Here is a 57,146-nt window from a genome sequence, read left to right as displayed (position 1 = left end):
AGATGACCTTGAATATATAGACAATCGTGCTGTTAAAAAGTATTCAACATCGGTAATAAAAAGGAAGATTGATCAACTTGTGAAGGAAGAAAGGTTGTTAATTGAAGATACCGAACTTGGAACACTTTTCACAGTGGTTAATTATGACTTATATCAAGGTTTTGACAACTATAGAAACAATAACTTGGAACAGCGTGAGAACAGCGTTGGAACAGCGGAAGAACAGCGTTGGAACAATAATAAGAATGTAAAGAATGTAAAGAATGATTTAGAAGAAGAAGAGGCACCGAAATCGCCTGATAATCCGTTTGAGGTTTACCAACAGAATTACGGAATACTTAAACCAATTATTAGTCAGTCATTAGCTGAATGGTGTAACGACCTGTCAGATGAATTAGTAAGTGCTGCAATTAAACTGGCTGTAAAACGGAATGGCCGAACCTTTACTTTCATTGAAGCGATTTTGAAAGAGTGGAACCAGCAACAAATAACTACACTCAATGAAGCGAGGATTTATGAAGAGAGCAAGTCACACCTAAAGAAAGGAAACTTTGATTATGGCCCGAACAATCGAGGACGTCATGAACAGCCTGAGAGAGAAGATCGAATCCAACCAATCGGGCGGTACCGAAAACGACAGAGAGCCTGAATTTGAATGTCCTAAGTGTAAGGATATAAAGGGATTTATCATTACCCGCGATGGAACAGAATATTGGCGAGACTGCACTTGTGTAGCCTGGAGGCGAGCTGAGAGGCTTATGAAGTCATCCGAGATCACGGAAGAATTTAAGAAAAAGGGTTTTAAGAGCTTCAGAACAGAAGGGAAACCGCCACAGATCAAAGACATGTATGAAACGGCAAGGGATTATTACATGGACTTTGACAAGATCAGAGGCGAACGACAGAACAGCATTAGCTTGCATGGGAATCCCGGTACCGGAAAAACACACCTGCTACTGGCTGTGTCCAATAACCTCATGAGCAAAAGAGGAATCGGAGTTCTGTACTTCCCATATGTTGAAGGATTCAACGACCTGAAAGACGACTTTGACAAGCTGGAGCAGAAGCTGAACCGCATGAAGTATGTAGATGTCCTTTTCATCGACGACCTGTTTAAACCGGCGAGAGGTAAGCCCAGGGCGACAGACTGGCAGGTAGAGCAGACATACGCGGTTATTAATCATCGGTATCTTAACCACAAGCCGATTATGATCAGCTCAGAATTAAGTACTGATGAGATCTGCGACATAGACGAGGCACTTGGAACTCGGATCTTTGAAATGAGTAAGGATTACACGGTATTAGTGCAAGGTGATCGGAGAGAGTTAAATCATAGATTGGAGGACTGAGGATGTGTAAAACATGCCAAGATACCGGGCGACAGATTGAGCTCCAGGGGGCAATTAAAATAGTGCGGCCTTGCTCGGACTGCACGGACGATGTGAGGGCGGAGAGAAGCAGAAATGCAAAGGCAAAGCTAATTAAAAACTTGGAACGGATGCATAGAAAGTTGGAACTGCTGAAAGAAGCAACCGGATAGGAGGCTGGCCAATGTGGGAAGGCATTAGAAATTCAAAGGTTGAACGGAATGACGGCTGGTCATCGGAAGTCACAACCACACGCTGGACACAGGAACAGGTTGAGGATTATTTCAAAGATCAAAAAGGAGGCCAAAAGATGAAAGCCACAAAGGAAGCTTACCAGGACTTAAAAGCCAAGGGTATGACAGACAAGGAAATTGCGGGCGAATTTGGATTAGCTATTAACACACTTTATAAATATAAGTCGACGGAATGGGGGATAACCCGGAAGAAAACAGAAGCTCAGGAAAATGCCGGCATTCGTGAGAATCAAATTGTGAGCAAGACCGATAGCGACAAGTATCTGGAGCTTATGGACAAGTACGAAAAGCTGCAACGTGAACACCATCAGTTGAATAATGATTTCTCTAAAGTTGAACAACAAAGAGACGAATTGACTGAATATGCAACTGAGCGACTTAACAAAGTACTTTACGAAAATGAATATTTAAAAAACGATTACACCGCCTTATGCCGATCATATGACAAGCTGGAAGCTGAGAATATGGAGCTTAAAAAACGTTTGGAGAAACAGCCCGCAGAAAATAAACGCATTAACCTGTTGGAACGAAGTTTGTTACTGGAATACATGAAAGAGGGTGTTGCTGATGTATCTCAGACTCATTGTTGAACGAGAGCGTATGATCCAGGAGCTGCAGGCCATGCATTTTTACGAGTTTGAAGGGCGACCACTTGAAAAGCTTGGTTATAACCAACTGAAACGGGCTTATGTAAGGTTACCAGAGTTAAAGGAGTTGGAGGCATGAAATCACTTGAAACGCATCTGAGCCACCCGTTTTATAGGGAAGCAGCTGAATTTTGGGCGAAAGTAAGGGCACAGCAGATCATGAAAGGCGCTCAAAAGTATGTGGAGCCATTTACAACAAGCAGCTGGACTGATGCTGAGATCATTAACCACGCCATGCAGGAAAACGTTGACCAAGCACATTATATCTATGCTGCTAAAGAGCGCATGGAAGAGCAACGAAAACAGCTGGATGAACTTACTTTCTTGTGTGAAGAACAGGTGGAACTATCCATACACCAAGCGAAAAGGATCCGGCAACTGGAAGAGCAGCTGCAGAGGACGAAAGAAAATGAAGGTTAACACTGAAACCTACTCCGGCCATGAGGAAACAATCAAACGTATGGAATCTGTTTACCTTACAAAAGAGCCTGGTGAAACGGTGGTCATTCTAGAAGAATTGGACTTCACGTTTACGCGCTCAGAATTAGCCGAGATTAAGAGATTATGGAAGAAGGGTGTCACACTTCAAGAGATGACTAGAAAACTATACAGGAATGAAAATGAGCTGTTTCTTGCTGTGTTTCACCTTACTTTCCAGAATCGAAAGAACGGAACGGATGGGATTGCGCTTAATTTGAGTCAGATACTGGGAGGAAGGCATGAACAAAATTAGTTTAGATCAATTAGCGGAAGATATAGCACAGTGGGCTGAGGACAAAGAACTGGACGAGGCAGCATCGGAAAAACAGATGCTGAAGCTTATGAAGGAAGTTGGCGAACTGGCACAAGGTCTGGCGAAGGACCACCGTGACCAGGTGATTGATTCTATCGGTGATGTGTTTGTGGTTCTGAAGATACTGTCTATGCAGTTAAGTTTAGATTTAACCTCCTGCGTTGCAGTCAGTTATGGAGAAATCATGCATCGTAAGGGGAAGATGGTGAACGGTGTTTTTGTGAAACAGGAAGATCTAAAGGAGGTCTGATCATGGAACAACACACAGAATGTATCAGATGCGGCCGGAAGCTGAAGGATAAAAAGAGCTGTGAGCGTGGATATGGCTCAGTTTGTTACCGGAAGATGCTACAAGAAGAAAAAGATTTTGATAATCAGCAAATATGGGATGGCTTACCAACGGAGTTGAAGGGATGAAAATAGTCGTGCCAGGGCGTCCCGTTCCTGCTGTCAGAATGACGAGAAGGGGCGCACATGTTAAACCAAATGCACAGAGGTACCTTAACTATAAATCTAGCGTCGGATGGGCTGCTAAAGCTCAGAAAGTTAAATTGATAGCCGGCGCTGTCAAGGTGGACATAAAGCTGTATTTGTCTGGAGGCAACCAGGGCGACATTGATAATTACGCTAAATCACTGACCGATGGACTGAACAAAATAGCATATAACGATGACCGGCAAATTAGGAAGATGAACATTGAAAAGATCGAATGTGAAAAGGACGAACAAAGAGCAGAAATTATTGTGGAGGAACTTACGGGGGTGAAAGCATGAGTGACTTTGATGTTAAAGAAGCAGCTTACGTGATCCCGGCGCCTTCGAGCTTACACAGTGATACGGTTGTCTATTATGTACCGGTTCACGAGATTGACGAAAAGTACCCACCTAAGAAGAAAACACCAGATGAGATCCAAGCAGACAGGCAGGCCTTACACAATGCAAAGGTCAGTCACAGGATGCATGAACGAATGGGGCTGTTCTGGTGATGGAAAAAGCATTGGATATGGCGTTGATCGACCCGGAACCAGAGGAAGAAGATTACAGGAGGGGTAAGCGTGAAGAAGAAAAGGTATATCGTATCGACACACAGTGGAAAACACGAAGTAGAATGTCAGTTTCTGAAGGAAACAGGAGTGATTATAAAGTTCTGCAACTATGATCAACCCTTTTCACCTGAAATTGTAGCTGCTTTTAACGTGATGACTGTTAATTCCTATGTAATGGTGAAGGAGGGGGAATAGTGCTCTGCATATACCCGGACAAGTCAAAATTAACACGCGTCGAGTGTGAAATATTAAACGATCAGATGATGGACATTGAGCATGAAATTTTTATTGAGAAAATGTACGAACGGCAGGAAGTAAGAGAGCGTATTGCTGCAATGTTTATAGACGAATTCGAAAAAGCTATTGAAGTAATTGGTGAAACTTTCAGAAGTATAGCTAATGGAATTAAACAACTTTTCGAAGAAGCGTTTGAAATACTGCAAAGGGACAAAGAAGAATCGAAACGCCAGAACTGGCACACTCCGAGAAACATTCCAATGCAGAGCCAGGTCATAACCAGGAAACCACAGATGGTAAGGGCGAGGGCACAGTTATGATAATAGCCTATCAAGTGATTTTAATTCTTGTTATATTGATCGGTTTTATTGGTGCTATAGGTGAACGGAAAGACAAGGACTTACGTACAAAAATGACAGCATTATGTATTGCGGCAATGGTGAGTTTTATTATATCGACTAAATTCTTGTAAGGAGAGGTTGAGGATGCCTGAATCCGAAAGAGAAAGACTCATTAGAAAGAATGAAAATTTTGTACAGTTACCTCCGCCTGACTTTTCAAAAATGAGTAACGAACAATTAGAGAATCGATTGAAAATGATGGAAACAATGTTCGATAGAGCGTTTGAGGATAAGGAGTGAGTGAGGATGGAAGAAACTAAAGTGATGAAAGAAATGTTAGACATTCAAGGTAGTGATGGGAACTGGAACTACAACGAATATATGCACGGAATGTATAACGGCATGGAATATATGTTGGCAATGACGGAAGGTAGGGAGCCTGTATTTAGGTCAGCTCCAGAAACATGGATTAAAGATAAAACGTTTACCGATGGACCTAAGTCACATGATATGACATAAAACAAAAACCGCCCCTCTCAGGACGGCTACCCACCGTTATTATATCATGAATAACCTTGGGAGGGGTCATTGCATGACAAAGAAAGAACTGGAAGAGATGATCAGCGACTATCGTTTGTACAAAAGAGAGATTGAGAGACTTAACGATTTGGTTTATGGCATTGGTGTAGGATTACCTTCAAGGTTTGGTAACGCTGGAGTAGCAGCATATGGTGTTGAAGCGACAATGCCAAGAGGTTCAAGTGGCATTAGCAAAAGTGAGCTGGACAAGTTAGACAAAAGAGAAAGAAAGCTCCTTTACCGAATTCAAGGATTCCAGGACAAAGTTGAATTTGTTGAAGCTGCTGAAGAAATGATCACGGATCCGGTACAGCAGATTGTATTCAGTTGCATGATGGAAGGATTAAGTTATAGGGCAATCGGGAAGCATGCAGGCGTGTCACGAGAACAGGTCAGAAGGTTAAAAGATGACGTTTTGTGTCATTTGTGCCAAAATGACCATTTGTGCCAAAATTGGCAGTATTTGAAGTATCAAAAACAGACTGTGTAGAATGGAGGGGAGGTCGGCTAGGTTAAGTTACACCGATATTCCACTATCTTGAAATGACCGTCTGTCACTACTGGCAGGCGGTTTTTATATTGATTCCTGCTTACAGGGACTTAGATGATAGGAGAAATTAGACTCCTGCCCTGTGAAGAGTGATCAAAAAAGGAGGCGAGGTGCATGTAATGGACTGGCAAAAAATAAAAAAAGAATACGAGACATCAGACATTACATTGAAAGCACTCGCTGAAAAGCATGGCGTGAAATTAGGTACGTTGAAGAGTAGAAAGAGCCGTGAGAAATGGACGAGGGGTGCAACTAAAAAGGATGCAACCAACAGGATAAGGGATGCAACCGAAAAGAAAGAAGTTGCAACTCAAAAAGAGTATAAAGTGGATGCTCCTGAACTCACAGAAAAACAACAGCGATTCGTTGAGCAGTATGTGATTGACTTGAATGCGACACAGGCTGCTATTAGAGCTGGTTATAGTGAAAGGTCAGCTTATAGTATAGGGCAAGAGAACCTGAAAAAACCTGAAGTCCTCGCGCGTGTAAAAGAAATACGAGAACAACAAAAACAGGACAGTTACATGGATGCTCTATGGGTTCTGGAAAGGCTTGCTCAGGTTACTGACCGATCTATGACAACTGAACCGGTTATGATGTGGGATCATGCAGCTCAGGAGTTAGTTGAAACAGGTGAATACCAATATGACTCACAAGGTGCTAATAAAGCCTTAGAATTAATCGGTAAACACTTAGGTATGTTTGATCCGAAGGCGAAGCACATCGATGCTATGAGTCAGGCTCAGATCGAAAAAGTTAAAGCTGAAACCGCCAAGATCAAAGCCGAAACCAAAAACGAGGAAGAGGGCACTTCCAGAATTGTGATTGTTAACGACAAAGAAGCCATGCGAAAGGAAATGATGCAGCGTGACGACAGCAACAGCGAATAAAACCGTTGACATCATGAATTGTATTAATCCGAATTTCTATTCGTTCTGGTTGAATGAGAAGCCTGCTTCAATTTTGAGTGGTGGCCGTTCATCAATGAAATCATCTGTCATCTCGCTAAAGCTTGTAACTGAATTCCTGGAAGATGATCAGGGCAATGTGGTCTGTTTAAGAAAGATCGGCAAATACCTTTCAAATTCTGTCTATGAGCAGATCAAGTGGGCCATTTATCTGTTAGGTGCGCAAGATGAATTCAGGTTCATGAGTTCACCGTTGAAGATCATTCATAAGCGAACAGGAACAGCCTTTTATTTTCATGGCGTTGACGATCCGATGAAGCTTAAGTCTATGAATATCGCAATCGGTTATATTATGGGGTTATGGTTTGAAGAATTAGCCGAATTTGCAGGGGTTGAGGACATAGACACTGTGGAAGATACATTTATCAGGCAGGACTTAGGGGAGAAAGAGGTCAAGGTTTATTACAGCTACAATCCACCGAGAAACCCGTATTCGTGGGTCAATGAGTGGCGTGATGATAAAGCAAATGACCCGGACTACTTCCTGCATCACAGCACTTACCTGGAAGACGAGAAAGGCTTCCTGTCTAACCAGCTAATTCGTAAGATTGAGAAGTACAAAGAAAATGATGAGGATTACTGGCGTTGGATGTACGGCGGTGAAGTCATCGGACTAGGTGACATGGTTTACAACATGGATCACTTCCAGTGGATTGACCAGATACCAGAAAATGATGATCTGCTGCTAATTGATATTTCAATTGATACTGGACACCAGGTATCAGCTACACCTTATTTAGCGTTCGGATTCACAAAGCGATTAAACGTCATCTTACTTGATACGTGGTATTACTCACCAGTCAATAAAGTAGTTAAAAAAGCGCCGTCTGAGTTTAGTAAAGACTTATGGGAGTTTGAGCAAAGGCAGCTACAGACCTTTAAGCGAAACATTGATATGCGAACGATTGATTCTGCTGAAGGTGGTATGAGGAACCAGTATTTTAAAGATTACAATACACGATTACACCCGGTGAATAAAAAAAAGAAAGTGACCATGATTGAAAACGTACAAGACCTGCTGGCGCAAGGTCGTTTTTTTATGCTCAATAACGAAAATAACCGAATCTTTTTTGAAGAACACAAAAAGTATCAGTGGGATCAGGACACGCTTCAGAGTGACGATCCAAAAGTGATAAAAGAAGACGACCATACGTGTGATGCGTTCCAATATTATGTTATGGATAACCTTCGTAAGTTGCAGTTGAAGTGATAGGAGGTGACAGACGTTGTTTAAAGGGATTATTACCGCAATAAGGAGGTGGCTACAGGACGTGGGATTACTTAAAGGCATCAAAGGATTGAGACACCACAAGCAGATTGAGATTGACGAGATGTTTTTTAACCGCATTGATTACTGGGATAGGCTTTACCGTGGGTTCCCGGAAAGTGGAGAGCATGAAATTAAATATACAACAGTTGACGGTAAACAAAACAAACGGCGAAAGATGAGTCTTAACTTGCCAAAAGTGGTCGCTCAGGAAATGGCAAGCCTGGTTTATAACGAGAAAGTTGAGATTAACATAGGTGAGAATGAGACGCTTGAAAAACTGTTTGAAGAGATCAAAAAGGACAACAAGTTTAACAAAAACATTCAGGACCATCTTGAATACAATTTTGCTCTAGGTGGATTCGTGATTAAGCCATATGTCAAAGACGATAAAATAAAGCTATCATACGTAACGGCTAAGTCGTTTATTCCCCTCTCATGGGGAAATACAGGTGTGACAGAGGCGGTATTCCCGAACCAGTTTAAGCGTCAGAAATACTGGTACACACACCTTGAATGGCACGTGTGGGAGGGCAACAACTACGTTATTAAAAACACACTGCACCGATCAGACACACAGTCTGAACTCGGAATTGAAGTGCCTCTCACTGATGTTTACGAGAACTTAGAGCCTGAAATAAGATTCCGCAACTTTAAAAAGCAATCCATGTTCGTGCACATTAAGCCAAACATTGCGAACAACTTCGACATTCATAGCCCACTTGGCATAAGTCTTTATGCGAACGCTACAGATACAATCAATACACTAGACACGATGTTTGACAGCTTTAATAGAGAGTTCCGGCTCGGTAAAAAGCGAATCATTGTTCCGGCTCACATGGTTAAAAGTGTAGTAGGCGCTGACGGAGGAATGCACCGTTATTTTGATCCGAATGATGAAACCTATGAAGCTTTTGATTTTGGTCAGGATGCAGATGACATTAAAGACATTAACGTGGTGCTTCGAGTCGAGGAACACATTGCAGCTATTAATGCTATGCTTAATTTACTTGCTTCACAGATCGGCTTTAGTGCCGGAGCGTTTACCTTCGATGGTGAGGGCGTTAAAACAGCGACAGAGGTTGTTTCAGAAAACAGTAAGACATTTAAATCCAAACAGAGTCACGAGATCATCATTGAGGAAGCATTAACCGAGCTGATTGATATTATCGTTTACCTCTCTCAGACGTTTGGCAGTTTGCCAACTGTAAGCGGTGAGTACCAAACCTCTATCCACTTTGACGACAGCATAGCAGAGGATAGGACAGCCGAGGCAGAGAGAATTTACCAGGACCTGCAGAACAAGATCATTCCGAAAAAACGAGCCATCATGAAGCGCTACGGTCTGACAGAGGATGAAGCCAAGGAATGGCTTGCTGAGATTAACGAAGAGAACGCCACAGCGACTGCTGATAGCCTTGATTTTTTCGGTGGAAGTGGTAACTGATGGAGCGTGAAGAGTTAGAGCGTTTTTCCAGGGCAGCGAATGAAATTTATTTGAAGATGGAAGATGAACTGTTAAAGAATGTCGCCAGGCGAATCGGAAGAGGTAAGAGGTTACTAACAGACATTGAAAACAACGGCGATACAGAGCGTATAAAAAGTTGGGAAACCGAGTTATTAAACGACCTTGACGCTCTTGATCAAGATAACATCGAAACCATTGCCAAATACTCTGATGAGTCAATCGAAGCCGTAGAAGAAATGCTGCAAGAAGCTGGTATAAGATCAGCTAATGCGATAGAGGGCGAACTGAGAGAAGGTTACGATCAGGGAGTGCTGCAAAATAAACCTGATCCACCTCGGAAAAGTGCCTCACTAGCAAGAATCGCTGAAACCTTGGTTGATAACGCAAAGCAAAGTTACAACTTGATTAATACAACGCTACTCGATGAGTCACAAAAAGCTTATATTGATATAGTCAATCGCACGACAGCGAATGTTATCTCAGGTGCATCGACACCACAGCAAGCATTAAGGCAAGTCACAAGCGAATGGTCACAGAAAGGCGTTCCTGCTTTGATAGACAGGGCAGGGAAGCAGTGGAGTACAGAGGCTTATGTCGGCATGATTAACCGCAGCATGACTAACACTGTCGCTAATCAAAGCCAGGATGCGCGAATGGATGAATACGGCGTTGATCTCTTTGAGGTCAGTAGTCACGATGGTGCTCGTCCTGGATGTGCACCGTATCAAGGTAAAATCTATTCTCGAAGTGGTGAGAGTGACCAATATCCGTCAATAACTGAAACCACTTATGGTGAAGCTAGCGGGTTGTTTGGCACGAATTGTGGCCATGTTAAATTCCCTTACATTCCTGGAGTTAGTAAAAAGCGCCATAAGCCAAAGGATGACGCAGAGAACAAGCGCATCTATGAAGAATCGCAAAAACAACGTTACATGGAACGCCAGATCAGGGAGGCAAAGCGTGAAAAGTCGATGCTCATGGAAATGGGAGACGGTCAGGGCGTTCATTTTGCTGAGGAAAAGATTAAAGAGCGTCAGACTGTCTTAAGGGAGTTCACTAAAGACACAGGGCGCACAAGACGCATAAGCCGTGAACAACTAAGGTAAAGGGGTGATGACTTGCGGAAGGCTAAAGCTCAACAAGAGCAAATTAACGAGCTGGAAAAGCGCATTGAGCACTTAAACGACATGATCAATGTCCTGGCTCGTAAAGTCGCAGACCTGGAAGGTAAGAGCAAAGGTCCAACCTATTTAGGTTAAAAAGGAGTGTGGTCCATATCTGCCGGCTACTGGCAAAGTGGCGACTGAAAGGGGTGATATTATGATTTGGTATTTAAAACAATTATTACCGTTAACATATCGCACTGAATACGGTGACGAGAACGACAAGAAGCATTTTGTTGTTTGGCGCATGTGGTTCGGGCGTTGTTTTGACGCAGACGATCATGTTATTGGAGATTGGAATAACCGCACCTACTGTGAGACTCAGTAGGTTTTTTATATGCACTCATTCGGAGTTATCCGTAAAATAACTATCCTATCGCTGACACGACAGCGTAATCAAATGTAAGGAGAGATGATTTATGAAACGTGAAGCATTGAAAGAAATGGGTTTGACCGATGAGCAGATCGACAAGGTAATGGCTGAACATGGTAATACAGTAAACGATCTAAAAAAGAAAGTTGAAGATGCTAAGAAAGTGGAGCAACAGCTGGACGATTATAAGAAACAGATCGATGATCGAGACAAGCAGTTGAAAGACCTCAGCAAACAAGCAGAAGGTAATGAAGACCTTCAGGCTCAGATTAAGAAGCTGCAGGATGAAAACGACACTGTAAAAAATAAATATGAACAGAAACTTCAGCAACAATCCTTTGACCACACGCTTGAAAAGTCCTTATCCGGTGCAAAAGCACGAAACCCGAAAGCTGTTAAGGCACTCCTGGATATGGACACGATCAAGATGGACGGCGAAAATCTCAAAGGTCTTGACGAGCAGCTGAACAACTTAAAAGAGAACGAACCTTATCTGTTTGAATCAGATGAGGGGGATGGCGGAACGCCAGGTTACAGTACTGGCGAGCACCAGAACACGAACACCCAAACTGACGCTTTTGTCAGTGCCTTAAAAGGCGAATAAAACAAATTAGGAGTGATTTTAAATGCCAAACGCTATTAACTATGCAACAAAATATGAACGTGAATTAGCACAAATTATTCAGCAGGGATCTTTAACGTCTGAACTAGAAACACCAAACGTAAACTGGTTAGATGCGCAATCGTTTAAAGTGCCGACTCTGACTGTATCAGGTTATAAAAACCACTCTCGTAACGGTGGTTATAACCGTGGTGACGTCGAAACAAACTACACTACGTATACGCTATCTTTCGACCGTGACATTGAGTTTTTCGTGGACAAGGCAGACGTGGACGAGTCGAACCAAGCGGCATCTGCTGCTAACTTAACTCGTGTATTCCTCCAGGAGAAAGCTATTCCTGAAATGGACGCTTATCGTCTTTCTAAAATGGCAACAAAGGCGATTGACCGGGGTTCGGATGGAACAGCCTCCGAAGAGGTAACAAAAGCAAATGTTTACGGTAAATTAAAGGCGGCCATCTTGCCAGTGCGTAAGTACGGACCTCAAAACGTGATTGTGTATGTATCATCTCTAACAATGGACGCGCTAGAACAGGCAGAGAACTTTACTCGTAAGATTGAAATGCAAGCATCAGGACCACAAGCGATTGAGTCTCGCGTGACGTCTATTGATGGCGTGCGAATCATCGAGGTATGGGATGATCAGCGGTTCCACACTGAGTATGACTTCTCTTCAGGATTTGAACCAACGGCAGAGGCGCTAGAGATCAACTATCTTGTGGTCGCGAAGCCGTCAATCATTGCGAAGCCGAAGATCAGCTCCATTTACCTATTTGAGCCAGGCGCGCACACACAAGGTGACGGCTACCTTTACCAGAACCGTATGTATCATGATCTGTTTGTGAAAGAGCACCGAATGGATGGTGTGTTTGTGTCCACGAAACAAAATGCATAAACGTCATTAAGTTAAGAATAGGAGGATGACCAATGCCAACATTAAAAAAAGATAACGTTGTACTAACAGTGAACGAGTCGCAAGCGAAGGAATTAAAACTCAGAGGTTTTAAGGAACATAAGCCGAAAGTGAAAGAACAAAAGTCAAAAGGAACCAAGTAAGAGGGCGATTATTCGCTCTCTTTTCTTTTATATGAGGGGAGGCTGTTAAATGCCTGCTTATATTGATTACACCTACTACACCGATGATTTTCACGGAGCTGAAGTGGACGAACAGGAGTTTAAACGCATGACACGGCGAGCGTCAGACGTTATCGACCAAGTGACAGGTTACAAGATCGTTCATATCGGACTGGATAATCTCTCAGAATTTATTGTTGAACAGGTTAAAAAAGCCACTGCTGCACAAGTGGAACATTATGTGATTGCCGGGGGCGTTGAGTTTGTCGGGTCTTCCGGCGTCACTAGTGCTCAGGCTGGTAACTTCCAGTATCAGACCGGGGGCGGTCAGGATGGTTCAGGAGATGGCAGAGTCAGCCCTGATACTATCGACTATCTGAGGTACACAGGGCTTTTATACAGCGGAATAGGAACGATGCGTAATGTTTATTAAACCGATGCCAAAGCAGCTCCTTATCCACTCAGTTAAGTACGAGAAGTATCTTGGTGAGGACGACTGGTCAGGTGGAGAAAACTATGGTGACCCGGTAACAATCGACCTGGTGCGTGTCCAATGGTCCACCGATTTAAACCGTAATAACAACGCTACAGACGTCTTTTATCAGGCCATGATGTTTTATGATATGACTCACTCTAAGCCGAAAAACATTGAGTGGGTTGAAAACTCGAAAATCACGATTGACGGCCAGACAATGTATATCAAAGAAGTTCACCCGATCTACACCACAAAACTGCACCATTACGAGTTGATGCTGACATGATGAATATGAGTGTACATGCTGTGTTGAACACCAAGAAGATTAAACAGCGTGCTCAGAAGTCGTTCGGGCGTGCTCAGTTTGTCATGGACAGCCAGGTCTTAAATGATTCTAACGATTACATTCCTGCCGATGACTGGAATTTGCGAGACTCAAGCCTGACTCACTCAAATCTCGGTGAAGGTGATATTAAATGGCGTACACCATACGGACGTAAACTCTATTACAACCCGCAGTTTAACTTCTCGACCGATAAAAACCCACAGGCACAAGGTTTATGGTTTGAAGCAGCTAAGTCAAAAGACAAAGACAGCTGGATCACACAATCTAAAAAAGAATTTGAAGCTAATTTTAATTAATGGGGGTGGAGCATGGACTTTCTAACAGATTTACGCAACAAAACGATGCAGGAACTGGATTTATTTACAACTATATCCCCTATGGTCCTGCCGCGTGATAACAAAGGGATTGCCATTCGCCCTGCCCCGACTTCAAATGGTGCATGGCGACTCGATGGAGCACAAACTGGTGTATTTAGCGTGCAGCTACTTGTCAGGGCTGACACCTGGCTCGTAGCCTGGGAAGAAATCAACAAGATTGACCAGTATTGGAACGGTCAAAACAGTGATTTTATGAATGGTTTAACACTGATGCAAACGACCACAAGCCCTAATTGGGTTGAAATAGACGACCACAATAGACATGTATTTACAGCCTTATACCAGGCTGAATTTGAATAGGAGGTAATAGAATGGACTTTTTTTTAAATAGCGCGCATAAATTCCGAATCGGAGAGGACGAAGAAACAACTTTTCCTTTAGGTGCTGGATTGACATCTGTTGAACCTGCAGGAAATGAAGAATTATCACAAGATCGGTACCTTGACGGTGAAGGCGCTGCAGAAACGGACGTTACAGGTGGTCAACAAACATTAGCTTACTCAGGACATCGTAAATATGGCGATGACGCACAAGATTTTATTTATGATAAAAAATTGAAGTATGGTTCTGAACGCCGTTGTTACTTTGAATGGGAAGACCCGACAGGTAAAATCCTAAAAGGTAGTGCAACAATTGCTAACATTGAAGGTCCGGGTGGAGAAGCAGGCGCTAAAGGGGAAATTTCTTTCGAGATCCACTTCAACGGAACGCCTGAACAAACAGAAGCCGCAGCGTCATAATAACTGAGTCGTCTATATCAGACGGCTCTTTTTTCGTATATAGAAGGGAGTGCAACACATGAGAGAGTTTCAATTTAAAAAAACGTATGAAGAATTCAAGATTGCAGGCAAAGTTTATAAGGTCGATTTCTCCGATCCGGCTGTTAAGCGGTATCAAATAGAGCTTTACGAGTATATGAAACGGTCTAAAGAACTTCAGAAAGTCGATACTGACAAACTGGACAAGAAAGGACAGGAGAAAGCCTTTAATGATGCCCTGGACGCCATGAGAACATTTGTTGATGCCATTATGGGTGGAGGTTCGTTTGATGAGTTATACAAAGCCTCCGGTGAATACTCTGAAAACATGGTTGAGTTTGTGGAGTTCCTGGCTGAAATTGTGGGTGAACGAGCACAGCGTTTAAAACAGAAAGCTAAGAAGCATAAATACAAAAAGAAAAAGGCGAACTAATCATGTCTTTTTCCCTCACAACTGACTATACAGACGAAATAGAGTTTGATGGTCGCACTTATACGGTGGACACAGCCTTTGACACCGTTCTGATGGTCTTTGAACTGTTGGAAGATGACACGTTTCTGGACTTCGAGAAAATCACCATAGCTCTTGAGTTGTTTCTCGATGAAGAATTTAAAGATGAAGACTGGAAAGGCAATTTTGAACTGTTCAAACGGATTTTTAATGAACACCTGGACATTGATCTGGACGAGAAATCGGAAGACGGATCAGAAAAGAAAATATATGACTTTGAGAAGGACGCAGAGCTGATATATGCGTCTTTTTTTAGTGCTTACAACATCGACCTGATCGAAGCAAAAGGGGACTTGCCCTGGCACAAGTTTATAAAGCTATTATGTCAGTTGGACGAGAAGTCGCCATTTAAAAAAGCAATCGGCTATCGAACTATGAAGATTCCGAAAGAGACCAAGCATAACAAAGACCATGTAAAAGAGCTCAAGCGTTTAAAACAGGCTTATGCACTCGACCAGGAGCCGGAGTCTCAGGAGTCACTAGACAGCAAATTAGACAGCGCCTTTTCAGCGTTTAAAGGAGGTGGCAAGACGTGAGTAATGCAGACGGTACTATTAGAGTCGATAGCAAGATTGACCAGTCGCAGTTTGAAAAAGACCTCCAGGGCATGCAAAAGAAAATGAAAGGTGCAGGCGACAGTCTGAAAAAGACAGGTCAATCACTCACAAAGAATGTCAGCCTTCCGATTGCTGCGCTAGGCGGCATGGCGTTTGCAGCTGCAAACGAAATTGACAGCGCTTATAAAGACATCCAGATCGGAACAGGAGCCACAGGTGATGCATTAGAGGACTTGCACGGCGTATTTGACAATGTGTTTACCGAAGTGCCACAAGGAGCTGAAGAAGTAGCCGGGGTTATTGCTGACTTCAATACCTTAATGGGTCTTACTGGTGATGAAGCTGAGATCATGGCTAAAAAGACACTTGATGCAGCTCGTATGAATGGCATTGACTCGGCCAACTTAACACAGCAAGCATCCGAAGCCCTGAACAGATGGGGTATTGAAGGTGAAGAGGCAGCAGACAAGATGGATCTTGTTTTTAAGGCATCTCAGGATACCGGTACCGGAATGGACGAGCTGTTTAGTCTTATGTCCCAGCATGGCTCTACACTTGAAGCATTCGGTATGAGCTTTGATGAATCGGCTTATTGGATGGGTGAAATGGAGAAGGCTGGATTTGATGTAAACGGCATTATAAGAGAAATGCGCGGAAGCCTTGATAAACTTGCTGAAGATGGTAAAGACCCGGCTGAAGCTTTTGCTAACCTATCAGAAGAGATCAAAGGGGCTGAAACAGCTACAGAAGCAGCTGAGATAGCATCAGAGATATTTGGGAGCCGTGCCAGGGATGTATCAGACGCTATAAGAGAAGGGAAATTTGACTTTGAGAACCTTTCGGATGAAATAGGGGATTACAAAGGCATTATCGACGAGACCGGAGAAGAGACCTTAACTTTCGGTGACCGTTTTATGATGATGAAAGATGAGGTCATGGTTGCCTTGCAGCCAATAGGCGAGATACTCTTGGACCTCGCAGAAGAGTGGATACCGATACTAATTGAGAAGATTCGGATGCTAGGTGAATGGTGGGAAAATCTATCACCACAGATGCAGAATGTCATTTTGATATTGTCAGGTATTTTGGTTGTTGTCGGTCCGATATTAATTGGACTCGGCTTAATGGTCGGCTTATTATCAAACTTAGTTCCGATTGTAATGGCGGTCATTAAAGCCTTCACTCTGCTTCTCAATCCGTGGGTGTTGGTAGGGATTGCAGTTGCCGCACTTGCATATCTGATTTATACGTATTGGGACGAGATTAAAGAATTTACCGTTTCCGTTTTTACGGCGATAGGTGAATTTTTTATTGAAGTCTGGGACTGGATAAAAGAGACTTTCTGGACAGTCATTGACGCTATCGTGGAGTTTTTCACGGAACGGTGGGAGCAATCGAGAGAACAAGCAGAGCAGATATTCACTGCTATATCAGAGTTTTTTAGTGATATATGGAGCACAATCGAAGATACGTTCAATAGTGCTTTAAATGCAATTTTATCCTTTATTGAAGAAAATTTTTCTTTTATTTATGAAACCGTTGAAAATTACATCACTCTGGTCAGTCAAATTATATCGTCAGTCTGGGATTTAATTAAAGAGACCTTTAAAAACGCACTTGATTTCGTGGTCGCCCTTGTAACAGGTGACTTTGAAGGCATGAAAACCGCTGTTGAAAATCAAATGCAGGCTATTAGCGATTTCATATCTGATATTTGGAATGGCATCAAAGACTTTTTCTCGGAAACATGGGACTCTATTACCTCACGGCTTGAATCATTTCAAGATGCGTTTATCGGTGTTTGGGAAGCCATTAAAGACGGTGTAAGGGCGGCGCTCAATCCGATCATTGACTTTATTAATGACATTATTAGCGCTATTGAAAGCATGGTTAACGCGATTGGCGATGGAGTAAATCAAATACCATCATTTGACGTGCCGAACTGGGTTCCTAAAATCGGAGGCAGCACGTTTGGATTACCTGATATTCCGAATGTCAGCATACCGAGAGTGCCATCTCTTGATGTTGGTACAGATAAGGTTACTCGTGATGGTTTGGCTATGATCCACAAAGGTGAAGCGATTGTGCCGGCGGAACATAACGGGCCGTACTCAGGAAATGGAGGCATTACACAACATATTACAATTAATAGCCCAGAACCGTTATCAGCGTCTCAGATAAAGAAAAAACAACTTGAAGCTTCAAGACAATTGGCTTTGGAATGGGGGACGTAAAATGCAATTAGAGTTTGAAAATAGTGCAGGGGAATCAATTGTACTCGGTCCCTATCCTTATAAAATTGTCAATGGAGGGGGAGAGGATGAAACTGAAGTAGATAACCAGTGGCAAAAGTCACCTTATCAAGATGGTGAAACGTTTATTGATAATACGCTTGAGAACGGTGTACATCCTTACGAAATTGTTATATCAGCCAACTCTCCAGAACAATTGCAGGAGAGGAAAGAGTATCTTTGCAAAGTGCTTAATCCCAAAAAGGGATTGGGTCGCTTGCGTAAAATAGAAGCTGGCACGACTCGTGAAAAGGATGTTGTATCTGACTTCGTACCAAAGTTTCCTAAAGGTACAAGTAACAGAGCGCCAGGTTTTCAGCGTTGTCTAATTCAGTGGACTGGAAATCCATACTGGCAGTCGTTAGAGGTGGTTGCAGAACCACTCTCAGCGTTTGTACCTAAGTTCCAGTTTCCTTTTTCGTTTCCGGTAAAGTTCGGTGAAAGAGGTTCAGAAGCGAATTTATACAATGACGGCCATGTACCTTGTCCGATTGAAATAGAATTTAATGGCCCTGCTGTTAATCCGATGGTGACGAATAGAGCGACAGGCGAGTTTTTAAGAGTGACCCAGGAGTTAAATGAAGGTGACAAGCTCTTAATCAACACTGCAGAAGGTAGAGATCGCCAAATAATCATACAGCGTCAGAATGGCGACACAGAAAACGCTTGGCACTATATAGATATATGGGATTCAACGCTCTTTTATCTTGATATAGGCGAAAACGTGATTGAATACGATGCTACGGCGGGCGGTACAGCGCTTGTAAATATAAGCTTCAGAAAATTGTATGTGGGGGTGTAAGAGTGGCAGAATTAGGACGTTTTATAGACGGTGAAGAATATGGATCACAGCAGTTTGCAGAGTTTTTTCAAAACTTCTTAAGCACGGGTTTTTTCGATGGTTTAGAAGTCGAAGCAGACGACAGTATGACCATAACAATTAAAGAAGGCGCTGCATTTATAGAAGGCTATGAGTACCGGAATACGGATGATTTAGAGTTAACGCACAATACAGCAAACACTAACAACGACCGGATAGACCGGGTAGTAATAAGATTAGACCAAACGCCAGACGCCAGCCAACCATTACGGGCGATGATCCGAACTGGTTCAGCGTCAAGTAATCCAGAACCTCCAGACCTTATTAGAGAAAACGGCATTTATGAAATAAGTTTAGCTCAGGTATTAGTATCATCAGGAAGTTCTGTAATCCCTCAATCTGACATCACAGATGAACGAGGGGACACTGACGTTTGTGGACGTGTAGGTATGGCCGGAAGATTAACTCAACAGGTCGATAGCGTTGATGTAAGAACGCCAAGCACACCAGCCGGACAATTTAGAGAAGGTGAAACTAACTTTTATGTGCATGGTGTAGATCACGCAGACACATTAGACGAGTGGTTTGACTCGTTGCCGGTTAGTCCATCCACTTACGACAGAGATTTAGATCAATTAAGGATGTACGTGCAAACTGTAAGTCGTAGAAATAACACAGGGCTACAAACAGTTACTATATTTGATTGGTCATTAAGTCGAGATTATCAAGTTTACGGGCAATTTGTGAGGGCGTCTAACTCTATAGAACTTGGTACGTGGGGACGTTGGCAAGAAGTAGTAATGGAATTTGAGCGTGGTGAAAATGCTAACGGACATTTTATTAAGTATACAAATGGTGATATGGTTTGCAGGTTCGAGGATGACGATCTTACTGCTGTCGAAAATACAACAGGCGGGCCGAATCTCCACTGGGCCAGAAAAACATTTGCTTATCCAGAGCCTTTTGTAAACAGACCTACTGTAACGCCGATTACTCGCAGAGAAGCTACTATTCAATGGGCGGGGACACGTGAAATTACAGAAACTGATGTAGAAATATATTTAATTTCTGTTAATGAGAATGCAGAGGGTTATTTGTCTTATGAAGCTAATGGGAGGTGGCGCTAATGTTAGTAAGATACAGCCCTGTTCGACAAGGCGACCCAATTGATTATAAATTTAGTGATAAAAAGATAACAGCAACTTATCAAGGTGAATCTAAGACTTATGATGTAACTGACATGCCGTATGATGATGAGGGTGTTATGATCGTCGAGCGTATTAAGGGCATCCGACCTATTTTAAATGTATATGACGACGGTGAAAGAGTTGAGTTGCGTCACCACTACGGACCGGAAGCCACAGACGAAGAAAAGTTCCCAGGCTGGGTTGAAGTCGAATGAAGCAACCCATAAATATTTTGACAAAGGAACTTGATGTATTAAGTCAAACTACTGATTATAAAAGTTTGATATTTACAAGGTCCTGGCATGGTGTAGGAGACTTTGAACTTGTGATGCATCGTGACGCTGTTGGTGCCGATCAAATAAAGAAGAATTGTCTTGTGGCCCTTGATAAAAACAAGGTCGGTATCGTGCGGCATAGAGAAATACAACTAGATCAAAACGGTAAGATCACCGAGAATTGGTTATTTAAAGGTACGACGCTTAAAGGATTGATTGCTAAACGTAAAACCGTACCGCCGCCACACACTGCTTACGATAGACGTTCAGGGCCGGCAGAAACAGTTATGAAGCATTACATCACAAACAACTTTATTGAACCTTATGCTATAGATGGTGAGGATGCAGAGAAGCGTATCATGCCTAACTTGGTTATATCTCCAGATCAGGAGCGAGGACCTCACTTATCTTGGCAATCACGTCTTAAAAATGTTGCTGAAGAAGAGGAAGAAATGAGCAAGGCGACAGGCATAGGATGGGATGTTTACTTGGACAGTGATAACAAACAGATTATCTTTGATGTGTTTGAGGGCAATGACTTAACCGTTAATAACTCAGCTGGAAACAGCCCTGTTTATTTTGCCCCTGAGTTTGGAAATGTAAAAGGTCAGTCGTATGTAGACAGTGGTTTAAATATGAAAAATATAGGATATGTTGGCGGTCAAGGCGAGGGCGTTGATCGTCTTTTTGTTGTGGTCGGTGACGCTACAGGCTGGGAACGTGACGAAACATTTATTGACGCCCGTGATTTAGGTGGAGAGGATGAAGACGAGCAGGAACTTACAGAAGAGGAAGAAAGAGAACTGCTTGAAACTCGTGGTCAGCAGCGTATGGCGGAGCTTGTGAACGAGGAATACTTTGAAGCTGAGATCATGACGCCAGTCATAAAAACGACCTACAATGAAGAATTTAAAGGCTTTTTTAATGAAATGCAGCCGATCTACAGCAGAGAAAAAGAAACGAAAGTGATAAGTCCTTTTGTATATGGTGAAGATTGGAACTTAGGTGACATTTGCACTGTCATGAATAAGAAATGGGGCTTTATAGTAGATCAACGTATAACAGAACTGACAGAAATTCATGAGCCTTCTGGATTTAGTTTAGAGGGCGTTTTTGGTCAAAAGAGACCTACACTCATCAGCAAGATAAAAAGCGAATTTAAGCAACACGAAAATGAATTAACGAGGTGATAGCATGGGTGACAATATCTCTGTTGATCTATTACGTTTCAACGGCCAGATCGGACCACAATATTACGATAAAGAGGAAAGGAAGATGAAGCCACTCACATTAGATGTTATCCAAGGTACAAAAAAGTATGATGAATTCTTGCAGTTTTTAACTGAAGAGGGCGATGATTGGAGGGTTGGCGAATGAGTTTAGCAGATAAAATGATGCGCCTTGCTGGTAGAGCACCTAACGGAACAGCCAAAGCGCTTACTACCGACTCTGATGGTAAATTGAATACTACTGACTCTGGTGTAAGGACAGAAATCGAAGCGTTAAAAGCGGAAAATCAGGCAATTAAACAGGCTTTAGAAGGAACGTTAAAAACAGAGGTAACTGGGAGTAATGTTGAGGATTTACCTCGATTAGTGCAATCGTCTTTTGGAGGTAGTGTTATTTACAATGAAGGAGCGGAAGCGGTTACTTTAGAAGATTCGATTGTCAATAGTGGGGCAAGTATCGAAAAAAAAGGAGTTTTTTTACACTTGATTGCTTCGGACGAAGGTGGGGCATCTATAGCCTCATTTACAACTGCCCAAAAAATAACTTTACAGTATATTAAAAACATATACATTGACTGGGAACAAACAGGGAATGATAATTCGTCAACTCAATCCAGGTTTGCATTAATGGATGATAAAACAACTAATCCACTTTATTCAGACAGAGAAGTTTTCCTCACAGGGAATTTTAGTCGTAAAATATCTACTTTAAATGTGGCTGATTACAAAGATCAAAAATATTTGCGTATTACAGCACGTGACGGATCAGCAACACTTAATGCGAGAAGTGAATTGAAAGTATATAACATTTGGGTTGAGTTTGTGACCACTAAAAAGGATATGAGCCCAAAAGTGGACGTATCCAAGCGTAATGTGTTATCCGACTTAACTATATTACCAGAAACAACCGAAACACTTGTAGAGGATTTTGGTTTGCCTGAGAACATATCATCTTGGAGTTTATACGCATTGGAAGTCATGCGACCTATCGACAATCTAATTGCCGACATGAAAATTATTATTGAATTTTCAGACATTAAAGGTAATTATGATGTAGGTTCTGGTAATGGTTTATTGTTTAGTCAAATTTTTGAAGTATCAGATTTTGATGAGGATGAAAAAGTTTTTGTTACAAGTCGTGGTGAACTAGGCGTAGGTTCTAATATTATCATTAAAGATAAGTTTTTCACTCAACCCATCGCAAAATATTTAAGAATTAGAGTAAAAAATACACGAACATCATCAAATATGAGGTTACAAAAACCCACTTTGCTATTGGAAGGTAATTTCTGATGAATAAACGTAAGTTTATTTCCGCAAAAAGAAAAGGAACAGGACGAAAAAACAGAGAACCTGTTTTAGTTTTTACGTTTGATGATGCTTTTTTGACAGATTACTCTAAAGCCTATCCAGAAATGACAATTCGGGGAATTAAAGGAACGTCTTATGTCGCTACGAATTGGTTAAATCGGACTGATAGGGAATTTTGCAGTTGGTCACAATTAAAAGAAATGAATGATAGTGACTGGTGGGATGTCCAGTGTCATACGCACACGCATCCGAGATTAAGTGAACTAACGGAGTCAGAAGTGAGAAGTGAGATGGAAACCGTAAATCAAGAATTTGAAAACAACGGACTACCGTTACCAAAACATCATGCCTACCCTTATGGTGACACAAGCGATTTGGTTAAAGAAGTGTTAAACGAATATAGATCGACACAAAGGTTAACAGGGCGTTATCGTTCTAGTGATTTAAACTCTTATAGATCAATAAGATCAGATGAGCAAAGTATTGTCAAAGCGATCAGTGTTGATATGCAAAGTCAACAAGACTTAAATGATGCTAAAGGAATTGTTAAAGAAGCGTATCACAAAGGCTCAATAATCGTCCTTTACTGTCATGAGATTTTAGAAGAAGATAGCGGGTATGAATTTGCGGTACTGGAAGAATATTTTATCCAATTACTTGATTATATTGTTAATTTAAGAATCAAGACAATGACAATAAGCGAGATGTATGATTATGTTTTTGGTGTCCAGTAAAACCCCAACTAACTGAGAAGCGTATCTTCGGGTTGAGGCACTTGGATATAAAAAAGAGAGGGGGAACCTCCTCTCTTTACTTTTCCAATATTGCAATTTCAAAAGAAACAATATTTTTTGCTTTTACCGTTATCTCTTGGTCTCGATCTTTAAAGGTTAAGTCTCCATCGTTATTTCTAGTAGTTCTGAAATCATCTAAAAAAGACTTGTGAAGATTAAATGCGTCTTCAATAGCGATTGTTCTACCATCTTTCAAGTGTATTCTAGTTTCTATATCCATATGTACTCACCTCCTTAACTAACAATAGTTCGACAAAAAAAAGAAGAGTTCCTTTATTTGGTAGGATTGAAGAAACAAAGAGCTCCCAGATCATTCTGAGGGCTCTTTTTGCAATCCTTTTTGCACCAGGTCTCTAATTGCTTCATTTCTGTTTTTAAACTTATGTTCATGCCAATGCTCTTCAATGTCAGAAACCATATCTTTCGGAAACGTTACGAGAATTTGAGTATGTTTTTCTTTATCAACGGCCATGGAAACACCTCCTGGAAACAATTATAAGTTATATAACTTATATTGACAACCTCCTATTTATAGATTATTATAGTTATACAAGTTATATAACTATACGGAGGCGATCACATGAAACTGTCTGAGGTATGGCCAATCTATGAACAGGACAAAACCATCGAAGGTTATTCTAGGAACACTATTAAAGCGTATAAGTTGCAATTCAGAATGCTGTGTGAGTATTTAGGTGATGTAAATGTAGACGACGTTACGACATTCCACCTTAAAAGTTACATTCAGAAACGCTCAGCAGAGCTTAAACCAAATAGCCTGCAGCATACGGTTAAGTTTATCAGAGCTGTGTTTAGGTACATGCACGAGGAAGGCCTAACAGATTCTAACGTATCGGCAAAAATTAAATTCCCAAAAGGTGGACATCGTGTTCCTAAGTTTATTGCAGAAGAAACACTGGAATTGCTCAGAATAAATGCAAAAGATTCACTGGATGCAGCATTAATTGAATTCATGTATTCTTCTGGATGTCGGATCGGTGAAGTTTACGGATTGAATAAAAAGGACTTTGACTTTCACCGCCGTACAGTGACAGTCACAGGTAAAGGTGACAAAGAGCGAGAGGTTTATTTTAGCAAGAGAGCAGAGATCTGGATTAAACGTTATTTTGACAGCCGTAAAGATGACCAGGACTGCTTTGTGTGTAAACGTAACAGGCCATATAATCGCATGAGCATCCACCAGATGCGACTTAGGATGAAGGAAGTGGCAAAACGTGCAGGCGTAGATGAAAATGTCTATCCTCATAAATTGCGTCATACCTACGCTACACACCTTGTTAACCGCGGGGCACCAATTGAAGTTATTCAACAGTTCCTAGGCCACAGCAAGTTAGATACAACAATGGTTTATGCTCACCTGTCAGGGGAGCATCGGAAAAAAGTTTATGAGCAGTATTTTTAAGCATCCCTTTTTGGGTGCTTTTTTTATATAAAGAAAAGTATTATGTCGCATAGTGGGGAGGTCAAGAATGGAGGAAGAAGGCGTGACAGTAGGGTATAAAGAAATTTATGACGAACTGAGAGGCGTGGCACAGTCAATCGTGAAACTAGACCACAGGATGCAGCGGATTGAAGAACGGTTTGATAAGTTGGACACCGTAGATGAACGAAGTAGGGAAGCACTTGATAAAGCAGAGGATGCCGTCGCAGATACAGAAAACTTAAAAAAAGAATTTATCGCATACAAAAAGTCACAAGCTCAGAAAGAACAATCGGATAAAAAGCTGAAAATTGCAATCATCGGTACACTGCTGCCGGTGGTTTTATTTTTGACACCGATTTTAATCACTTATTATAACGGAGGATGATCGACATGCAAGAAGTATTAATGTTAGCAACTATTATAGCGCCAGTAGTTACTGGTGTAGTTCAAGGTATTAAGAAAACAGGCTTCCTCAACAAGCAGTTCGCTCCACTGGTAGCCATTATCATCGGCTTACTACTCGGGGCAGCTGCTTTTCCTTTTGCCGATGTGGATATGGCAGAAAGATTGTGGGCTGGCGGTATAAGTGGTTTGGCGTCTGTCGGACTGTTTGAACTTGGCAAGAAGACTAAAGATGAGGTGAAAACATATGAGTAAAAAAGTATATTTAGATCCAGGGCACGGCGGTCATGATCCGGGAGCGCAAGGAAACGGATTAAGGGAAAAGGATTTAGTATTAGATATAAGCTTAAAGACACAGGACATCCTCAGAAATCAGTATGAGGGTGTCTCTGTTCGTATGAGTCGAACCGATGACACATTTATTGAACTTAATGAACGTGCAAGAGACGCTGTTAACTGGGATGCTGATCTGTTTGTATCTATCCATTTAAACGGGGCAGCAGAATCCGCTAACGGCACTGAGACATTCATGCACTCTAATTCATCAGCAAGCGCTACAGCACGTAAAAACTTGCATGATGCGATTTTCGGAGCTATGAGGCGAATTGAACCACGAGTAACCGACAGAGGGCTTAAATCAGCTAACTTTGCCGTATTACGTGGCACGTATCGTGATATGTTATCAGTTTTAACGGAAGCGCTTTTTATCACTAACCCACGTGATGCAAGTATGCTTAAAAAGTCTGGAACTATTGATAGGATCGCTGAGGCACATGTTGAGGGGATTGCTAAGACGCTTGGTTTAAAGAAAAAGTCAACGCCATCAGCTGAGACTGTATCAAGCAGCACATCATTCACCAGCATGAGCAATTCAGATAAATATAAAGAAATGTTAATTGCAGTTGAAGATCAAGGATTTGAGTTCGAACAATTCCAGCGTTTGTTGCTTGCAGTTGGCGAGCAGTTGCCGCGGTTTCGGGATGATGGATACCCGGGTGCAGAGACTTTATCAGCAACTGAAGCCTTCCAGACACGGTATAATGTCAGCAGCCCGAATGGAAACTTTTTCGGGAGGCCAGGAGAAAAAACTTTCGAAACGCTCTTAAAAAATCTTCCGTCGTTTAATAACCTCCTGAGAGCAAATAGACCATACCCCCGCGGAGAAGATGTAAGGTGTATCCAGCGTGCCGTCAATTCAACAGACGATGGTATTTACGGACCTAACACAGCAGGCGGGGTCAGAGACATGCAACGAAAGCTAAACATCAGTGTAGACGGTGTATTCGGCCCTCAAACTCGTAAGGCTATGTTTAATTTGTAAAAAAAAAACAGGGGCGCTTTGCCCCTGTCATGTGATATAATTAAATTATGAAAAAATCGATTCGCTCGATTTGTACGGGAGCCATGAGCCCCCTAGTTTATGTTGAAAAGCGCTTGCCGTAATGGCGGGCGCTTTTTTAGTTTGTTGTTATAATAAAGATCCAAAGACATATGATGTTATCTACCACTACTTTAGCACCGACACTCGGAGGCGTGATTATCGAGATGGGCTCCTGGCAATGGCTGTTTTTATCTAATATACCGACGGGGCTTCTCGGTCTGATTTTTTCTATGCTCTATTTAAAGCAGACAGGCAGAGTGTCAGATATCCGGTTTGACAAACTTGGATTCATCAGTGTCACTGTTGGAGTAGGTTCTATTTTATTTGCCCTCGGAAGAGTCTCGTCACTGGACCATCTGCTTGATCCGCTTAACTGGGGATTTATAAGTTTAGGAGTTGTCTCTCTTATAGTGTTTATAAAAATTGAGAACCGGACGGCACAGCCGCTTCTTGATTTGTCTATATTTAAAGTTCCTGCCTATACCTACAGTGTATGGGTGGCGATGATCAGTTCGATCAGTCTGTTCGGAGGTATATTCCTTTTGCCTCTCCTCATTCAGCAAGTGTATGGCTACGGAGCGATTATGACGGGCTTAACCTTTTTGCCTGCTGCCCTGTTAACCGGCGTATTTATGACGATCGGCGGGAGGCTCCTTGATAAACAAGGCCCCTCGCTTATTGTAACGACAGGTTTAATCATTGTGGCAGTCGGAACGGCAATCCTCGGTTTTATTGGTATGGATACAGCGATATGGGTCATTTTTCTTTTAAATGCTCTCCGCGGCATTGGGATGGGGCTCAGCACCATGCCGGCCACGACTTCAGGGATGAACGCCATTCCGGAAAAATTTGTTTCGCGCGGCTCTGCCATGAATAATGTTCTCCGGCAGATGAGCTCTGCCTTAGGTATTGTCTTCGTTTCGATCTACTTCGAAGTGCGCCGGGGACAGGTCATGGCAGCAAACGGTATGTCACTTGAAGAAGCCAGTTTAACAGCAATTACGGAAGGCTTCTTAATTATAGCTGTTCTGGCATTTTTATCTGTGCCAGCGGGAATACTGCTCGGTAAAGAATATAATAAGCTGCGAAGAGATCAAGCCGCGGACAGGGGGAAAGCCCAGTGAGAAAAGGATGGATACTGATAGCTGTCATTATTGCCCTCACTGCGGCTTTTTTTATGACCGAGAGGGCTGAAGAAGACACGGTTACAATTGGCGTTTTATTATCCGGCGAAAACAGGATCGATAAACTTGACGGAATTAAAGATGGATTAGAGGAATTAGGTTACGAAATGGATGGGATATCATTTATTATTTTTGAAGGCGAAGAAGACGCTGAGCTGCTGGAGCCTTATGCTAAACAGCTGGTTATCGAAGAAGAGCCGGACGTCATAGCCTCTTTCGGAGGGATCGAAACCCAGGTGCTGGCAGAGGTTATGGAAGAGGAAAATCACTTTATTCCTACTGTATTTGTAGGAATGGCAGCTCCGCTTGAAACAGGCATCATTGAAGATTTCAGAGAGCCGGGCGGCCCGTTTACAGGAGTGAGTAATTTCCATATGAATCTATCAGCGAAACGTCTGGAACTATTTACGGATATTATTGGAGGTCTTGAGCGGGTCATTCTTATATACAGTGACGATATTGATATCAGCCGACGCTCGCTGGCATTAACCGAAGAAGCAGCTGACACTCTTGGAGTACAAATTGAACCTTTTCACCTTTCAGGCGGTTTTGACAAGGAGGCTCTTGAAGACGTTTTGGAAGAAGAAGACGGACTTATGACACTTCCCAGTTACCAGGTCGAAGCATTTACAGATGAGATTGTTTCTTTTGCTCTTGAAAATTCGGTGCCTGTCATGGGAATTTATGATTATGAAGTGGAGGCCGGTTTTCTGTTTGGTTACGGGTCTTCCTTTTATGGACAGGGCTTTCAGGCAGCAAGGCACATCAGCCTGATTCTGCAGGGCAACTCACCGGGTGACATTCCGGTGGAGCTGCCTGATCAGATCCCGTTTTTTATTAATGGGGAGGTAAGTGAACAACTGAACTTGGAGCTGGATGAAAACCTTTTGAAATTAACAGAACCTGTTAAGAATGGCGGAGGTGGGGGAGAATGAAACATCTTTTCCGGTCTGTCCGTTATAAAGTTCTGTTGTTCGGCCTGATTATGTCAATTATTCCTCTTGTCCTTATTTCTGTCTATTATCTGATGGAAATGTCCGATTATGTCGAAGATTCAGCTGCTGTTTCGCAGGAACGGAAAGTGGCATACTTCGCAGAGACGATCAGGAATGATATTCGCAGCACCTTTCAGAAGCTCGATATGATGATGAGTATGGGTGACTTGGAGGATCAGTCCGGTGTGTTTTATGACCTTTTAAAACAACAGGAGTCAATTGACGAAATTGTTCTTTTGAATGCTGAGGGAGAAGTCCAGTCAAGGTATTCGAGATACAGTATCAATCAAATGGCTGAAGGCGGTTTATGGGTGAGTGGCCAGGCGGAGCTCTCCGTTCTGGCTAATGATAACCACGTTTTTTCAAATGTGATGTTTAATGACTACGGCCAGCCTTTTATCCAGTTAATCGTGAGATCAGAAGAAAACGGGGAAATGCTGGGAGTTTCGTTACAACTGCAGAAATTAATCGGGAATGTGTCTTCGTACCAGATGGAACATAATGCCCAGGTTTACTTGCGCGATCAAAATGAGCAGATTATCGCCCATCAGGATTACTCGAGGCTATGGCAGACAGATCAGAGGACGGAAGTTCCGGATAACACGATGGTCATCCAGTCGTCCATTGATGAGGTTAATTGGGATCTCGTTATGGAACAGCCGAGGCGAGAGATGCTGTCGCCAATCTTCGACATGTTGAGGAGAGGCAGCTTTACAGCTTCGTTTATGATTCTTTTTGGAAGCATGATCAGTATTTATGCCGGGCTTTATTTCGTCAAACCGATTGAACGGCTGCAAAGCGGGATGAAACATATGCAGTACGGTTACTGGCCCGAAAAAATGCCGGTCGACCGGAATGATGAATTCGGAGAACTAACGGCCGCCTTTAATGATATGAACACAGAAATTCAGGAAAAAGAACGCCGGCTGGAGCAGGAGAAGGAAAGGCTGGATATCGTGGTTAACAGCATGGACGCAGGTCTGGCTGTTGTCAAAAAAGACTATTCCATTGCCTGGATGAATCCGACACTTAAAAGCTGGATCGGCGATCAGCGGAGCGTCCCGTGTTTCCGGATGTTTAACGATAAAGATTCTCCGTGCTATTCCTGTCCGCTGAATGAATCGGCATCTTTTGAAAGAATGGATGAAAATCTTACAAAAACAGACGAAAATGGGGAACAGCGGATTTACAGGCACCGGGTCTTCCCGCTCCAGCATACACTTGAGGAAGATGAAGAAGTCCTTATAGTGATGGAAGATATTACTGAAGAAAAACGGATGGAAGAAAAGCTGGTCCAAACCGATAAACTGTCAGCTCTTGGATTAATGGCTTCAAGTTTTGCCCACGAGGTCAACAACCCTCTTGCATCGGTTCAGGTTTATGCGGAAGATTTAACCGACCGGCTGGAGGAAGATAAAGAAGAACTGCTTGAGAGCGGAGAAATGGCTGATTATTTAACGATCATCAGGAAAAACATTAACCGCTGTAAAGAAATTACAAATAATTTATTGAACTTCTCCAGGAAGTCGGCATTTAAGGCGGAAGAATTTCCGATCGAAAAAGTACTGGATGACAGTCTCATGCTCATGAACCATACGCTTAAAAAGAATCATGTCAGTCTTAAACTTCAAAAGCCGCAAGAAAAGATCCCGGATATTAGCGGCGATCCTTTAAAAATCAGCCAGGTTTTTGTAAACCTTATTCAGAACGCTGTAGATGCGATGAGTGAAAAAGAGTTTCCGGTACTTGAAATAACTGTGGAAATGGAAGGGGAAGAGGCGGTCGTTTCTTTTAAAGACAACGGCATAGGCATTCCCGAATCAAATATACCTAAACTGTTTGATCCGTTTTTTACATCTAAACCTACAGGCAAAGGAACCGGACTTGGTTTATCTGTCTGTTATGGCATTGTGAAGCAAATGGAAGGCACAATGGAAGTGCAGAGTGAGCCGGGGGAAGGATCGGTTTTCCGTGTGATCTTACCGGTGAACAGGAAAGACGCTGACGGAAGCGAGGGGGAATCAGAATGACACGAGTTATTATAGTTGATGATGAAGAAGATCTCCGGGGATTATTAGTCAAACGGCTAAAACGGAGAGGCTATGAAGCAGCGGGTTTTCCATCTGCTGAAACTGCTTTAGATAATCTTAAAAAAGAAAGCTATGATCTTGGCATTTTTGACATCCGTATGGACGGCATGGACGGGCTGACATTGCTTGAAAAAGTCAAAGAAAGTGAGTCCAAGGCGATGGAAGTCATCGTACTGACCGGGCACGGAACGATAGAAACAGCTATCGAGGCCATGAAGAAAGGTGCGTATGATTACTTAACTAAACCTTATAACCTAGCGGAACTCGAAGTCGTGCTTGGAAAAGCGCTTGAGAAGAAACAGCTTAAAGAAGACCACCACAGTATGAAAGAATGGATGCATTTTCGTGAAAATACGTTTGATATTATCGGAGACAGCGAAAAGATCCGCCAGGTAAAAGGATTAACAGCTAAAGTAGCCAATGCCGATGCCTCAATTTTAATAGAAGGGGAAAGCGGCACAGGAAAGGAACTGTTTGCTAAAGCCCTTCATTACTGGAGTGAACGGAGGGACGAGCCATTCATAACTGTCAATTCAGGGGCCATTCCGGAACAGCTGCTGGAAAGCGAGTTATTCGGTCATGCGAAAGGCGCGTTTACGGGTGCTCAGAAAGAGAAAAAAGGGCTTGTGGAAGTGGCTGATAAAGGCACCTTATTTTTGGATGAGATCGGGGAAATGCCTTTAGATACGCAGGTTAAGCTGCTGAGGTTTCTTGAAACAGGAGAATTCCGGCGGGTCGGCGAAGTAAGGGAGCGGCGGGTGAATGTGAGAGTGGTCACCGCGACAAACAGGAATATGGAAGAGGAAGTGGCAAAAGGAAATTTCCGTGAAGATTTATTTTACAGGCTGCAAGTATTAAAGATTGTGGTCCCGCCATTAAAAGAAAGAAAGGATGATATTCCTGAACTTGTTCAGTTCTACCTCGGCTCTAAAAAAGAGTGGAAGGAAAAATCGTTATCTGACGAGGCCCTAACATCTCTGATGAGGTATGACTATCCGGGAAATGTGAGGGAACTCTTTCATATTATTGAGCGGGGGTGTCTGTTATGTTCAGGAAATACAATCACTTCCGGCGATTTGCTTCTTCCGGGCGGGGAGGACTGTGCAAGTCAAACATCGGCCCCATCCGGGCAGGTGGAGCGTTCTCTTGAAGAAGTGGAGCGCGAACATATTGCGGCTGTCCTTGATTATACTAACTGGAATAAGTCGGATGCGGCGCATATTTTAGGGATCAGTGTCCGGAATATTTACCGTAAAATTGACCAGTATGAACTTGAAAAGGATTAAAACCCGGCTGTTCCGTCCGTATAGTCTACAGCTATGACATTTTGTCACGCATGAACGACATGTATGCCAGATTGGCATACTCAGAAGGCGCAGGCGTCTCGTGCATTTTTTAAAATCTGCACTTTTATATTGAAAGAGTATTTATTTTTTAAAAAATAAACGCTGGTTTGAAAGGGTTCTTTCATTTTTTTAGTAAAAATGAAGGGGCCTTTTTTTATTTTGGCATGGCTCTTGCATCTTAATATAAGTGAAAAGAAAGGGGAGAGAAACATGCTATCTAATATTGGCATTCCAGGATTAATCATAATTTTAGTCATTGCCCTGATTGTTTTTGGACCAAAAAAATTACCTGAAATGGGCCGGGCAGTCGGAGACACACTGAAAGAATTTAAAAAGTCAACGCGAGAATTAACGAGGGATGATGAATCTGATGAACAGAAGGATGACCGTTCATAAAAGACAGGGGAGAAAGGGGAACTGACAATGGGTACGAAATACGATGTGCTGATTAATGAAGGGCTTGTAAATGGAGCGGATATTCTGAAGTCTTCTAAATACGATACGTCTCTCGGGCTTAATATGGCGGAAGATGCCCGGAGACTCTCAGACGGCCTGATAAGCGAGGAAGAGTTTGTCGCCAAATATCAGGAATCCGTAAGTAAAGAGTTTAATCAGAAGCTTGAAGTCTATGCCTCAGAAGGGCCTGGTGACAGCGTGAAATGGGGGATGGTCATAGATTTAAGGAAATGTGTCGGCTGTGAAACGTGTACCGTTTCCTGTAAAGCTGAAAACAGGACGCCTCCAGGAGTGTCATATAATCAGGTATTCATAGAGGAGGAAGGGACGTTCCCAAATGTTTCAAGAACGAACATCCCCCGTCCTTGTATGCACTGTGATAAGCCGCCATGTGCGTCTGTCTGTCCGGTAAGGGCGACTTATAAAGCAGATAACGGGATTGTCGTACAGGATGCGGACCGCTGTATCGGATGCAGATACTGTATGGTCGCCTGTCCGTATGGCGCACGAACGTTCGACTTTGGTGAAAACTACGATGAAATGCTCGGATATGAAGAAGTGACGTCCCCGGAACACGGGATGGACCGGGGCAAGAGAAAAGAAGGGAAAGCTCCTGTCGGAACCGTCCGGAAATGCAATTTCTGCTTCCACAGGCTTGAGCGTGGAGAAGAACCTGCCTGTGTAGAAACGTGTATCGGAGACGCCAGATATTTCGGAGATCTTAATGACCCGGAAAGTACCGTATCGAAACTGGCAAACAGTTCAAGGGCTTTCAGATTAAAAGAAGAGTACGGCACAGAGCCGAGAGTCTATTATTTACGCTAGGAGGGAAAAGCGATGAGTCAATCAGCAATGTTAAAAGAAAGCAATGACACACATTCCGATCAAACGCTTGCGAAGCGGTTTAAGATCTGGATGGCCGTTTTAATCGTCAGTATGATTGCCGGGGGCGGTGCTATTTTATACCGCGCGATCGAAGGATTGGCCGTGACCAATCTCAGTACGTTTGTACCTTGGGGAGCCTGGGTTGCCTTTTATATCTTTTTCGTCGGTTTAAGCGCTGGCGCCTTCCTGCTGTCGACTTTAATATTCGTATTCGGTATGGAGCAGTATGAACGGGTCGGCCGTTTCGCATTGTTTACTGCTTTAATTTGCATGGTAGTCGCTTTAACATTTATCCTGCTCGATTTAGGAAGGATGGACAGGGCGTTTAACGCGATGATGTACTGGAACGTTCTCAGTATCCTGTCGTGGGAAGTCCGGTTTTACCTGATTTACATGGTCCTCCTGGCAACAGAACTCTGGTTTGCCATGAGAATTGATTTAATTAAGCTGGCTAAAGACAAGTCAGCTGGTTTTAAAGGCAAACTGGCTAATATTATCCGCCTTGGCAGCAGCGATACCTCAGAGATTTCGGCAAAGAAAGATCACCGCTGGATGAAAATTCTCGGGATTATCGGGATCCCTATTGCCATTATCGGCGTACACGGCGGGACAGGAACATTGTTTGCAGCAGTCGTTGCCCAGCCTTACTGGAACACGCCGCTGTTCCCGGTTATCTTTGTTGTTTCTGCTCTTGTTTCCGGTACGGCGCTGTTAATAGCAATGTATGTCATCCAAAGGAAAGTCCGCGGAAAATCAGTCGATTTAACGATGGTAAAAGGGCTTGCCGTATTAATGATCTTTTTCCTGATTATCGATCTGGCGCTGGAATTTTACGAATTTCTTGTAGCTGGTTTGAGCATGAAGCCGGATAAGATGGCTGTCCTCGATGTTATGTTTACCGGCCCGATGTCCTGGTCATTCTGGGGCGTCCAGATTTTCTTAGGAGCGGTTGTGCCAATCTACCTTGTATTCAGCAAGCGCACGAACCAGTCAGTTAAGGCACTGACGATTGCCGCAGTACTAGTAGTCATCGGAATTATAGGTGTCCGCTTTAACATTGTCGTTCCGACACAGATTGTCCAGTCAATGAAAGGGTTGCCTGAAGGGTTCTATTTCCCTAACTGGGTAGAGTGGTTAAGCTCCCTGGGTGTTGTGGCAATGGGATTATTCCTTTATTCCTTAGGAGCCAGATTTCTGCCTTTGGAAACGCAGGAAGGAGACGTGAAAGGTCATGAGTAAAAAAAGCGTGTTTGATAAAAAAGTAAACCGCCGTTCATTCGTAAAGGGAGCAGGTATTCTCAGTGCCATCGCCGTGGCTTCTCCTTTCTTCGGCAGTCCGGTCCGTCAGATCACCGGAGGGAACGTGTGGGCAGATACAGAACATGGCATAGGGACTCAAACGGAAGATTACACTGCGGAAAATGTCATTTATACAACGTGTGAGCAGTGTAATACGCACTGTACGATTAAAGCCTATGTAAAAGAGGGACGGATAGAGGGAGGCTGTACCTCGCTTGTCAGAAAGATTGCGGGAAATCCTTACAGTCCGTTAACGATGAAGCCGATGGGCCAGATCGATTATACAAAACCTGCAGCAGCAGCAGCTTTAGGCGGAGGAAGCGTGGCAGTCGCAGGCCGGGGGCTTCGCGGCGGCAGAACTTGCCTGAAAGGCCAGGCAGGGATTCAGACAGCATATGACGCGTACCGTTTGAAAAAGCCGATGAAGCGGGTCGGACCGCGGGGAAGCGGCAAATGGAAGACCATTTCCTGGGAGCAGGCGTATAAAGAAATCGTTGAAGGGAGCGGTGACTTAGGGACGCCAGGCTTAAAAGACCTTATTGCCTACGAAGAAGAAGAGAAGGTGATGGGCGACTGGGAAAAAGTGAAAGATGGAGACATGAGCCAGGACGAATTTGATAAGAAATATAAAGACGTCCTCATCGATACGAAACACCCTGATTTCGGCCCTAAAGTAAACCAGGTAGCCTGTCTGGGCGGGGACCGCCGTCATTTTACGAACACAAGGATCTGGAGCCAGGGGTTCGGCAGTGTTAACTTTGACGACCACGGAGGCATTTGCGGGGTCAGCAGTGTCATTGGTAATGTGCGTTCATTCGAGCATGGAAAACGCCGGACGTATACAGATATCGACCATATCGACTACATGATGGCGTTCGGTACAAACCCTGTCGTGGCAAATAAAGGGCCTACGTGGATGGCGCCCCAAATTACTAACGCCATTGAGCGCGGAATGAAAATGGCCGTTGTCGATTCAAGAATGTCGAAAACCGCTGAAAAAGCGCACCACTGGATTCCGGTCATTCCAGGCACTGACGGAGCTTTCGCGCTTGCGATGGGACGATGGATTATTGAAAATGAGCGGTATGATCGCCGGTATTTAGTGAACCCGAACAAAGAAGCAGCAGAAAAAGACGGGGAACCGACATGGAGCGATGCGACACATTTAGTCAATTTAAGTGAACCGTCGAAACAAAAACTGCGTGCGTCTGATATAGATATGGGCGGGGAAGAGGAGTATATCGTATTTAAAAACGGTAAGCCGCATGTGTCAACAGATGTAGAAGAAGCAGACCTGGAAGTAGATACCGTCATTAACGGCATCGAAGTAAAATCAACTTTTACGCTCTATAAAGAGGAAGTTTTGAAGCACACGCTGGAGGAATACTCAGATATCACAGGCATTGATGTGAGCCTCATTGAAGAAGCAGCGGATGAATTTACTTCCTATGGAAAAAAAGCGGCGGCGTTCGGGTACCGCGGAAACGCCATGCACACGAACGGCTACTACAGCGTCCGCGCCATGAATATCCTGAACCATCTGATTGGCAACTATGACTGGAAAGGCGGAAGCATTTCTTCAGGCGCCAATTACGGCCCGTTCGACGGTGTCTACGATTTAGATACAGTGCCTGACGCACGGGCGCCATGGGGAATCCCGATTACGAGGAAGCAGTCCAATTATGAACAAAGCACATTGTTTGAAAGAGACGGCGGGTACCCGGCCCTGCGGCCATGGTTTTCAGCCACCGGGAACTCTTCCCATGAGCTTATTCCGAGTGCGGCAGACGAATACCCTTACGGTTTAAAAGCTTTGTTCGTTTACCGGATCAATCCGATTCTCTCTTTTCCAAACGGCCATGTCTACCGGGATATTTTAAAAGACGAGAAAAAGATTCCTCTTCTTGTCACATTGGATATTTCCGTCAGTGAAGGAGCAGAACTGTCGGACTATGTGCTTCCGGATTTAACCTATCTCGAACGCTTTGGACAGGAAACGATTTATCCGAACCAGCTTCATAAACTGAGCAGTATGATGCAGCCGGTCACCCGTGTCGTTCCTGAAGCGAAAGCTGTTGAAGACGTCTTTATTGATATGGCTAAAATGCTCGGCCTCCCGGGAGTCGGGGAAAATGCCTTTACTGACGGCAGCTCGTTAAACAGTTATGAAGAATATTATATTAAAATGGCCGCAAATATTGCTTACGAGGACGAACCGGTACCGGATGCAGACAATGAAGAGCAGCAGATTTTTATCAATGCCCGCGAAAAAGCACTGGGTGAATTCTTTGATCTCGACCGTTTAAAAGGAGCCGTTAAAGATGACGAATGGGCAAAAGTTGTTTACGTTCTTAACCGCGGCGGGCGGTTTGAAGAGCCGGGAAGTGAGTATGTGAATGAAGGCCGGCACGTCAAATACCAGTATGGCGGCCAGGCTAATTTCTATGATGAAGTGACAGCGCGCAACAAGCATTCATTCAGCGGAGAATTTTACAGCGGTATTCCTGTTTATGAAGAAATTAAAGAATATGACGAGTCAAAATATGACCGCGATTTACCATTAGTGATGACAAACTGGAAAGCGAAGCACATCGGCACCCACAGGGCGATCTCCAATGCATGGCTCCGGGAAGTTCGGGAAGACAATCCGATCTGGATTAATGGAAAAGATGCCAAGGCGCGCGGCCTGAAAAATGGAGATAAAGTTAAAATAACCGGCAGTGATTATGAAGCAGAAGGCCGGGTGTTAGTTACAGAAGGCATCCGCCCTGGAGTTGTCGGAAGCAGCTACAACTTCGGACACACCGCCTATGCCTCCGAGCCGATCAAAATTGACGGCAAATGGACAGGGGCGGCATCGGAATACGGGCACACGAGCTACGAGTTTTCAAAGCCGAAGAAAGAGTCCGGGCTTTACGCGAAAGGGAGAGACACCGGATTCTCAGCGAATAATCTGCTCAGTATTGATCCGATCCTGAAAAATAACGGCTTGTTTGACCCGATTGGAGGATCGGCCGCTCAGCTTTATGCCAAAGTGGAGGTGAAAAAAGCATGACGACAGCTGACCATTCTATAGAAGAGAAAAGCCTGCTTTACCTCGTGTTCGCCAGAGTCATGTACGGAGAAACAGACTTTTTGATCAATCTGGTTGAAGAATATAATGAGGGGCTGGAAGGGCTGGATGACAGTCTCCTGAACGTCCTCCATCAGGTGGGAACGACGCCTGAGGAAGAGTTGGCCTTCCAATATGACAACCTGTTTTTTATTCCAGGCAGCCACTATGTTCCTCCGTTTGCCGGCACATTTATATACCCTGATAACCAGGAAGGTGAAGAGGTTTTTCTTCAAAAGCTTGCTGCACTTTATGAAAGCGAAGAGTTTATGGGGTATGCGGAGAAAAAATACTTGCGCCATGATCATATCGGCCATCTTCTCATGTTTCTCCACTTTTTACTGATGAAGCGGGAAAACACGGGGGTTAATGAGAAAGAAGAAATAGACAGCACGATGAAAGACCTTCTGGAAGACGTGCTGGCCCCGGCGTTCGGCGAATTTGAGCGCAGAGTCTCCGAACAGCTGAAAAAAGGGTTTTATTTAGATGTGATAAGACAGATGCACCAGTTTATAGATTGTGAGCATCAGAGGAGTATGAAGGAGTAAGAGGCTGAGACAAAAGTATAGTGAGCTTTAGGCATCCGAACAATATTCTCATTTTATGAATGTTGTTCGGATATTTTTATTTAGTAGTTGCAGTCGTCTGCAAGGTGAAGGCTTGCCAAAGGGCATGTACTTTTAATCTGTCGGTTCACTCTCGGCGAAGGCTTACACCACAGGCATAAGTGCAACATCAGCTCGACAGAACCTCGCTGTGTTTTCTTTACCCGAGGGCTTGTCTTCAACTAACTTTCCCGAAGGACTGCTTCGGGAAAGTGGATTTTCAGACTTCGCCGATCCTCTGGGTGTCCTCGCCTTCGTTCACCGGAGGTATATGTAATTAGAGGTGAGGTTATACTGCATGACTGGCTAAACGTAACTCAGCTTTTTTGCAGAATTAAAAAACTGTCCGCCTGGCTCCTTTATATCAGGAGAGGCAGACAGCTAAAAGGTGATTAATTATCCTTCTTTCCGTTCTGCTGCTGCCTTGCGGCGGCTCCGAAATAACGGAAAGCAATAAAATAATCAATCGCGGCAAAAGCCATTAACAGGATGGTGAAGAAATCCCATCCCGCCGACTGGGAAGCAGACTGGATCGCAAAAAATAAAAATAATGTTCCCAGGAAAAAGTAAAGGTATCCGTAAAACCTTGGTGACTTAGTCATAAGAAGAAACCTCCAATTAACGCCTGAACAGATTGTTCAAGTTCTTCCATTTGTTCAATTAGCTCCTGCAGCTGTTCACCGAAAATAACCTGAACCAGCATAACAAACGAGTTAATTCCTACGTGCGCAATAATAGGAACGATAATCCGCCTTGTTTTCACATACAGATAGGCAAAGACAATCCCCATGGCAAGGTAAACGAGCAAATGCTCAAAATCCCAGTGCACAATCGCGAATATTAGGCCGCTGGCTACAGCAGCAATCCAGAAGCCAAACCGCTTAAACAGGCTTCCAAAGATAACCATCCGGAAAACGATCTCTTCCATAATCGGTACAAAGACCGCTACCACAATAATCATGTAAGGTACAGCCGTCGCCATATCTACAATGACCTCGGTGTTTTCAGAGCCCGGTTCTATATCAAAGACAAGTACTTCAATCAATGAGGCAGCGTACTGGGCAGCAAACGCCAGGAAGATCCCGCCGACAGCCCATAAGATTGTCCTGCCTGGAGCAGCCCGGTCCTCTATAAAGTTACGGTCCGGCTTTGTCCGCCAGGCGATAAGCGAGATAATAATAAATCCGAGAGTAAATCCGATAAATACAGACATCCCTTGTAATTCTGCTTCATTACCGGTAAAGCCGGCAGCAAACATCAGAGGAATAATAACCAGAGGGGAGATCTGCATAAGTATAAACGTTATAAGGATGAGCCAGTATTTTTTCGTCAACGTCCATTCTCCTTTTTTCCTGCATTCAATTCTTTACGCTAAAGTAACTCCCTTATTGTATCATAACCTCCTGCAAAAATTGAACGGAGACACTTTTCCGTACACGTATAATATTTTCTTTGGCAGAGCATATTATATGAGGTTATGTATTTCCCGTTTCAACTGAGCTATGAAAGAGAATACAAGGCAGAGTGCAGTTGAAAAACCTATCGAAAAATGCGATAAAAAATTCCATTAAAATACTTGCATTTTTTTTTTATGTTAATTATTATAATAATTGTGTTAGCACTCATCGAGGTCGAGTGCTAATAAATAAACAAAAAATGTTAATCCTGCGTTTTAAAAGCGCACAAATATTAAAGGAGGGTGTTTTCCTTGTTAAAACCATTAGGCGATCGTATTGTCATTGAGTTGGTCGAGCAAGAAGAAAAAACTGCGAGTGGAATTGTACTTCCGGACTCTGCAAAAGAAAAGCCTCAAGAAGGTAAAGTTGTTGCAGTAGGTACAGGACGCGTTACAGATAACGGTGAGCGCGTAGCGTTGGAAGTAAAAGACGGAGACGCTGTCATTTTCTCTAAATTTGCAGGCACAGAAGTGAAGTATGAAGGCAAGGAATATTTAATCCTTCGCGAAAGCGACGTTCTGGCAGTCATCGGCTAATTCCGACACGCTGTTGAAGTCGTTCTGGCCGGTATACCGGTCACTCTTTTTCTAAAAATAAAAGGTTACATATAATAATAGGAGGTTTTAGCATGGCAAAAGATATTAAATTCCGTGAAGATGCACGTCGTTCAATGATGCGCGGGGTGGATCGTCTGGCTGATACAGTAAAAGTAACTCTTGGACCAAAAGGACGCAACGTGGTTCTTGAGAAGAAATTCGGTTCTCCATTAATCACTAATGATGGTGTGACAATCGCAAAAGAAATCGAGCTGGAAGATAACTTTGAAAATATGGGTGCCCAGCTTGTTTCCGAAGTTGCCAGCAAAACGAACGACATTGCCGGTGACGGTACAACAACTGCCACAGTTCTGGCTCAGGCTATGATCGCTGAAGGACTGAAAAACGTCACTTCCGGTGCCAACCCTATGGTTATCCGTAAAGGGATTGAAAAAGCGACTCGCGCAGCAGTTGAGGAGCTTAAAAACATTTCCAAGCCGATCGAAAGCAAGGAGTCTATCTCTCAAGTTGCGGCGATCTCTGCAGCTGATGATGAAGTAGGCCAGCTAATTGCTGAAGCAATGGAGCGCGTTGGAAACGACGGCGTTATCACTGTAGAAGAATCCAAAGGTTTCGCAACTGAGCTTGAGGTTGTGGAAGGTATGCAGTTCGACCGCGGATATGCATCTCCATACATGGTGACTGATTCTGACAAGATGGAAGCTGTTCTTGAAGATCCTTACATCCTGATCACTGACAAGAAGATCGGCAACATCCAGGAAGTTCTTCCTGTACTTGAGCAGGTTGTTCAGCAGAGCCGTCCTATCCTGATCATTGCTGAAGACGTTGAAGGTGAAGCGCTTGCCACATTAGTTGTGAATAAGCTTCGCGGGACATTCAACGCTGTCGCTGTTAAAGCACCAGGCTTCGGTGACCGCCGTAAAGCGATGCTTGAAGACGTAGCCACACTAACAGGCGGGGAAGTGATTACAGAAGATCTTGGCTTAGACCTTAAATCTGCAAACATCACTCAGCTTGGACGCGCTTCTAAAGTTGTTGTTACAAAAGACAACACAACAATCGTTGACGGAAACGGAGATGCAGCTGAAATCTCTAACCGTGTTAACCAGATCAAAGCACAATTAGAAGAAACAACTTCTGATTTCGATAAAGAAAAACTTCAGGAGCGTCTTGCTAAATTAGCAGGCGGTGTCGCTGTTGTTAAAGTCGGCGCAGCAACTGAAACTGAAATGAAAGAGCGTAAACTTCGAATCGAAGATGCTTTAAACTCCACTCGTGCAGCCGTTGAAGAAGGAATTGTGGCCGGCGGTGGTACAGCATTAATTAACGTGCTGAACGCCGTCCGCGGAATTGCCGTTGAAGGTGACGAAGCAACAGGTGTTAACATCGTGCTCCGTGCCCTTGAAGAGCCGGTGCGCCAAATCGCTGAAAACGCAGGCCTTGAAGGCTCAATTATCGTTGAACGTCTCAAAGGCGAGCAGGTTGGCATCGGATTTAACGCCGCAACAGGCGACTATGTGAACATGATTGAAGCTGGAATCGTTGACCCAACTAAGGTAACACGTTCCGCGCTTCAAAACGCAGCATCTGTCTCTGCTATGTTCTTAACAACAGAAGCAGTTATCGCTGATCACCCAGAAGAAGAAGGCTCAGGCGGCGGAATGCCGGACATGGGCGGCATGGGTGGCATGGGCGGAATGGGCGGCATGATGTAAGCTGCTCCTTGAGCCCTTTACTACAAAAGGATTTGATACCTTTTAAAAGAGTATTGACTGGATTTTAATAAAATTCATGTCTTAGTTTTAAAACCCCTCATTGATTTTCACTAATGAGGGGTTTTTTCTTAGTTGTATGGAACAGATTTCTGAACTTTATTGGATAGTTCCTACCTGGCGTAATTAATGATTTTTGGGTTACAATTTCTTTCTTGGATAAGTACTATAAAAGGGAAAAATATTCTACCTTGTTACACTTGCCGAATATACAGAAATAAAGCATGTATATCATAACCTTAAACCCGGACCTATTAATGGGTTCTAGCTGTCATTCCAAATGAAAATGTCTGGGATGAAATGGCATATGAATGAAGTTTATTAGTTATGAAACAGCTGAAAATAAAGACCTATTATATTTAACTAGTACACAAAACACCTCTGTTCCTTAATATCGAGGTCCCAACCTCTAATTAAGAATTAGGATTATATTGATACTGTAGATTTAACTTTAATTACTAAGAATTAAATGCGATATTCCATCCTTTTGCTAATTCGAAAGATATGATACACATGTTGTCTCAGAAGGAAAGTAAAGGTCAGAACTCTCAGAACCGTTTGATATGTCCTTTGCTTTGACTTTCAAGTTTAATTTTTAAGTTAATAATATGAACAGAAGAGAGGCAGTCCGCTATCGGAACGCCTCTTTTATTATGGAAAGGTCATTTCCGGCTATTTTACAAAGTATAGCGGTGATCTTAAGCTTACCTAATATGAATAAGCTTAATTATAGAAATATAAGAGAGGCCTTTTATCAAGTTACTAAACTTGGTGAAGGCCTCTGTTTTTGTTTACATTAATATAGCGGCTGCTGGCTAGGACAAACGGGAAACTGGTTTATATCCTGAATAGTATAAATATTATATTGCTTTAAGGCGAATTGCCTCTGATAGAGGTATTCCATAACAAGAAGCTTACCATCAGAAACACCGCATAAGATGCCTGAGGTTCCGGTGCCATTTACAAAAGAGACGCCAACAGGCTGACCAGTTAAGTACGGGATTTTCTGCTGCCATGGCATAGGCTGACACTCCTTTCACTCTATTGTATATTCCATAGAGTGCTATGGTGCCTGTATGATTTTTGAAACATATACACAGGGAGGTTATTACTTGCATAGGCTATTGCATTAATTTAATTTATAAGAGGAGCCAAATATGTACAGAAATTATTTTTATCCTAACATGAGAATTACGGGTGTGGTCGCCTCTGCAACTGGCGATGTAAATGGCGACGGTCTCCAGGATATAGTATACGTGACCGGCTACCGGGAAACAGATGTGTCAATTATTCAAAATATGACACTCGGAATCCAGGATGGCGCGACAGGCGTTTCTGTCAGTATTCCCCTGCAGAAAAACATGGGCTATGACCCGAGGATTTTTTTGGGGGATTTTACAGGCGACGGAATCAAGGATATTTTAATTACTATTCCTACAGGTGGCAGCGGCGGGACGACAAATAACTATATTTATTCTTTTGTTAATAACGAACCGCGTTTATTGTTCGACTCTGATGCGTTTAACCAGTCGTACCAATATGAGGTTACTTACAAAGATGATTACAAGGTTGAAGTCTTCAGTATAAGGAATAATATGAGATATATTATCGACCTGTCCCTGAGAGGGCCTGATTATCTGAATGAAATTTATGATGCTGAGGGGAAGCTGAAGACGCCGGTCAGCGGGTGGGTAGATCCAATAAGCGGCATACACCCGATGGATTTAGAATATGATAATTTCTTTGACCTGATGGCATATCAGCAAATAGCGGGAACATTCCATGCAGATACGATAGGGACAATTCAAAACAGATTAAAATGGAACGGCTATGTATTCGTACTGGACTATCAGGAACTGGGCATATACGGGTCAGAGGAGTAGGTTATTAATTTATAACGCTGTTAAAATTCAGTGTGAATCTTATCGCTCATAAGGCGGACGCTTGCACCACAGGGATTAAGAAAACTTGCCTCGCCGCCCACCGCTCTTGACAACCACAACATATATAATTACTCAATTCACACTATCAACCACTAACTTTAACAGCGACTATTGTGATGGAGGGGAAGGTACCGCTAAAGGTAGACTTTTGTGATTTTAATGCTGTGTAAAAAGGCATAGAAATTAATTATTGAATAAAAAATATGCAGGTAGTGGAATAACAAAAGGGTAACATAACCCTGTGTTACTCCATTATTTTTCATAAAGCTGTTACCTCTTATTATAAAAAAAATTAAATCCGTTATTAACGAAATAGCTTTTATTAACTTTCTTTAAAGATGTTATAATGCAGTGGACATACGGGCGGCATGATGTAATTTCACATCCCCCCCCCCTCCGGCCTGAAACCGTAGGATAAATAAACCCCCCTCATTGATCTCTTTAAGTAGAGATTGGTGAGGGGGTTTTGTTTGTATTTGAAGTATCAGGCTGGTTGAAAGCCCCGGTTTTGAAATGCTGAGATTTAGGATAATTAACGGAGGCTTCTCATGAGTTGACACCAAACTTGTGGGAAGTTTTTTTATTATCATTAGCTGCCTGTTCTGCCTCATGAAAGCTATGGGGAGAGGGTAGTGTCATGCGAAAACCAGGTTTACAAAAAAAACAGACTATGTTACATTTTAAATATTAAAAATGTTAAATATAAATTTAACAAAATTAACGAGGGCAGTTTTTCCTCTCCTAAAAGGTCTGAGGTCGTGATATGAAACTGTCAAATAAGCAAGGGTTATAACTTAAGGAGGATCTTTTATGAATGCTGTAAATAGAGTTTGTAGACTTTATTCTATTCTTCATATCGAGGGAGGTTTGGAAAATGACTAATACAAATAATTATGACATTGTTATTATTGGCGGCGGCAGTGCGGGTTCTGTACTCGGGAATCGCCTGAGTGAAGACGGGACACGAAATGTGCTTGTTCTTGAAGCAGGCAGAAGTGATTTTTCGTGGGATCTGCTGATTCAGATGCCGGCCGCTTTACCGTTTCCTGCGGGGAAAAGTTTATATGACTGGAAATACGAAACTGCTCCTGAACCTTATATGAAAGGGCGGCGGGTCAAGCATGCCCGCGGTAAGGTGCTCGGTGGTTCGAGCTCAATCAACGGTATGATTTATCAGCGCGGGAATCCTATGGATTATGAACGCTGGGGAGCGGATACGGGGATGGAAACGTGGGACTTTAAACATTGTCTTCCGTATTTTAAACGATTGGAAACGGCTTTAGGCTCGGAACCGGATGATGAGTACCGCGGTCACGATGGGCCTCTTAAACTGGAGCGCGGACCCGCAAAAAATCCATTATTTGAGGCTTTCTTTAATGCAGCTGTTGAGGCAGGCTACTCAAGAACACCTGATGTGAACGGGTTTCGCCAGGAAGGATTCGGGCCTTTTGACAAGCATGTTTACAAAGGGAGACGTTTGTCAGCTTCACGCGCTTATTTGCATCCGGCAATGAAGCGTAAGAATCTTACAGTCAAAACCCGTGCCTTTGTCCAGAGTATTGATTTCGATGGCACAAGAGCCAACGGGGTGACATACCGTCGAAACGGAAAGACTCATAAAATCAATGCGGGGGAAGTTATACTTTCAGGCGGCGCTATCAATACGCCGCAGCTGCTTCAGCTGTCAGGTGTAGGTGATGCTGAACACTTGCGCTCACTTGGTATTGAACCGGTCGTTGATCTGCCGGGTGTAGGTGAAAACCTTCAGGACCATCTCGAAGCTTACATCCAATACGCATGTCCAAAACCAGTTTCGGAGCAGCCTAATTTAAACAAAGCAAAAATGCCTTGGATCGGTTTACAATGGCTTCTCGGCCGCAAAGGGCCTGCAGCAACAAACCATTTTGAAGGCGGAGGGTTTGTCCGTTCCAACGAGGACGTCGACTATCCGAATCTGATGTTCCACTTTCTTCCATTAGCTGTAAGGTACGACGGACAAAAAGCGGAGACTAAACACGGATTTCAGGTTCACGTGGGACCAATGTATTCTGATGCGCGCGGATCATTAAAGATTCGGTCGAAAGATCCTAAAGAGCATCCAGACATGGTCTACAACTACCTTTCCACTGATCAGGACAAACGTGAGTGGATAGAAGCGGTGAAGGTCACGCGGGAAATTATGTCCCAACCGGCTATTGCACCTTATAATTCAGGAGAGATATCCCCTGGACCTTCTGTTAAAACTGATGAAGAGATTCTAGAATGGGTGGCGAAAGATGCGGAAACAGCGCTGCATCCAAGCTGTACGGCTAAGATGGGCCCTGCTTCCGACCCAATGGCTGTCGTGGATCCTGAGACCATGAAGGTTCACGGGCTTGAGAATTTACGGGTGGTGGACGCTTCAGCCATGCCATATGTTACTAACGGCAATATCCACGCACCAGTATTGATGCTGGCAGAAAAAGCAGCGGATTTGATCCTTGGACGCAAGCCGCTGGATCCGATTGATGCTGACTTCTACCGTCATGGTGTACATCCTGCTGATGCGGGAACAGTAAAAGGATAAGTTAAAAAGGACCGGACTTGGGTAACGCTCAAGTCCCGGTCTTTTTGTATATTAATAAAGGCGGATTTGAGAGTTCTTCTCAAATCCGCCTTTTAGGTAATTACTGGGGGGTCAGCCCCCCCAGTAATTACCACTTTATTAATTTACCCACTCATCAATTAAATCCTGATTCTCTTCGATCCATTTTTCGGCTCCGTCAATTGGCTCTTCGGCGCTTTCTACATACTCGATAAGCTCGCCGATTTCCTCATCATCCATCTTCCAGTTTTTGAACCATTCGCTCACTTCTGGGTAATCTTCCTCAAACCCCTGTCTCGTAGCATGATGAATTTTTTCTACATCACCGTAGATTTTTTGCGGGTCGTCCAGGAACTTCAAATCGTGTGCTGAAAACACCCAGTGCGGTGTCCATAGAGGTACGACGATTGGTTCTTCATTGTCTATAGCAGATTCAAGTTCACCTAACATAGCCGGTTCAGAGCTTGCAAGCAAATCAAAGTCAAGATCGTAATCCTTAATTAACTCATCAGTAACTTCCATTGTACCCGCGCCAGCATCTAAACCGATAATTTTACTATCAAACAGTTCTCTATGTTCATTTAAATCTTCAATACTGTTAACCTCTTCGACATACTCTGGGACTACAAGCCCTACCTTTGCATTATCAAACCACGTTTCTTCTGAAAAATTGACGCTATCCCCGTATTGGTCAAGATAGTTTGCATCCTGGACGGGTAACCAGACTTCCAGGTTGACATCCAGCCCGCCGCTTTCCAAAGCAGCCATTGACACTCCCATTTCCATTAAGCTTAACTCGACTTCATAACCTTTGTCTTCAAGAATAGATTTCCACATATTCGTTACTGCGATATTTTCAGCCCAGCTAATTTGCGAAATCATAATTTCCCCATTATTTACTTCTGATTCATCATTTGACTCTGCCTCTGATTCTTCACTTGACTGTAGACTGTCTGTTTCCCCTTCAGACGTTCCACATGCTGCCAGGACAGCAACCATGAGCAGCGATAAACTAAGACTAAGTTCCTTTTTCAATTTGTACATAACATTAAAAACCCCTTTTGTTAAATGTATTGCATATATTTAATACGTTAAAAATTTTTTTAACGTATATGCAAACGTAATTATCACTAACCGGCGAGCGGTACGTGCAGTAACCATTTGAGAGGAAGCCTGTATGTAACCCCTGCAGACTTCCTCTCCCCTTTTCTGCATTAATTAATCTTGCTCTCGTTTAGGCAGATACTCAAATATCTTGCCGCTTCGTATACTGGCAACTAAATCTTCGAGCCAGCGATAATATGTCTTGGACTCTTCCAGTTGATCGTAGTACTTTTTTGCCTCTGCAACCACATCTGGTGTGCTGGCTGAGTCCTTAATAACATTGATTAAATCTTCCTGTGCTTCTTCAATTGCTTCCAAGTTTGTATTTACTTCGCGCTCCCACATCTGGCAATAAAAGACCATAAATGAACGGAAGAAATTTTTCTCGGCTGCATACGTATGTTTCCTGGAACCGCGTGTATATGTTTTTTTCACCATATCTATTTCCTGAAGCTTGCGGACACTGGTGCTCATACTCGGTTTGCTCATTTCAAGCTCTTCCCGCATCTCATCAAGTGTCATCTGATCTTTAAAGTACATCGTGGCATATAAATTTGCGGCAGCAGGAGTCACACCGTATAAATCCATTGTTTCAGCAATGGCGCCGATCACTTTATCTTTTGCTTCTTCTATTTTTTTTCTCGATTTATCTGCAGATTCGCTCATAAAGTGGCTCCTTCGATATAAAAGTAAAGATTGTTAAATATTTATTTAATAATCTTTATAAACAATATGTTACAGAATCCAGATTAAATGTCAATTGGAATAACGTAATTTTAAAGAGATAAATGAAGTTTGACTAAGAATTGGCACCCGTTTAAAATAAACTTTTACTACCTGAAGTGCTTAATTTCGCCTCTTTGACAGCCTTCGTGAGAGATGATACTATGTTTAAAAAGTTAAATATATTTTTAATAGAATTAATATAAAAATTAAAAGTGGAGATGATATATTTGAATACGAAACAACTGCAGTACATTAATGGTAAATGGGTGGGGGCAAACTCAGGAAACACACGGGATATAATTAATCCGTTTAATCAGGAAGTCATTGCTACTGTTCCTGAAGGGGACGAAACAGACGCAAAAGCAGCTATTGCTGCAGCCAGAGAAACATTTGATGCCGGAACCTGGCCTTCAACTCCAGCTATCGAGCGTGGAGCGATCGTAAGAAAGATTGCTGAATTAATAGAAAGAGATAAAGAAGAACTTGCCAAACTGGAATCACTGGATACTGGTAAAACAATAGAAGAAAGCCGCGGAGATATGGATGATATCGCCGGAGTATTCCGTTATTATGCTGAACTTGCAGATAAAGACGGCGGGGAACTGATTGCCTCTCCAGTGCCTGACTCAATCAGTAAGGTGGTTCACGAACCAGTTGGTGTCTGCGGGCAGATTACACCGTGGAATTATCCTTTACTGCAGGCGTCATGGAAACTGGCTCCCGCTCTTGTAACTGGAAATACTTTAATAATGAAACCGAGTGAAATTACTCCGCTTACGACTATTAAAGTATTCGAACTGATGGAAGAAGCAGGGGTCCCGGCAGGTGCAGCCAACCTGGTACTTGGCGCCGGCCACACAGTTGGTGCAGAGCTATCCGGGAACGTCGATGTGGACCTTATTTCCTTTACAGGCGGCATTGTGACTGGTAAAAAAATTATGCAGACGGCAAGCGTGAATGTAAAGAAGCTGGCACTTGAACTTGGCGGAAAAAACCCTAACATCGTTTTTGAGGATGCTGATTTTGACATAGCGGTCGATCAGGCATTAAACGCGGTATTCTTCCATGCCGGTCAAATCTGTTCTGCAGGCACGAGGCTGATTGTTGAAGAAAGTATTCATGATGAGTTCGTTAACGCACTCACTGCCCGTGTGAATGAATTTAAACTTGGAAACGGATTTGATGAAGATACACAAATGGGTCCGCTTATTTCAGCTGAACATCTCGCGAAAGTTGAAAAGTATGTGGAAACAGGCCTGAAAGAAGGTGCTGTGTTAGCAGCCGGCGGCAGCCGTCCGGAAGATCCTGAACTGCAAAATGGATTTTTCTACCTGCCTACTATTTTTACAAACTGCTCAACAGAGATGAGCGTTGTTCAGGAAGAAGCCTTTGGCCCTGTCATTACGGTGGAGAAATTCCAGACCGAAGAGGAAGCAGTAAAGATTGCGAATGATTCCATTTACGGCCTGGCAGGCGGTGTTTGGACCAACGATATTGCAAAAGCTGAACGTTGTGCTGCAAAGATGCGCATGGGGACCGTGTGGATTAACGAATTCAATCTCTACTTCCCGCATGCACCATGGGGCGGATTTAAGCAGTCCGGTATTGGACGTGAACTTGGAAAACTGGGAATAGAAGAGTACACTGAATCGAAACACATCTTCCATAACCTGAAGCCTCAACCTCTCAAATGGTTCTAATAACTGCCTGTGGCGTTCTGATGGTTAAAACATCAGGGGGCAAATTAAATAGGAAGAAAATAAAACTTGTTTATAGGTATTGATTAAAAATAGTCATATTATTAGAGAATGATAGAGAGACCTTCGTTTAGTTTAACGCTTAACGAGGGTCTCTTTTGTACGTTTTAAAAAATGACGTCATAGGCGCATAAGAAATACCGTCCTTGTTTAAGACACTTCCGGAGAAGGAAATAGAGGACTGGGTAAATATTTTTTTTCCAACAGGAGGGTAAACGAATGAGTTTCCTTAATACTTTCTTAAAACAGCCAATCGGTTATGGGACTGCGCCTTTGGGCAATTTGTTCCGGGATGTACCGGAAGAGCAAGCGCAGGAGACAATTGAATCTGTCTGGAACGAAGGGATACGTTATTTTGATACGGCGCCATTCTATGGGGCAGGTCTTGCGGAGCAGCGGCTCGGAGAATTCTTAAAAAATAAATCCCGTGATGACTATGTGCTCAGCACAAAGGTCGGCCGGATTATTTCCGATGAAACTGAAGAGAAGGAAGGGTTGTTTGAAGACGGCCGGCAAAACAAACTTATCGATGACTATTCAGCAGAGGGGACAAAGCGGTCTATTGAGCAGAGCCTTGAACGTCTGCAGACGGACCGGCTCGACTTCGTCTATGTGCATGATATTTCCGCAGATTTTCACGGCGATGACTGGATCTCCCTCTTTAATGAAGCGCGTAAAGGAGCGTTTCGGGTTCTCAACGAAATGAGGGAAGAAGGTGTCATCCGTGAGTGGGGGCTTGGAGTCAATCTTCCGCTACCGATCGAACTGGCCCTGGAACTGGAGGAGACCGTCCCTACGTTATCCTTACAGGCCACACATTATACCTTAATGAATCATCAGAGCGCACTTGATAAGTTAATGCCTCTTGCAGAAAAAAGAGGAAGCGGAATTGTAGTCGGTGCGCCATACAACTCCGGAGCCCTGCTCGGCGGTGATCACTATGACTATGCACCCGTGAGCAGTGAGATTAAACAGCACGCTCAGCAGCTGCAGGACGTTGCCAGCCAGCACGGAGTGAGTTTAAAAGCTGCCGCTCTTCAGTTTTCGACAGCACATCCGGCAGTCGATGCTGTGATCCCAGGCTCCACACGTCCTGACCGGATCAAAGAAGACGTGGCTGCATTGAAAGAAACAATTCCCGGAGCTTTCTGGCAGGAACTCAGGGACAAAGAACTCATATCTAAAGAAGCGCCGCTTCCAGACGGCAAGTAGACGTACACCAGCCGCCTTATAATGCTGCGCTTTTGAGAGACTACGATCGAACAAGTAACAGAAAAAGGATCATCTGATGTGAAGCAAGGGGCTCCTGCCTCTTGCTTTTTCGCCGTGGAATGCCAATCCTGTCAGATGAACTGTGATTATTTTTGGATTTCTGTTTCAGCAGAAGGTATGATAAAGTTAAGTAGAATTTGGAGTAATGGAGGGGATGGCCAGTGAATGTCATTCCATTTTTTATCGGAATCGTTTTTATTTTTCTGCATTTAATGGCGAATTATTTGTTGCCTGCAGAACGGATCAAAAGGCTGATCTGGTTTTCATTTTCAGGCGGTCTGGCAGTTTCTTATGTATTTGTTTATCTTTTGCCGACCCTTCACCAGGAGCAGGCAAATATTGAGGATAAATACAGAGCGCTTGCCATGGAGTCAGAAATATATTTCGTCGGTTTATTGGGCGTGGTCGTTTTCCTTGGGATACAGTTAATTGTCAGGCGAAATGATGTCTCTCATAAATCGTCGTTCTGGGTAGCCGTTGCTTTCTACACATTTTATAACGCATTAATTTCATTTACAGTGCTTTCAGGCGATGTGGTTGGTGTACAAGCACTGTTTTACAGTATTGCTATCGGCCTTCATATTATCGCGGTGGCCCACGACATGTACCGGGAATTCCCCAATGAATACAGTAAGAAGGGACGGTATATACTGGCCGGCGGAATTGTAATCGGCTGGATTTTTGCCCTGACGGTGGAACTTAACCCTTTAATAAAAGCAATAGTATTTGCCTTTATTTCAGGGGCGATGATCTTTAACGTCTTTAAAAACGAGTTGCCCAATGAAAAGGAAATTCATTATCTGACGTTTGCCATTGGTGTGTTTTCATATACCGTGCTTACGATGTCATTGAAGTTTTTCTTTGAGTGGTAAGCGGGGCGTTTTATTGCACCTCCACATGTTGACCGTGAGGGGGTGCTTATTGTTTTGTGAAAACAACTAGCAACTATTGTATAAGCCACTCACTTGTCGTTCTGCTTTCTGAGTAGACGATATATCGTATATATGACCCGCTCAGAAGGCGCTGCGGGAAGTGAGTGGCTCATAAAGTAAAAAAAAGACCCGCTCAGTCATCGGCAAGGCTGCCGAGAAGGCGATATGTCGGTTATATGACCCACTCAGAAGGCGCTGCGGGAAGTGAGCGGCTCATAAAGTAAAAAAAAAGACCCGCTCAGTCATCGGCAAGGCTGCCGAGAAGGCGATATATCGTATATATGACCCGCTCAGAAGGCGCTGCGGGAAGTGAGCGGGTCATAAAGTAAAAAAAAGACCCGCTCAGTCATCGGCAAGGCTGCCGAGAGGGCGATATGTCGGTTATATGACCTGCTCAGCAGGCGCTGCGGGAAGTGAGCGGGTCATAAAGTAAAAAAAAGACCCGCTCAGTCATCGGCAAAGCCGCCGAGAGGACGATATATCGGATATATGATCCGCTCAGCATGCGCTACGGGAAGTGAGCGGGTCATAAAGTAAAAAAAAGACCCGCTCAGTCATCGGCAAGGCTGCCGAGAAGGCGATACATCGGTTATAAGATCCGCTCAGCAGGCGCCCCGGGAAGTGAGCGGTGCATTCTGATGTTTGAAACATCTTGATTCGCTCGTATTTCTAAAAAAAGAGCCCGCTATTATTCCTTATCCAAAAACGGGCGGTTAATATAGTGATAGACAACGGCCATAAAGATGGCTCCGCCGATAATATTTCCGAGTGTGACAGGAATCAGGTTGCGGATCATGCCTTCGATAGAGACGGCATCCGGATTATCCAGGACGAGTGCGATCGCAAACGTGCACATATTAGCAATACTGTGCTCATATCCGGAGATGAAGAAGCAGAAGACAAAGAATATCATAGCTGCCATTTTTGCAATATCCTCTTTCATGGAAAGAGGAACGAAAAAGGCAAGGCAGATGAGCCAGTTACAGAGAATGGCCCGAAAAAACAATTCCATTACCGGATCTGTCATTTTCTGCTCAGACACGGTAAGCAGAAAGGAATTGACTTCCGGGCTATTAAAAAGTCCAGTGGTATAAATTAAAAAAGCAAACGTGCCCGCGCCTAGAATATTGCCGATATAGGTGTAGGTCCACAATTTGCTGACGACACGCCATTTCATCTTTTTCCGGATGGCTGCGTACGTATGATAAAAGGTATCGCCAGTAAACAAATCCGCTCCGCCGTAGGCAATTAAAATGATGGCGACACTAAAGGATATGCCGGCCATTGGATAAGTCCAGGGGGATTGTTCTATATAGAAGTAGCTCCCTGTCCTAAAGGCGACGATGACGCCAAAACCGATAAACATACTGGCAAGCATCGCCCGGATCAGATAACGGACTTTTCCTGTATTGAAGATTTTTTCTTTTTTGAGCGCTAGTTTTTCAACCTGCTCAAGAGATTTCATTTCCATACGTTTTCTTCCTTTCAGATGGCTGCTCATTTCACTATACGCCTCCATTTCCTAAAAGAAAACAGCGTTTTTCGATGAAAACGGATCCAATTTGCAGGTTTATTTTTGAAGGCGCTTCCATCTCAGGAAACACTGTCAGCCCCTTTTTTCCAAGCCCGCCGGACAGGTTTGAAATGACAAATATTAGCTCGAAAGAGACGTTTACCACTGAAATTGTGAGGGAAAGAAAGTCGGGGGAAAACTACTCAGCGCCTCTTAAATAACTGTCAGCTTCATTCAAAATATATTTCAGTAAACATACTCTAAATAAAAATATCTACATACATTAGCTAAAAATAGGCTAATAAGCCGGTGCGCAGTCAGACAAGGATAAATTAGTATTTAACCCAGGGGCAAAAATGCTTTACAATAAGAATTGCGAATAGATTATGGAGGGTGAATATGAAGACGAAACTTGGACTTATATATGGTGGGAAATCTGCCGAACACAAAGTATCATTACAAACTGCAAAAGCTGTGATTAACGCACTTGATTTATCAAAATATGAGGTTCATCCAATCTATATAACAGAAAACGGTGAGTGGACCAGGGGGGCACAGCTTCAGGGGCCGGTTGATCATGTCGAGGAACTTCTATTGAAAGAAGACGGGGAAGCGGTTTCTCCCGTGGCCTTAAATCCTGGAATTTTTGCGGTTTCAGGCCAGGCTGAGGAAAGCGTTCATTCTGCAGGAAAGCTTGATGTCGTGTTCCCGCTGCTTCACGGACCGAACGGAGAAGACGGGACCGTGCAAGGGCTGCTGGAACTCCTGAACCTCCCGTATGTCGGAAACGGCGTGTTGGCATCAGCTGCCGGAATGGATAAAATCATGATGAAAAACATCTATGAGCAGGCAGGTATTAAGCAGCCGGAATATGTGTGGTACCTTCGCCGGGACTGGGAGAAAGACCAGGATGCTGCCTACACTAAGGTAGAAGAGAAGCTTGGCTATCCTTGTTTTGTTAAGCCTGCAAACTTAGGATCAAGTGTAGGTATCAGTAAATGTAAGGACCGTGAAAGCTTAAAGGAAGCTTTTGAACTCGCTTTTGAATATGACCGTAAAATTATTATTGAAGAAGGAATCGACGGCCGTGAAATAGAAATCGCTGTATTGGGAAATGACGAGCCGGAATGCTCAGTGGTCGGAGAAATCGTTCCTGAAACGGATTTTTATGATTACAAAGCGAAATATGAGGACGGCAGCACAGGGCTCATTATTCCTGCCGATATTACCTCTGACGATTACGAAAACATAAAGCGTGTGGCGATTCAGTCATTTAAAGCTCTGGATTGCTCAGGGCTTGTCCGGGCCGACTTCTTTTTAACAGAAGAAGGCGATGTTCTCATGAACGAGATCAATACGATGCCTGGCTTTACGCCATTCAGTATGTTCCCAATGCTTTGGCAGGAATCAGGCTTATCCTATTCAAAGCTGATTGAAAAACTGGTGGAACTCGGAGTAGAGCGCCACAATGAAAAACAGAAGATTAAACATACTTTTTAATCCCGGAAAACACGCATGAGGTTGACTCCGTTGTGAGTCAGCCTTCTTTTGTATAAAATAAATGAGGACGGTTTCCCTTCTGAGGTGAAAGCCCGAATAAAAAGGGGCGCGGCATAACGCTTCTTTGAAAAAATATAACTTTATTTTTAAGGAATTTTACAGAAATAATTCCTATGGGTTGATATTAAGGAGAGATGAGGATGATTAAAAGAACATTAGAGGATATTGCTGCGTGGGTAAATGGAGAAGTTTCCGGACAGGGCGCCGCTTCATTGGAAATTGCGGGCGTATCCAAAGATACAAGAACGATACGAGAAGGAAATTTATATATCCCGATTGCCGGGGAAAATTTTAACGGCCATGCCTTTGTAAAAGACGCTGCCGGGAAGGGAGCAGCTGGCTCCCTTTGGCAAAAAGACCAGCCGAATCCACCTGCTGATCTGCCGCTTATATTAGTTGAGGACACGTTACAGGCATTACAGGATCTGGCGAGTAACTACTTAGCAAGCCTGCCGGCAAAAGTGATCGGTGTTACCGGCAGCAATGGAAAAACCACCACAAAAGATATGGTGGCTTCTGTGCTTGCCACGACTTATAAGGTTCAGAAAACGGAAGGGAATTATAATAATCATATCGGCCTTCCCTTGACGATTCTCAGTCTTGAAGAAGACACCGAAATGGCTGTATTGGAAATGGGGATGAGCGGGAGAGGTGAAATCGACCTTCTTTCAAGAATCGCTAAGCCTGAAGCGGCCATCATTACAAACATTGGTGAATCTCATTTACAGGATTTAGGTTCACGTGAAGGCATTTCGGAGGCAAAATTTGAAATCACGGCAGGCCTCAGGAAAAACGGCACCCTCGTGATAGACGGAGATGAACCGCTTTTAACCGAAAAAGTGGTAAACAGCCCGTTTCAAGTCATCACCTTTGGTGGATCGGAAACGAATGACTATTACCCGGTAAAAAGTGAGCAGAAGAGCGATGGGACTTTCTTTACGACAAATCAGGCAGATGGCGCTGAATTTTTTATCCCGGTGCTTGGTAAACATAATATTAATAATGCCCTCGCTGTCATTGCGGTTGCCCAAAAATTTGGGGTGGCAGTCTCTGATATTAAAAAAGGGCTCGAAAAACTTAAAATCACAGGG

Annotated in this window: 68 protein-coding genes (2 of these 68 running past the window's edge); 60 read left to right on the top strand and 8 right to left on the bottom strand. The window is 43.4% G+C overall.

Annotation, left to right across the window (positions count from 1 at the left end; genetic code table 11):
- The 37 genes from BMW59_RS09815 to BMW59_RS09650 all read left to right on the top strand — a co-directional run.
- A protein-coding gene (locus BMW59_RS09815; protein WP_093050996.1) for a DnaD domain-containing protein crosses the window boundary here: on the top strand, positions 1-649 show its 3' portion. The gene continues 179 nt to the left of window position 1, outside the view; 649 of the gene's 828 nt are visible here — the last part of the coding sequence; its start codon lies off the left edge, out of view; its stop codon occupies positions 647-649.
- Positions 555-1,349: an ATP-binding protein gene (locus tag BMW59_RS09810; protein ID WP_093051122.1), complete on the top strand. Its 795-nt coding sequence runs from the start codon at positions 555-557 to the stop codon at positions 1,347-1,349. The genes BMW59_RS09815 and BMW59_RS09810 overlap by 95 nt, the downstream gene beginning before the upstream one ends.
- Positions 1,350-1,551: 202 nt before the next feature.
- Complete coding sequence (locus BMW59_RS09800) at positions 1,552-2,211, top strand: GumC domain-containing protein (RefSeq protein ID WP_093050990.1); 660 nt, start codon at positions 1,552-1,554, stop codon at positions 2,209-2,211.
- A gap of 132 nt (positions 2,212-2,343) precedes the next feature.
- Entirely contained in the window at positions 2,344-2,688 is a 345-nt protein-coding gene (locus BMW59_RS09795) for a hypothetical protein (RefSeq protein ID WP_093050987.1), read from the top strand.
- A complete protein-coding gene (locus BMW59_RS09790) occupies positions 2,678-3,001 on the top strand; it encodes a hypothetical protein (protein ID WP_093050984.1) in 324 nt (107 codons plus the stop codon). Before BMW59_RS09795 ends, BMW59_RS09790 begins: the two co-directional genes overlap by 11 nt.
- Positions 2,988-3,311 (top strand): MazG-like family protein, encoded by a 324-nt coding sequence (locus tag BMW59_RS09785; RefSeq protein WP_093050981.1) that lies wholly within the window; start codon positions 2,988-2,990, stop codon positions 3,309-3,311. The genes BMW59_RS09790 and BMW59_RS09785 overlap by 14 nt, the downstream gene beginning before the upstream one ends.
- A 2-nt stretch (positions 3,312-3,313) precedes the next feature.
- Positions 3,314-3,478 carry a DUF6011 domain-containing protein gene (locus tag BMW59_RS21660; protein ID WP_177174268.1) on the top strand — a complete coding sequence of 55 codons (165 nt, stop codon included), beginning with the start codon at positions 3,314-3,316 and terminating at the stop codon, positions 3,476-3,478.
- Positions 3,475-3,834: a RusA family crossover junction endodeoxyribonuclease gene (locus BMW59_RS09780; protein ID WP_177174267.1), complete on the top strand. Its 360-nt coding sequence runs from the start codon at positions 3,475-3,477 to the stop codon at positions 3,832-3,834. The genes BMW59_RS21660 and BMW59_RS09780 overlap by 4 nt, the downstream gene beginning before the upstream one ends.
- Positions 3,831-4,046 carry a hypothetical protein gene (locus BMW59_RS09775; RefSeq protein WP_093050975.1) on the top strand — a complete coding sequence of 72 codons (216 nt, stop codon included), beginning with the start codon at positions 3,831-3,833 and terminating at the stop codon, positions 4,044-4,046. The genes BMW59_RS09780 and BMW59_RS09775 overlap by 4 nt, the downstream gene beginning before the upstream one ends.
- 69 nt (positions 4,047-4,115) lie before the next feature.
- Positions 4,116-4,301 (top strand): hypothetical protein, encoded by a 186-nt coding sequence (locus tag BMW59_RS09770; protein WP_093050972.1) that lies wholly within the window; start codon positions 4,116-4,118, stop codon positions 4,299-4,301.
- The gene (locus tag BMW59_RS09765; RefSeq protein WP_093050969.1) at positions 4,301-4,663 is read left to right on the top strand and encodes a hypothetical protein; all 363 of its coding nucleotides are present in this window, start codon (positions 4,301-4,303) and stop codon (positions 4,661-4,663) included. Before BMW59_RS09770 ends, BMW59_RS09765 begins: the two co-directional genes overlap by 1 nt.
- A 165-nt stretch (positions 4,664-4,828) precedes the next feature.
- On the top strand, positions 4,829-4,984 hold the full coding sequence (locus tag BMW59_RS21655; RefSeq protein WP_177174266.1) for a hypothetical protein: 156 nt from the start codon (positions 4,829-4,831) through the stop codon (positions 4,982-4,984).
- Positions 4,985-4,990: 6 nt separating this feature from the next.
- A complete protein-coding gene (locus BMW59_RS09760) occupies positions 4,991-5,203 on the top strand; it encodes a hypothetical protein (protein WP_093050966.1) in 213 nt (70 codons plus the stop codon).
- A 73-nt stretch (positions 5,204-5,276) separates the two neighbouring features.
- Positions 5,277-5,753: a hypothetical protein gene (locus tag BMW59_RS09755; RefSeq protein ID WP_093050963.1), complete on the top strand. Its 477-nt coding sequence runs from the start codon at positions 5,277-5,279 to the stop codon at positions 5,751-5,753.
- A 149-nt stretch (positions 5,754-5,902) separates the two neighbouring features.
- On the top strand, positions 5,903-6,703 hold the full coding sequence (locus BMW59_RS09750; protein WP_177174265.1) for a terminase small subunit: 801 nt from the start codon (positions 5,903-5,905) through the stop codon (positions 6,701-6,703).
- Positions 6,704-6,716: 13 nt separating this feature from the next.
- Positions 6,717-7,991 carry a PBSX family phage terminase large subunit gene (locus BMW59_RS09745; protein WP_093051119.1) on the top strand — a complete coding sequence of 425 codons (1,275 nt, stop codon included), beginning with the start codon at positions 6,717-6,719 and terminating at the stop codon, positions 7,989-7,991.
- A 61-nt stretch (positions 7,992-8,052) separates the two neighbouring features.
- Positions 8,053-9,495, top strand: coding sequence for a phage portal protein (locus BMW59_RS09740; protein ID WP_342739961.1), 1,443 nt, complete (start codon positions 8,053-8,055; stop codon positions 9,493-9,495).
- Entirely contained in the window at positions 9,495-10,622 is a 1,128-nt protein-coding gene (locus BMW59_RS09735) for a phage minor capsid protein (RefSeq protein WP_093050954.1), read from the top strand. Before BMW59_RS09740 ends, BMW59_RS09735 begins: the two co-directional genes overlap by 1 nt.
- A gap of 12 nt (positions 10,623-10,634) precedes the next feature.
- Entirely contained in the window at positions 10,635-10,775 is a 141-nt protein-coding gene (locus tag BMW59_RS21650) for a hypothetical protein (RefSeq protein ID WP_177174264.1), read from the top strand.
- Between the two features lie 323 nt (positions 10,776-11,098).
- A complete protein-coding gene (locus BMW59_RS09730) occupies positions 11,099-11,656 on the top strand; it encodes a phage scaffolding protein (protein ID WP_093050951.1) in 558 nt (185 codons plus the stop codon).
- A gap of 22 nt (positions 11,657-11,678) precedes the next feature.
- On the top strand, positions 11,679-12,569 hold the full coding sequence (locus BMW59_RS09725; RefSeq protein ID WP_093050948.1) for a hypothetical protein: 891 nt from the start codon (positions 11,679-11,681) through the stop codon (positions 12,567-12,569).
- A gap of 32 nt (positions 12,570-12,601) precedes the next feature.
- Positions 12,602-12,730, top strand: coding sequence for a hypothetical protein (locus BMW59_RS22240; RefSeq protein WP_281244256.1), 129 nt, complete (start codon positions 12,602-12,604; stop codon positions 12,728-12,730).
- 49 nt (positions 12,731-12,779) lie between these two features.
- Positions 12,780-13,181 (top strand): head-tail connector protein, encoded by a 402-nt coding sequence (locus tag BMW59_RS09720; protein ID WP_093050945.1) that lies wholly within the window; start codon positions 12,780-12,782, stop codon positions 13,179-13,181.
- The gene (locus BMW59_RS09715; protein ID WP_093050942.1) at positions 13,171-13,509 is read left to right on the top strand and encodes a putative minor capsid protein; all 339 of its coding nucleotides are present in this window, start codon (positions 13,171-13,173) and stop codon (positions 13,507-13,509) included. Before BMW59_RS09720 ends, BMW59_RS09715 begins: the two co-directional genes overlap by 11 nt.
- A 20-nt stretch (positions 13,510-13,529) precedes the next feature.
- Positions 13,530-13,865, top strand: coding sequence for a minor capsid protein (locus tag BMW59_RS09710; RefSeq protein ID WP_245733045.1), 336 nt, complete (start codon positions 13,530-13,532; stop codon positions 13,863-13,865).
- Between the two features lie 12 nt (positions 13,866-13,877).
- Positions 13,878-14,246 (top strand): minor capsid protein, encoded by a 369-nt coding sequence (locus tag BMW59_RS09705; RefSeq protein WP_093050935.1) that lies wholly within the window; start codon positions 13,878-13,880, stop codon positions 14,244-14,246.
- A gap of 11 nt (positions 14,247-14,257) precedes the next feature.
- Positions 14,258-14,686 carry a phage tail tube protein gene (locus BMW59_RS09700; protein WP_093050933.1) on the top strand — a complete coding sequence of 143 codons (429 nt, stop codon included), beginning with the start codon at positions 14,258-14,260 and terminating at the stop codon, positions 14,684-14,686.
- Between the two features lie 58 nt (positions 14,687-14,744).
- Positions 14,745-15,137, top strand: coding sequence for a hypothetical protein (locus tag BMW59_RS09695; RefSeq protein WP_093050930.1), 393 nt, complete (start codon positions 14,745-14,747; stop codon positions 15,135-15,137).
- 2 nt (positions 15,138-15,139) lie between these two features.
- Complete coding sequence (locus tag BMW59_RS09690) at positions 15,140-15,751, top strand: Gp15 family bacteriophage protein (protein ID WP_093050927.1); 612 nt, start codon at positions 15,140-15,142, stop codon at positions 15,749-15,751.
- A complete protein-coding gene (locus tag BMW59_RS09685; RefSeq protein WP_093050924.1) occupies positions 15,748-18,006 on the top strand; it encodes a phage tail tape measure protein in 2,259 nt (752 codons plus the stop codon). The genes BMW59_RS09690 and BMW59_RS09685 overlap by 4 nt, the downstream gene beginning before the upstream one ends.
- A gap of 1 nt (position 18,007) precedes the next feature.
- A complete protein-coding gene (locus BMW59_RS09680) occupies positions 18,008-18,865 on the top strand; it encodes a phage distal tail protein (protein WP_093050921.1) in 858 nt (285 codons plus the stop codon).
- 2 nt (positions 18,866-18,867) lie between these two features.
- Entirely contained in the window at positions 18,868-20,010 is a 1,143-nt protein-coding gene (locus BMW59_RS09675) for a hypothetical protein (protein WP_093050918.1), read from the top strand.
- A complete protein-coding gene (locus BMW59_RS09670; RefSeq protein WP_093050914.1) occupies positions 20,010-20,285 on the top strand; it encodes a hypothetical protein in 276 nt (91 codons plus the stop codon). The genes BMW59_RS09675 and BMW59_RS09670 overlap by 1 nt, the downstream gene beginning before the upstream one ends.
- Complete coding sequence (locus BMW59_RS09665) at positions 20,282-21,535, top strand: siphovirus ReqiPepy6 Gp37-like family protein (RefSeq protein ID WP_093050911.1); 1,254 nt, start codon at positions 20,282-20,284, stop codon at positions 21,533-21,535. Before BMW59_RS09670 ends, BMW59_RS09665 begins: the two co-directional genes overlap by 4 nt.
- Positions 21,536-21,539: 4 nt before the next feature.
- On the top strand, positions 21,540-21,722 hold the full coding sequence (locus BMW59_RS09660) for a hypothetical protein (protein ID WP_093050908.1): 183 nt from the start codon (positions 21,540-21,542) through the stop codon (positions 21,720-21,722).
- Positions 21,719-22,867, top strand: coding sequence for a hypothetical protein (locus tag BMW59_RS09655; RefSeq protein WP_093050904.1), 1,149 nt, complete (start codon positions 21,719-21,721; stop codon positions 22,865-22,867). Before BMW59_RS09660 ends, BMW59_RS09655 begins: the two co-directional genes overlap by 4 nt.
- Positions 22,867-23,619, top strand: a complete 753-nt coding sequence (locus tag BMW59_RS09650) for a polysaccharide deacetylase family protein (protein WP_093050901.1) — start codon at positions 22,867-22,869, stop codon at positions 23,617-23,619. Before BMW59_RS09655 ends, BMW59_RS09650 begins: the two co-directional genes overlap by 1 nt.
- Positions 23,620-23,695: 76 nt before the next feature.
- Here the strand turns inward: BMW59_RS09650 and BMW59_RS09645 are convergent, their stop codons facing one another.
- Together BMW59_RS09645 and BMW59_RS21645 are read right to left on the bottom strand one after the other, a co-directional pair.
- The gene (locus BMW59_RS09645) at positions 23,696-23,899 is read right to left on the bottom strand and encodes a hypothetical protein (protein ID WP_093050898.1); all 204 of its coding nucleotides are present in this window, start codon (positions 23,897-23,899) and stop codon (positions 23,696-23,698) included.
- Between the two features lie 90 nt (positions 23,900-23,989).
- On the bottom strand, positions 23,990-24,151 hold the full coding sequence (locus BMW59_RS21645) for a ribbon-helix-helix domain-containing protein (protein ID WP_177174263.1): 162 nt from the start codon (positions 24,149-24,151) through the stop codon (positions 23,990-23,992).
- A 108-nt stretch (positions 24,152-24,259) separates the two neighbouring features.
- Between BMW59_RS21645 and BMW59_RS09640 the strand changes: the two genes are divergently transcribed.
- The 13 genes from BMW59_RS09640 to BMW59_RS09580 all read left to right on the top strand — a co-directional run bounded on the left by BMW59_RS09640 (position 24,260) and on the right by BMW59_RS09580 (position 38,821).
- A complete protein-coding gene (locus BMW59_RS09640) occupies positions 24,260-25,102 on the top strand; it encodes a tyrosine-type recombinase/integrase (protein WP_093050895.1) in 843 nt (280 codons plus the stop codon).
- A 67-nt stretch (positions 25,103-25,169) separates the two neighbouring features.
- Complete coding sequence (locus BMW59_RS09635; protein WP_093050893.1) at positions 25,170-25,508, top strand: hypothetical protein; 339 nt, start codon at positions 25,170-25,172, stop codon at positions 25,506-25,508.
- A 5-nt stretch (positions 25,509-25,513) separates the two neighbouring features.
- Positions 25,514-25,780: a holin gene (locus BMW59_RS09630; protein ID WP_093050890.1), complete on the top strand. Its 267-nt coding sequence runs from the start codon at positions 25,514-25,516 to the stop codon at positions 25,778-25,780.
- The gene (locus BMW59_RS09625) at positions 25,773-26,846 is read left to right on the top strand and encodes an N-acetylmuramoyl-L-alanine amidase (protein ID WP_093050888.1); all 1,074 of its coding nucleotides are present in this window, start codon (positions 25,773-25,775) and stop codon (positions 26,844-26,846) included. The genes BMW59_RS09630 and BMW59_RS09625 overlap by 8 nt, the downstream gene beginning before the upstream one ends.
- A gap of 170 nt (positions 26,847-27,016) precedes the next feature.
- Complete coding sequence (locus BMW59_RS09620; RefSeq protein ID WP_093050885.1) at positions 27,017-28,030, top strand: MFS transporter; 1,014 nt, start codon at positions 27,017-27,019, stop codon at positions 28,028-28,030.
- Positions 28,027-29,025 carry an ABC transporter substrate-binding protein gene (locus tag BMW59_RS09615; RefSeq protein ID WP_093050882.1) on the top strand — a complete coding sequence of 333 codons (999 nt, stop codon included), beginning with the start codon at positions 28,027-28,029 and terminating at the stop codon, positions 29,023-29,025. The genes BMW59_RS09620 and BMW59_RS09615 overlap by 4 nt, the downstream gene beginning before the upstream one ends.
- Positions 29,022-31,115, top strand: coding sequence for a sensor histidine kinase (locus BMW59_RS09610; RefSeq protein WP_093050879.1), 2,094 nt, complete (start codon positions 29,022-29,024; stop codon positions 31,113-31,115). Before BMW59_RS09615 ends, BMW59_RS09610 begins: the two co-directional genes overlap by 4 nt.
- Positions 31,112-32,461, top strand: coding sequence for a sigma-54-dependent transcriptional regulator (locus BMW59_RS09605; RefSeq protein ID WP_093050876.1), 1,350 nt, complete (start codon positions 31,112-31,114; stop codon positions 32,459-32,461). The genes BMW59_RS09610 and BMW59_RS09605 overlap by 4 nt, the downstream gene beginning before the upstream one ends.
- A 270-nt stretch (positions 32,462-32,731) precedes the next feature.
- Positions 32,732-32,917, top strand: coding sequence for a twin-arginine translocase TatA/TatE family subunit (gene tatA, locus BMW59_RS09600; RefSeq protein ID WP_093050873.1), 186 nt, complete (start codon positions 32,732-32,734; stop codon positions 32,915-32,917).
- A 27-nt stretch (positions 32,918-32,944) separates the two neighbouring features.
- Entirely contained in the window at positions 32,945-33,802 is an 858-nt protein-coding gene (locus BMW59_RS09595; RefSeq protein ID WP_093050870.1) for a 4Fe-4S dicluster domain-containing protein, read from the top strand.
- A 12-nt stretch (positions 33,803-33,814) separates the two neighbouring features.
- Entirely contained in the window at positions 33,815-35,101 is a 1,287-nt protein-coding gene (nrfD, locus tag BMW59_RS09590) for an NrfD/PsrC family molybdoenzyme membrane anchor subunit (protein ID WP_093050867.1), read from the top strand.
- Positions 35,094-38,216: a molybdopterin-dependent oxidoreductase gene (locus tag BMW59_RS09585; protein ID WP_093050864.1), complete on the top strand. Its 3,123-nt coding sequence runs from the start codon at positions 35,094-35,096 to the stop codon at positions 38,214-38,216. Before nrfD ends, BMW59_RS09585 begins: the two co-directional genes overlap by 8 nt.
- A complete protein-coding gene (locus BMW59_RS09580; protein WP_093050861.1) occupies positions 38,213-38,821 on the top strand; it encodes a molecular chaperone TorD family protein in 609 nt (202 codons plus the stop codon). Before BMW59_RS09585 ends, BMW59_RS09580 begins: the two co-directional genes overlap by 4 nt.
- A gap of 449 nt (positions 38,822-39,270) precedes the next feature.
- Here the strand turns inward: BMW59_RS09580 and BMW59_RS09575 are convergent, their stop codons facing one another.
- Positions 39,271-39,480 (bottom strand): YdiK family protein, encoded by a 210-nt coding sequence (locus BMW59_RS09575; RefSeq protein WP_093050858.1) that lies wholly within the window; start codon positions 39,478-39,480, stop codon positions 39,271-39,273.
- Positions 39,477-40,211 (bottom strand): CPBP family intramembrane glutamic endopeptidase, encoded by a 735-nt coding sequence (locus BMW59_RS09570; protein WP_093050855.1) that lies wholly within the window; start codon positions 40,209-40,211, stop codon positions 39,477-39,479. The genes BMW59_RS09575 and BMW59_RS09570 overlap by 4 nt, the downstream gene beginning before the upstream one ends.
- Before the next feature lie 375 nt (positions 40,212-40,586).
- On the opposite strand from BMW59_RS09570, the gene groES reads away from it, so the two are divergent.
- Positions 40,587-40,871, top strand: a complete 285-nt coding sequence (gene groES, locus BMW59_RS09565; RefSeq protein WP_093050852.1) for a co-chaperone GroES — start codon at positions 40,587-40,589, stop codon at positions 40,869-40,871.
- A 92-nt stretch (positions 40,872-40,963) separates the two neighbouring features.
- Positions 40,964-42,607 (top strand): chaperonin GroEL, encoded by a 1,644-nt coding sequence (groL, locus tag BMW59_RS09560; RefSeq protein WP_093050849.1) that lies wholly within the window; start codon positions 40,964-40,966, stop codon positions 42,605-42,607.
- 853 nt (positions 42,608-43,460) lie between these two features.
- Here the strand turns inward: groL and BMW59_RS09555 are convergent.
- Positions 43,461-43,685 (bottom strand): hypothetical protein, encoded by a 225-nt coding sequence (locus BMW59_RS09555; RefSeq protein ID WP_093050846.1) that lies wholly within the window; start codon positions 43,683-43,685, stop codon positions 43,461-43,463.
- A 136-nt stretch (positions 43,686-43,821) separates the two neighbouring features.
- On the opposite strand from BMW59_RS09555, the gene BMW59_RS09550 reads away from it, so the two are divergent.
- Together BMW59_RS09550 and betA are read left to right on the top strand one after the other, a co-directional pair.
- Positions 43,822-44,547, top strand: coding sequence for an FG-GAP-like repeat-containing protein (locus tag BMW59_RS09550; RefSeq protein ID WP_177174262.1), 726 nt, complete (start codon positions 43,822-43,824; stop codon positions 44,545-44,547).
- A gap of 934 nt (positions 44,548-45,481) precedes the next feature.
- The gene (gene betA / locus BMW59_RS09540) at positions 45,482-47,173 is read left to right on the top strand and encodes a choline dehydrogenase (protein WP_093050840.1); all 1,692 of its coding nucleotides are present in this window, start codon (positions 45,482-45,484) and stop codon (positions 47,171-47,173) included.
- 138 nt (positions 47,174-47,311) lie between these two features.
- Here the strand turns inward: betA and BMW59_RS09535 are convergent, their stop codons facing one another.
- Entirely contained in the window at positions 47,312-48,235 is a 924-nt protein-coding gene (locus tag BMW59_RS09535) for a glycine betaine ABC transporter substrate-binding protein (protein ID WP_093050837.1), read from the bottom strand.
- 174 nt (positions 48,236-48,409) lie between these two features.
- Positions 48,410-48,961, bottom strand: coding sequence for a choline uptake/conversion transcriptional regulator CudC (cudC, locus tag BMW59_RS09530; protein ID WP_093050834.1), 552 nt, complete (start codon positions 48,959-48,961; stop codon positions 48,410-48,412).
- Positions 48,962-49,248: 287 nt separating this feature from the next.
- On the opposite strand from cudC, the gene betB reads away from it, so the two are divergent.
- The 3 genes from betB to BMW59_RS09515 all read left to right on the top strand — a co-directional run bounded on the left by betB (position 49,249) and on the right by BMW59_RS09515 (position 52,922).
- Entirely contained in the window at positions 49,249-50,721 is a 1,473-nt protein-coding gene (gene betB / locus BMW59_RS09525) for a betaine-aldehyde dehydrogenase (protein ID WP_245733035.1), read from the top strand.
- 276 nt (positions 50,722-50,997) lie between these two features.
- Positions 50,998-51,990, top strand: a complete 993-nt coding sequence (locus BMW59_RS09520; RefSeq protein ID WP_093050828.1) for an aldo/keto reductase — start codon at positions 50,998-51,000, stop codon at positions 51,988-51,990.
- Between the two features lie 221 nt (positions 51,991-52,211).
- On the top strand, positions 52,212-52,922 hold the full coding sequence (locus tag BMW59_RS09515) for a hypothetical protein (RefSeq protein ID WP_245733033.1): 711 nt from the start codon (positions 52,212-52,214) through the stop codon (positions 52,920-52,922).
- 748 nt (positions 52,923-53,670) lie between these two features.
- Here the strand turns inward: BMW59_RS09515 and BMW59_RS09510 are convergent.
- Positions 53,671-54,453, bottom strand: coding sequence for a formate/nitrite transporter family protein (locus tag BMW59_RS09510; protein ID WP_093051110.1), 783 nt, complete (start codon positions 54,451-54,453; stop codon positions 53,671-53,673).
- Between the two features lie 74 nt (positions 54,454-54,527).
- On the opposite strand from BMW59_RS09510, the gene BMW59_RS21640 reads away from it, so the two are divergent.
- From BMW59_RS21640 to BMW59_RS09495, 3 genes are all read left to right on the top strand, one after another.
- Positions 54,528-54,716 carry a hypothetical protein gene (locus BMW59_RS21640; RefSeq protein ID WP_093050825.1) on the top strand — a complete coding sequence of 63 codons (189 nt, stop codon included), beginning with the start codon at positions 54,528-54,530 and terminating at the stop codon, positions 54,714-54,716.
- Positions 54,717-54,894: 178 nt separating this feature from the next.
- Entirely contained in the window at positions 54,895-55,995 is a 1,101-nt protein-coding gene (locus BMW59_RS09500; protein ID WP_093050821.1) for a D-alanine--D-alanine ligase, read from the top strand.
- A gap of 200 nt (positions 55,996-56,195) precedes the next feature.
- Positions 56,196-57,146, top strand: partial view of a UDP-N-acetylmuramoyl-tripeptide--D-alanyl-D-alanine ligase gene (locus BMW59_RS09495; protein WP_093050818.1) — the 5' portion only. It continues 420 nt past the right edge of the window; only the first 951 of its 1,371 coding nucleotides appear in the window; its start codon is at positions 56,196-56,198; its stop codon lies off the right edge, out of view.

The sequence above is a fragment of the Salipaludibacillus aurantiacus genome (assembly GCF_900111295.1).
GTDB classification, from domain to species: domain Bacteria; phylum Bacillota; class Bacilli; order Bacillales; family Salisediminibacteriaceae; genus Salipaludibacillus; species Salipaludibacillus aurantiacus.
The sequence above is the reverse complement of the archived record's forward strand: the minus strand, read 5'-3'. Positions and strand labels throughout refer to the sequence as shown.

Coding starts and splice junctions, on each gene's coding strand:
- BMW59_RS21645 (WP_177174263.1), bottom strand. CDS start 24,151: ATGGCCGTTGATAAAGAAAAACATACTCAAATTCTCGTAACGTTTCCG.
- BMW59_RS09620 (WP_093050885.1), top strand. CDS start 27,017: ATGATGTTATCTACCACTACTTTAGCACCGACACTCGGAGGCGTGATT.
- BMW59_RS21660 (WP_177174268.1), top strand. CDS start 3,314: ATGGAACAACACACAGAATGTATCAGATGCGGCCGGAAGCTGAAGGAT.
- BMW59_RS09550 (WP_177174262.1), top strand. CDS start 43,822: ATGTACAGAAATTATTTTTATCCTAACATGAGAATTACGGGTGTGGTC.
- BMW59_RS09715 (WP_093050942.1), top strand. CDS start 13,171: ATGTTTATTAAACCGATGCCAAAGCAGCTCCTTATCCACTCAGTTAAG.
- BMW59_RS09630 (WP_093050890.1), top strand. CDS start 25,514: ATGCAAGAAGTATTAATGTTAGCAACTATTATAGCGCCAGTAGTTACT.
- nrfD (WP_093050867.1), top strand. CDS start 33,815: ATGAGTCAATCAGCAATGTTAAAAGAAAGCAATGACACACATTCCGAT.
- BMW59_RS09605 (WP_093050876.1), top strand. CDS start 31,112: ATGACACGAGTTATTATAGTTGATGATGAAGAAGATCTCCGGGGATTA.
- BMW59_RS09785 (WP_093050981.1), top strand. CDS start 2,988: ATGAACAAAATTAGTTTAGATCAATTAGCGGAAGATATAGCACAGTGG.
- BMW59_RS09500 (WP_093050821.1), top strand. CDS start 54,895: ATGAAGACGAAACTTGGACTTATATATGGTGGGAAATCTGCCGAACAC.
- BMW59_RS09720 (WP_093050945.1), top strand. CDS start 12,780: ATGCCTGCTTATATTGATTACACCTACTACACCGATGATTTTCACGGA.
- BMW59_RS09625 (WP_093050888.1), top strand. CDS start 25,773: ATGAGTAAAAAAGTATATTTAGATCCAGGGCACGGCGGTCATGATCCG.
- BMW59_RS09695 (WP_093050930.1), top strand. CDS start 14,745: ATGAGAGAGTTTCAATTTAAAAAAACGTATGAAGAATTCAAGATTGCA.
- BMW59_RS09780 (WP_177174267.1), top strand. CDS start 3,475: ATGAAAATAGTCGTGCCAGGGCGTCCCGTTCCTGCTGTCAGAATGACG.
- BMW59_RS09790 (WP_093050984.1), top strand. CDS start 2,678: ATGAAGGTTAACACTGAAACCTACTCCGGCCATGAGGAAACAATCAAA.
- BMW59_RS09735 (WP_093050954.1), top strand. CDS start 9,495: ATGGAGCGTGAAGAGTTAGAGCGTTTTTCCAGGGCAGCGAATGAAATT.
- betA (WP_093050840.1), top strand. CDS start 45,482: ATGACTAATACAAATAATTATGACATTGTTATTATTGGCGGCGGCAGT.
- cudC (WP_093050834.1), bottom strand. CDS start 48,961: ATGAGCGAATCTGCAGATAAATCGAGAAAAAAAATAGAAGAAGCAAAA.
- BMW59_RS09640 (WP_093050895.1), top strand. CDS start 24,260: ATGAAACTGTCTGAGGTATGGCCAATCTATGAACAGGACAAAACCATC.
- BMW59_RS09705 (WP_093050935.1), top strand. CDS start 13,878: ATGGACTTTCTAACAGATTTACGCAACAAAACGATGCAGGAACTGGAT.
- BMW59_RS09645 (WP_093050898.1), bottom strand. CDS start 23,899: ATGGATATAGAAACTAGAATACACTTGAAAGATGGTAGAACAATCGCT.
- tatA (WP_093050873.1), top strand. CDS start 32,732: ATGCTATCTAATATTGGCATTCCAGGATTAATCATAATTTTAGTCATT.
- BMW59_RS09795 (WP_093050987.1), top strand. CDS start 2,344: ATGAAATCACTTGAAACGCATCTGAGCCACCCGTTTTATAGGGAAGCA.
- BMW59_RS09755 (WP_093050963.1), top strand. CDS start 5,277: ATGACAAAGAAAGAACTGGAAGAGATGATCAGCGACTATCGTTTGTAC.
- BMW59_RS09775 (WP_093050975.1), top strand. CDS start 3,831: ATGAGTGACTTTGATGTTAAAGAAGCAGCTTACGTGATCCCGGCGCCT.
- BMW59_RS09555 (WP_093050846.1), bottom strand. CDS start 43,685: ATGCCATGGCAGCAGAAAATCCCGTACTTAACTGGTCAGCCTGTTGGC.
- BMW59_RS09610 (WP_093050879.1), top strand. CDS start 29,022: ATGAAACATCTTTTCCGGTCTGTCCGTTATAAAGTTCTGTTGTTCGGC.
- BMW59_RS09690 (WP_093050927.1), top strand. CDS start 15,140: ATGTCTTTTTCCCTCACAACTGACTATACAGACGAAATAGAGTTTGAT.
- BMW59_RS09730 (WP_093050951.1), top strand. CDS start 11,099: ATGAAACGTGAAGCATTGAAAGAAATGGGTTTGACCGATGAGCAGATC.
- BMW59_RS22240 (WP_281244256.1), top strand. CDS start 12,602: ATGCCAACATTAAAAAAAGATAACGTTGTACTAACAGTGAACGAGTCG.
- BMW59_RS09680 (WP_093050921.1), top strand. CDS start 18,008: ATGCAATTAGAGTTTGAAAATAGTGCAGGGGAATCAATTGTACTCGGT.
- BMW59_RS21655 (WP_177174266.1), top strand. CDS start 4,829: ATGCCTGAATCCGAAAGAGAAAGACTCATTAGAAAGAATGAAAATTTT.
- BMW59_RS09700 (WP_093050933.1), top strand. CDS start 14,258: ATGGACTTTTTTTTAAATAGCGCGCATAAATTCCGAATCGGAGAGGAC.
- BMW59_RS09650 (WP_093050901.1), top strand. CDS start 22,867: ATGAATAAACGTAAGTTTATTTCCGCAAAAAGAAAAGGAACAGGACGA.
- groL (WP_093050849.1), top strand. CDS start 40,964: ATGGCAAAAGATATTAAATTCCGTGAAGATGCACGTCGTTCAATGATG.
- BMW59_RS09670 (WP_093050914.1), top strand. CDS start 20,010: ATGTTAGTAAGATACAGCCCTGTTCGACAAGGCGACCCAATTGATTAT.
- BMW59_RS09660 (WP_093050908.1), top strand. CDS start 21,540: ATGGGTGACAATATCTCTGTTGATCTATTACGTTTCAACGGCCAGATC.
- BMW59_RS09760 (WP_093050966.1), top strand. CDS start 4,991: ATGGAAGAAACTAAAGTGATGAAAGAAATGTTAGACATTCAAGGTAGT.
- BMW59_RS09655 (WP_093050904.1), top strand. CDS start 21,719: ATGAGTTTAGCAGATAAAATGATGCGCCTTGCTGGTAGAGCACCTAAC.
- BMW59_RS09635 (WP_093050893.1), top strand. CDS start 25,170: ATGGAGGAAGAAGGCGTGACAGTAGGGTATAAAGAAATTTATGACGAA.
- BMW59_RS09595 (WP_093050870.1), top strand. CDS start 32,945: ATGGGTACGAAATACGATGTGCTGATTAATGAAGGGCTTGTAAATGGA.
- BMW59_RS09510 (WP_093051110.1), bottom strand. CDS start 54,453: ATGGAAATGAAATCTCTTGAGCAGGTTGAAAAACTAGCGCTCAAAAAA.
- BMW59_RS09725 (WP_093050948.1), top strand. CDS start 11,679: ATGCCAAACGCTATTAACTATGCAACAAAATATGAACGTGAATTAGCA.
- BMW59_RS09575 (WP_093050858.1), bottom strand. CDS start 39,480: ATGACTAAGTCACCAAGGTTTTACGGATACCTTTACTTTTTCCTGGGA.
- BMW59_RS09580 (WP_093050861.1), top strand. CDS start 38,213: ATGACGACAGCTGACCATTCTATAGAAGAGAAAAGCCTGCTTTACCTC.
- BMW59_RS21640 (WP_093050825.1), top strand. CDS start 54,528: ATGAAAACGGATCCAATTTGCAGGTTTATTTTTGAAGGCGCTTCCATC.
- BMW59_RS09520 (WP_093050828.1), top strand. CDS start 50,998: ATGAGTTTCCTTAATACTTTCTTAAAACAGCCAATCGGTTATGGGACT.
- BMW59_RS09665 (WP_093050911.1), top strand. CDS start 20,282: ATGAAGCAACCCATAAATATTTTGACAAAGGAACTTGATGTATTAAGT.
- BMW59_RS09535 (WP_093050837.1), bottom strand. CDS start 48,235: ATGTACAAATTGAAAAAGGAACTTAGTCTTAGTTTATCGCTGCTCATG.
- BMW59_RS09800 (WP_093050990.1), top strand. CDS start 1,552: ATGTGGGAAGGCATTAGAAATTCAAAGGTTGAACGGAATGACGGCTGG.
- BMW59_RS09585 (WP_093050864.1), top strand. CDS start 35,094: ATGAGTAAAAAAAGCGTGTTTGATAAAAAAGTAAACCGCCGTTCATTC.
- BMW59_RS09745 (WP_093051119.1), top strand. CDS start 6,717: ATGAATTGTATTAATCCGAATTTCTATTCGTTCTGGTTGAATGAGAAG.